Raw genomic sequence first — 57,671 nt, forward strand, 5'->3', positions numbered from 1 at the left:
TGCGTCTCCCGTCCAGCCCGCTCTTTCTCTGGTAGGGCAATCCGTTGGCACCTCCATAAAATTGCTTTTCTGACTCCAGCGCGAATTCGATACCAGCTTGTTGATCAATGGATTGGAGCAGGTAAACTCCCCTGTCTCTTCTAAGTCGGAATAAATCGCTACCGCTGTAAACTGCTCTGGCTTCACTTCTCCAGGATAGCTTTTTACCAAAACGTACTGGAATCCAAAAATAGCAAACTGCGGTCGATAGCTTTCAACTCCGTTTCCGCCCAGAACGTAATGCACCTCCTGGAAATCCTCCAGCGTCCCGTGCGATGCAAGATTTTGCAGCGTAAAGTTGCCGTCCCGATCCAAAGCTTCACCATGCACTAAAACGACTTTTTCTCCTTTGTCTCCCTGCACTTGAAACTCTACCCAGCCTGCAATATTTTGCCCGAAATCGAGCACAGTCTCGCCACGCGGTGTTCGCAGCAGCTTCGGCACGAACCGTTCCTTCTGTTTGACAGGCACGCTTCGCGTAGCGATTAAATGCTCATAGCCATCGTCCACAACCGTTACCTGCTCCCAGGAAGAATCATCATAGCCGGGCTCGTTCCAGCCCGCTATATCAATGGTTGCATCATACAGCTCCCCCGCCTTCATATCCGACTTTAGCAGCGGTCCATAAGCGGTTTTAAACGATTCATCGCTGACGACAAGCTCACGACTTCCATCCTCGTATTCCAATACAAGCTGCCCTAAAAAGGCCAATTTATATCCGAAATTATTTTTCAGGCTTGCGCCTCCGGTAGTTCCTCTCCACCAGCCATCTCCAAGCATAACGCCTAACGCATTCGTGCCTTCCTGTAAAAGTGCGGTTACGTCATAGACTTGATACTGCAGCCGCTTATAGTATGAAGTAAAGCCCGGCGTAAACAGATGGTCCGTCCCTTCTGCGCCGTTCAAATAAAAGCGGTATAAGCCTTTGGCAGTAAAGCAGGCTCGTGCAGCAACAAGTCCTTTCTTGACGATAAACTCCTTCCGGATATATGGCGCTGGTTTATAGGCGTCAATGTCCACTTCCTTTTCTGGCTCAATCCACCTTGCTTTCCAATCCGAGGCATGAAGCAAGCCCGTTTCAAAAAAGGCAGGCTCGCTAAATGCCGATTCTTCCCCATTACTGCTCCATACCTTGACCCGCCAATAGATCCGTTCAAGCGACTTCAGCTCCGGTCCTTCATAGCGAACGCTCTGCGATTCGCTGCCTGCAACCTTGCCGCTATCCCAAATCAGATTGACAAAGCTTTCCGTTTTGGCTGCCTGCACCTGATAAGCGCTTTGCACAATATTTGTACCGTCGCTGCGAAGCTTCCAGCCTAAACGCGGCTTGCTCGCATCTATTCCTACAGGATTATTTAAATATTCCGTTCGTAATGAAATGGCTTCAAGCATTCCAACAACCTCCCCTTGTCTCTATAGTAATGCGTTGTTTTTCGCTATGCTGCCGTAGTGGTAGGCGCTTGGCTTTGGTGTTCTTGTTTGGGTGGAGCGGTCGACTGCGATTAGCCCGAAGGTTTTGGAAAAGCCAAGCTGCCATTCGAAGTTGTCCATCAGCGACCAGTGCATATACCCCTGGACTGGAATCCCATCCGCGGCACAAGCCTGAACGCCCTGCAACGCTTGGTCGATATACGCAATTCTGCGCTCATCGTTCGCTGTAGCAATACCATTTTCCGTGACGATAATCGGCTTTTTCACATGCTCGTAAGCATAGCGGATTACCGACTCCAGTCCTTGCGGATAGAACTCATTGCCCATTTGCGTTTTCTCTGCATCAGCAGCTGGAGGAATGTAGCCATCCGGCCCATAAACATAACGCGTATAATTTTGTACGCCAAAGAAATCATCACCCTCTAAGTAGGGAAGGAATTGAAGAAACTCCTCCTGCAAGGCTTGAGCTGCAAGCGCCTCCCCGCCAGGCAGCGATTGGATGTCGTACAGTGATAACGTAATGCCCACTTTAGTTTGAGGGCTGACGCGACGAATCGTCTCTCTTGCAGCCTCGTGCGCCTTGAAGATTATGCTTAAGCCTTTCTCGCTTCTGGCGCCCAGGAAGGAATGAATCTCCTGTGGAGGCAAGCCAAATGCTTTGCCTAAAGCTGCGTAGTATTGCTGCATGCGCTCCATCGAGCCTGTATTAACTCCAACCTGCGCCGTCTCCTGCGCCTGATGGCGCTTAATGATTTTGGCGATCCCGATTGAAATATTCGCCTCGTTAATCGTACAAACATACGGAATCGCATCGCCCAATTGCTGCATAACATGTTCACAGTAACGAGCAAAGCGCTGCGGAGTTTCCTCGGACTCCCAGCCTCCAGCACGAATGAGCCACTGCGGTGACGTAAAATGATGCAGCGTTACAATCGGCATAATGTTAAACTCCTGGCATGCCTTTAGTACATCTCGGTAATGGTCAATCGCTTCCTGATTGAACTGCCCTTCTTCGGGCTCAATGCGAGACCATTCGAAAGAAAAACGGTATGAATTCAAGCCCAGCTTGGCCATTAGCGCAATATCCTCACGATAGAGACGGTAGTGGTCCACTGCATCTCCAGACGGCTCCTGAAAAATAGAACCCTCCAAATGCTCCATTAACCAAAAATCTGAATGTATATTATTGCCCTCCACCTGATGTGCGGCAGTAGATGCTCCCCAGTAGAAGCCTTCAGGAAAACGCTTTGTCATCTCAATCTCTCTCCTTCATCATTAGCTGAAAATTATTTTTCCATTTTGCGCGATTACCGGAATCACTTCACCCTCTGTAATTCCGCGCTCATTAAAGGAATCGACTCTTATATACAGTGGCTCTCCTTTAATCAAAGCCCCGATTGCAGCCTCATTTTTGCCTAATACCATATAGCTGTGGTACAGCTTATCCGGCGCAAAGCCCCATAGTACGTTGTGCCCGACAGCATTGTCCTGATCCCAGGCAACAGAAAGATCAAGCCCATTGAACACTTCAACCTTCACTCCCGAGGCTTGTGCAGGGGGTTCTCCGTTGCCAATTCCGAACACTCTCAAGCCAGAAATGCAGGCTTGTTGACGGAACGGAAGCTCTACGACCGTGCAACGAATATAGCGAGCCTTCACCCCTTCCTCCCTTACAACGAGATCATGCGGTAAATCCGAATCTGCTTGCGATTTATCTTCGATCACGAAATACGTATCGCCGTCAAGCGAACCCTCCAAGATCCATCTCGTCACATGCTTGCGCTGATCAATATATCGCGGCATATGACCCGATTTATGCATTTCGGCCCCTTCGGGAAGCTCAAGCTGCCTATGATCGTCGGCAAAATTAATTTGAACAGCATGCACATCGCATGCATGCAACAGATCAACCTCAACAAATTCGCCGCTGCTATTCGTCGCTGCCTTCCACCATGTTTGCACATTTTCATCGGTTGCCTTTGCTGGTTCATTGCCCGTTATAAAAGAAGAAGCCTTTGTCGGCTTGCGGTACGATAGCAGCATCCATTGCGGGTTTTCCCACGGATTGAGCTTGGCTTGCTCAAGCTTCATCGGCCAATCGCCGTATCGCTGATTGCAAAACAGCTCGCCATCTTGATCAAATCCGGCTGGCCATAAGCCTAGTCGTCTTTCGAACATATGATTGACGCTAATTCTCATCGTAGAGGTATGCCACCAGTTGCCATGGCGATCTTGCAATGTCGACCCGTGGCCCGCTCCCGGAATAAAGCCGCCTGGCTTAAACGAGTAAGGATTATTTTTCGCTAGTGTAAATGGACCTAGCGGGTTGTCCGACACGTATACCCCATCTGAATACACATTGTATTGTGTGCCGGGACTGGAATATTGCAAGTAGTACTTGCCGTTGTGCTTATCCATCCATGCCCCTTCAATATAAGGATCATTTCCTAGCATAATTCGAAGTTCTTCCAGTTTTTCGTCTGCAACATCAGGTATCATTCGTTTATAATTTTGCAGTGTTTGCTCGATCTGTTCAGCAGATTTGGGAGGAATATGATTTTCACCATTCCGTTCATAACCGATCACTGACGTATTGCTAAAAATAAGCTCAACAGGCTCGCTCATTGGTCGCATCGTTTCGGAATTTAATTCAACGCCATATATCGGCTTCAGGTTCGAGCAGCCCCAGTAGAAATACACTCGCCCATCATCATCGACGAATAGATTCGGGTCCCAGAAAGGAAATGTGCCTTCGATTTCCTCGAAGCTTCCATGGATCGGATCTTTGGTACGATAGAAAGAGCCATTCTTCTCAGAATTTGAAGCTGTGAAATACATATATTCACCTATTACACTTACATCTGGCGCGTAATCATATATAGGCATCCCATTTAACGGATGGTATTCCCAATCCGTAAGATTATCACTAACAAGAAAGCCAGCCGTCATCGAGGGAAACAAAAAATACCTGTCTTTAAATAAAATCAATGTCGGATCTGCTGCCTCTCTGTTGACCCTTAAGCCTTCCATTTGAATAAATTGATACTTATACTCAATATTGAGCGGATTGCAAATATACGTCATCTCATAAGCCACATCCTTTCTATTTTGCGATAGACTATATAAGCTTTATCATAAAGGAGGGCTCTGCAAGCAACTAACGCTAAGCCGACTTCTTTTATGCCGTTTTAACGACTTCTCGTTTTAAAGATTGCTTAAAAGATTTGCTATTAAAAGAAAAGGCTTGAGCAGCGAGATACACGCGTTGCTCAAGCCTTGTTTGCTTAGATAGATTTCTTAATTTTGATCAGTTCTTTATTAAGCGCATACAACAGCTTTTCTGTGAAATGCTCTGGCGCCATTTCCGCCAATGTATCTATTTTAAAGCCTTGAGTCATGCTGTACGTAGGTCTGTTTGTAAAATCCTCACCCAAGTATTTCGTTAGTACTGCTCCCGCTTCTTCGTTCGCAAACAGCTCTTTAAACGTGCAGCGAGTGGAATAGACATCATCGGTGATGTGAAGCTCCTCCATCACTCCCCCATCCAACTCAGGCATCTGGAACCAGTTTGCCACTTCCTCGCCTTTATCCTCTACTGGCGCTTCATAGCTTGGATTTGGCTCGTTCACTTTAACGAATTTCGCCATATCCTCGTAGTGAACTTGATCCTCATTGGCTACTGCGCGGATTTCATTGATTCCCTCGGATAAAGGCACTTGCTCAAAAATGAATATCTTTTCATCACTAGCTATCGTTTGATGCTCAGCTCCATTTACGTACAATGTTACGCTACTGCAGTTAGAGTACACCTTGATCTGAATGCGCTCTTCAACTCTATCGACAAAGCGCTTGCTCGTAATATGAACAAATTTCTCCTGCGACCAATGAGCCTTGTACATATAGAAAGCATCCTTCCTGATCTTTCTATCGTAGGTGATTAAGCCCTTGTTGTTTCTACCTTGCACGCCGCCTTCATCTCGAATATTGGCGCCAAAGTCAAACATATTCCATACATACGTAGCCCAGAGAAAAGGCCGCTGCTCAAAAATTTTCCAAACCTGCTCATGGAATAATGCATGATATTCCTCTGTATAGTCCTTCACCTTAGGCTCGGTGCTATGGTATTGAACAATGCCTTCCGCCCCATATTCTGATATACATAGCGGCACATCGGGATTGATGTGGTGAAACTTGTCCAGCCAAGGCGCGAAATCATCCGTTTTGCCATGATACCAGCCATAATATTTATTGTAGCCGACAACGTCCGTCATGCGATTATATTCGTCTTCCTCATTGACAAATAAAACATTCGCCATCGTCGTCAGTCTGGTAGGATCCTCTTCCTTCGTCAAACGATTCAGTTCTTTCACGAGTCGTCTAACCTCTGGTCGTTCTCCGCCGATTTGAATTTCATTTTGCAGTCCCCAGAACATAATGGAAGGATGATTGAAGTTTTGCTTGATCAATTCCAGCATCTGCTGCTTAGCGTTGATTCCTTCTAGTTCATGCTGCGACATAACCGAGATGAACGGAATTTCTGCCCAGACAACCATGCCTTCTTTATCACATAAGTCATAAAAGAACTGACTATGCTGATAATGCGCCAGTCGAATCGAAGTTGCTCCAATTTCTTTAATCGCTGCCATATCCTCGACTTGCTCTTGCTCGGTAATTGCCCAGCCCATATCCTTGCGATCCTGATGTCGCGATACCCCATATAAAGGCAGATGCTCGCCATTGAGGAAGAAGCCTTTCTCCGCATCAACATGGAAATATCTGACACCAAACGGAATCGAGCATGCATCAATCGTATCATTAAAGCTCGTTAGTGAAACGTTGACACTGTACATATAAGGATGTTTTCTGCCATTCCATAAAATTGGCTGTTCAATAATACAAGGAAGTTCTTCTGTCTTGCTTTCCCCTGCTGCCAGAACGACTTCCTTCGCAGCGTATGTGACAGCACGCTGTTCAGCATTAACAATGTCTGCCCAAAGTCTGACGCGCTTCTCCTCACTACTATCGTTGACAAGCTTTACTTTAACGGTCAGCTGTGCTTTTTCCTTCGTCACCTGCTCCTGCACAACATAAATGCCGCTTGAACCATAGTCCAGCAAATCAACATGCACCGGATTCTTCACAATTATATTCACATCACGATAAATTCCGCCGTAGAAAGTAAAATCCGCTTTTTGCGGGTACACATCATCTACTACCGTATTGTCCACTTTTACCGCAAGTATATTTTTAGCTCCGTATTTAACGGCATCTGTTATATCAAATCTGAACGTGGAGTATCCGCCTTTATGCTGACCGATGTGCTGACCATTTACGTATACATCGGTAATGCTGTTTGAGCCGTTGAATTCTATAAACAGCTTGCTTCCTTGATAAGCAGGCTCTACATCAAATGCTTTTCTATACCAGCATGCGCCTTGATAATATTCATAGCCATTCGCTCCATCAATCGCGTTCCACGTATGGGGAATATGAACAATGCTCCAATGTGCATCATCATACAATTCGCGCTCTGCTTGCTCTTCATTCGCCCGAATAAACCGCCAATTATCATTTAACTCGATACGTTTTCTCATTACGAACACACTCCCTATTATGAAATTGCCTAGTTCTTATTCCAGTCTAAATGAACCTCAGCAGCGCCACTAACGGTTTAACGACTATCTCGATGTCACTTTAACGACTTTTTGCAATATGGTATGATGAAGCTGGGAGTTGAAGCGAATGATTACGACGAAGGATAATTTATGTGAAGTTGCAATAGCTATGTTTAGAGAGCTTGGCTATGAAAAAGTGAGCATCAATATGATCTGCAACAAGCTAAAGGTAACGCGCGGCTCCTTCTATCATCACTTCGATAGCAAGGATGAGCTGTTATTATATTGGTTCTCTGCGCAAGCGGAAAAAGAGATTGCAATGGATCTAAGCCTGGCCTCGCCAAAATTAATTCTTGAAAAATATAACCTGGATTACGCCAATATCATTAACAAAGTAGGCCACGACTTTATGTATCATATTCTTATGGCCGAATTCGAGCTGGAAGGCAAGCATTTTTATACATATTTCAAGGCTGAAGCACAGTCAATTGAGCTAATCAATATGGCTATTGAACAAGAAGAAATTCATACTAACCTGCCTGCAAAACAATTGCTCGATGCGTTCACAGCCGCAATCATTGGCGCAATCGTAATATGGAAGTTTGAAAATGGAAAATTCGATATAGTTCGCAAGATGATGTCTATTTTCGAAAGCGTATATCGCTGAAGGCTGAAAAAGAGACTGGGACCCTCTAAAACAAGCAAAAGGTGAAATCCATGAGCGGATTTCACCTTTTGCACATTTTCGGTTCTGTTTTTGACTGTCGATTTAATTGCGCGGGGACGTAACGTCCACCCTTTGTCGTGTTGAAACGTTAATTCGATTATAAAGATTGGCAGTGGCAATCCCGATAATGAGTGTAGCCAGTGCGCCTTCATCATAGTGAAGGGAGGCCTCTTTATACACATCGTCTGGTGCTGGATCGTTCAAGTCATGAAGACGGGTCATCGCTTCACTAAGTGCCAGAGCTGCGCGTTCCGCATCGGTGAAATTTGACGTTTCACGCCATGCGGATACAACTAAAAGCCGTTCGGTCGATTCGCCTGCGGCCAGCGCATTACGGGAATGTAGATCCACACAGACGCTATCACCGTTGATTTGACTGGCGCGAAGGTAGGCAAGGAATAAGGTACTAGTCGGCAAAGTATTTTTTTCTGCTGATGCAAATAACGCTCTGCCCAACGCTTGCAAAGATTGGCCTACTTCGGGCAAACCCATAATGGGGTTGCTCATTCTGGATTGTTGCATAAGATACTCTCTCCTTCTGTAACTGGGATTAGAAGCCTTTCATTATGCCTCTCACTGCAATGACGTATTGGGTCGGGGAAGTGTGACAAACGAAGAAATTTGGGCAAATTGTCACATGGATTGGATTCCATTCGTCAGTATGGTAGGGGGATCTCTATAATTAAACTGCAAAGACAGGAGAATACTTTAGTATGGAAGAACAATTCGAATCACACCGGGATCATTTGCTTGCTGTGGCTTATCGCATGCTCGGTTCATGGACAGAAGCGGAGGATTCCGTTCAGGAAGCATGGTTGCGTCTTCATCGCTCAGATCAAAGCCAGATTGAGAATTTAGGCGGATGGCTGACCACTGTCGTTTCACGAATTTGTCTCGACATGCTTCGTTCGAGAAAAGCCAGACGTGAGGAATTCATGGATGAACCATTGCCCATGGATATAGAGGATCGGTCCACTCCCGAACAAGAAACGCTCATGGCCGATTCTGTCGGGGGTGCTCTGCTTATTGTACTAGAAAAGTTGAACCCATCGGAACGCATCGTCTTCGTGCTGCACGACATCTTTGCTATACCGTTCAATGAACTCGCGTCAATTGTCGGAAAATCTGAACCTGCCACCAGAAAGCTTGCGAGCCGGGCGCGCCAAAAGGTGAGAGGACAAGAAAGGCTTGCACAAGATGATTTGTTGCGTCAGCAAAAGCTTGTGGACGCTTTCCTGGCCGCAGCATACGAGGGAGATTTTGAGGCGCTGGTAGAGGCACTCGATCCGGAAGTGGTGCTTCGAGATGATCGCGAGACAGGCACCATCACTGAAACCAGGGGAGCTATTGCTTTAGCCAAGAGAGTAGTAGGACGTGCCAAACCGGCCCAGGTGGCACTTGTTAACGGAAGTATTGGAGCAGTTGCAGCTCCGGGAGGAAAATTGCACTACGTGGTTCAATTCACGATAAGTGGCGGGAAAATTGCTGAGGTAGATTTAATATCTAGCGCTTCACGGCTTGAACAGCTTGATATTACGCTTCCTTTTCATTTCTAACAGAAAACGGCCGTTCAATGTAAGGCGCGTATATATTTGAATCTATGATTTATCTTATTGATATCAAGCCTGGAATACCATTGAGCTTCTGCCCACCGCTTGATACATCATTTCAGGATCCACATACGACTCAAATATTTTTGCAACTTCGCATACTTTATTTAATCTTGCAACAGCAAAGCGATCCTTCATTTTCGTAAAAATAAACGGCCGGGATTCGCTCAAATACCGCTCAATCACTTCTTGCTTAATTCCTTCCTCTGCCAGACAGCGTGCAATTGCCTCTTCTATTAGCTAGGTCAAATTTGCAAATTCTTTTTTCTTAAGACCGTGCAGAACAGCATGAAACACCGAAATCATGTTCATGCTGTTCCTTAACATTATTTATTTAAAAAGCCGCCTAGTTTGTCTCCTAATCCGCCAAGCCCCTCACCTAACTGGCTGCCTGCTGCTTTCTGCAAAAAGTCTTTCCATGATTGGAAGGAGCTAATTTGCTTAATAAATCCATCCAGCTTGTCAGGAGAAATATTTTTTAAATCCAGTACGCTGCTAACATCAAAGCCGCTTTTCTCCAAAAATGCTTGAACGGATTGAAGTGTTGTATTATCTTTAATAAATTTATCCGTAATCACTTGCTGCAAATCAAGCTTGTCCAAATCAACACCAAACTTTTCTGCCATATCGCCGATTTTTCCTAAATCCATTAAACTTGCCCCTCTCAAAATATTTACTATTTTTTAATGATAGCACTGTACGGGTGCATCAGTAAATATTCCCTTGATACACGAACGTATATTCTGTATACTGATTATTAGCACTACTTAAAATATGTCGATCGCGAAGCACGCGTCACCTGTTCTCCTGCATGGGCTGGGGGTCAGGCTGACGCGTTTTTTGTGTTATAATAATTTCAAGATGAAAGGATGAAGAGACATGATCCGCAACCGTCTCAAACCTAAAAATGATTTCATCTTTCAGCGCTTATTTGGTGAAACGGAAACGAAGGAAACGCTGATTGCTTTACTCAACGCCATCTTGTGTTTGCCATCTGATCGGCAGCTTGCTGATGTCGTTGTCATTGAAAACAAAGCGCTTATGCAGGAGTTTATCGAAGACAAAACAGGCCGACTTGACATTCGCGCTGAAACATTGGATGGCGTACAAATCAATATTGAAATGCAAATGGCCAATGAGCACAATATGGATCGCCGTACCTTATTCTATTTCGGCAAGCTGTTTCTGGAATCCATCAAGTCAGGCGACAAATATCAGGATTTAAAGCGCACGATCACCATTAATCTGCTGAACTTCAATTTTCTACCTCTTGAATCGTTTCATAGTACCTTTCATCTGTATGAGGACCATACGCGTGACTATATGCTGACGGATTTGATTGAACTGCATTTTATTGAATTTCCAAAGTTTCGTGCGATGCAGCATAATTTGCATGATCCACTACATCGTTGGTTATTATTTATGGAAGAAAATCTTACTGAAGAACAGTTAGAGGAGTTGATCCAGATGGACCCAATGATTAAAAAAACCGAGGAACGGCTGGAATGGCTAAGCAGCGATGAAGAAACACGCAGACGCTATGAGATGCGAGAAAACTCGCGCATTGAGCTGAACAGTCTGTTATATGAAGAAAAGAAGCAAGGCATAGCCGTGGGTAAGATCGAAGGTAAGATCGAAGGTAAGATCGAAGGTAAGATCGAAGGCAAAATCGAAGGAATAGCTGAGGGCAAGATTGAAGTTGCCAAGGAAATGCTGCTTGCTGGTATGAGCCACGAAGCCATTTCCTCTTTAACCAAGCTGCCGCTCAAAGATATACAACATCTTGCTGATGAGCTGTAACTTCACTTAGTTCCAGCAGAAATCGAGGTTAAAGGAATACCACACGCACTGAAACAATCTGTGGTATTCCTCTTATAGGCGCTAGATCTGATGTTCAACAACACGCTTGTTTTTCGAGAAAAACCAGATCATTCAGAGCCTTGGATGTTGCTAGGCCGCCTTACGGTCGGCCCTGTGGCTCTCCTCCCCCTATGGGCCCGCTCCAAAGTCGCCAATTTCGCCCGCCTGTCTACTGGTCAGACCCTACCTGCTGCTCTCAGCGTCATGCTCGCGCAGATTCTTGCTTTGTCTCTCCGGAGACGGCGGCGCCGCGCAAATAAACGAATGACGCACCGAGCGCAAACAACGCGATCCCCGTCAGTCCCCAAAAGATGTTGGAATATGCGGTTGCTAGTGGCAGTCCATGCTGCCATTCGATGGCGCTGGAGGCCAGGGCTATGCTGAAGGCGCCGCTGAAAAACTGCAGCAACTGGAACAGTCCCATGCCCGAACCGACCTGAGACGCAGGCAGGATGCGTGAAATTTCGTTAGACACACTGCTTGAGATCGCCGTAAAGGCCAGACTCATCAGCATGTAAATAAACAGGATAGCGAGCCAGGACTGCCCGCTGAGCAGCGCAAACAGCACCGTCGAGGCGAGCATCAGCAACGGCACATACCGTAAAATCGTCCCGTTGCCGTACTGGTCGATGAGAGAACCGACCTTGCGGGAAGCTAGCAGCGCCAGCATAGAGCCCGGGAAAATGATAAAGCCGGCGTGGCTCGCGCTCAGGTCAAAACGGTGCAGCAAAATTTGCGGCATCAGAAACAGCGTAGCAAAGCTGCACAAATACGAGGCGATGCCAACCAGTGACACGCTCAGATAAGCACCGTTCCCGAACAAGGTGGGCGATACGAATGGCTCCCGGGCACTGCGGATGCGCCAGACGAACAAAACGAGCGCAAGCACGCCGACGACCAGCGCGATCCATAGATGCTCGGTTAAGAACAGCAGCAATCCTGTCGTGCCGGCGGCGATGAATACGGCACCTGGAGTATCGAAGGCGCCACGCATCGGTTTTTCCTGTGGTATGTACCGGAGAAACATCGGAACCAACAGCAGAGTGAGCGCCGTCACCACAAACAGGTATCTCCAGCCCCAGTATTCCACAATGGCACCGCCGGCGACAGGACCGAGTCCCAGGCCAAGCGAGACGGCCGACATGATCAGCGCCATCGCTTTGCCGCGGCGTTCAACGGGCACATACCGGGTGAACAGCACTAGTGACAGCGACACGATCGCCCCAGCGCCGGCCGCTTGCACGACACGTACGGCGAGCAAAAATGCGAAGCTGGCGCTGAATAGCCCGGCTATAGCAGCCGTGCCCAGTGTCGTCAGTCCGATCGCAAACAACCGTCGCAGCGGCAGAAAATCCGACAGCCGACTAAACGTAATGGATGAAATGGCAAATACGATAGAGTAGCCAGTGACGATCAAAGAGGAGACCGCATCCGTCAGGCCAAATGTTATGGTAACGTCGGGCAGCGCCAAATTAAACATGGCTGTATTCATAATGACCAGCACAACGGCCAGCCCAAGCAAAAGCGTTAGCAGCCCTTCCCGCTTCAGGGCAGGTTCCGCGTTGGAAGTTTCGGTTGTTACAGTATTCATGCGTTCCACCCACTTTTTATTTGTTTTATTGTTCGATTATAATAGAACGATTGAAATATAGCATGCCTTCGGTTAAAATGCAATTAGGAAATTTTCGATTTGTCTATAATTTTAAATAAAGGAGGGTGTGCGATGAAAGTGTTATACCATCCGGACCGCGAGGATGTTCAATTGTCTTCCGTGTTATATGCGCTAAGTGATCCTATCCGTTTAAGCATCGTTGCCGAAATTCGTCGGCGCGGCGAGCAAGCGTGCAACAGCTTCGACGTGCCGGTTGCGAAGTCGACGCTATCCCACCATGCCCGGACGCTGCGTGAAGCCGGGGTCGTGCGCACGCGCATTCAGGGGACGCAGCGCTTCTTGTCGCTGCGGGAAGAAGATCTGGAGTACCGCTTTCCCGGATTACTCGATACGATTTTGCAAGCATATGAGCTCTCGAATCGGAACCTTAGCGATGAGTCGGAGAATAAGACGGACGGAAAGGCTGACTGATGGCAGCGCTTGCGGATAACACTTCAAGAACCACTGTGTGTACCGTTTGGGGTGAATGCCGTTGGACAGCGTGACCGTCTTGCCTTCGTACAGATAAGCATAGTCCTGCGGCGATATGGTCGCCGTCATGTTTATAAAGAGCAGATTTACTTCTTGCTTTTCCTACCGCCAATCAGCACCTGCCTGTGTTCAGTTTTTGTCGATTTCAATCGTCTATAATCAGGTTGATTTCTATAATTTGGGAGGTAGGTTATGAACGCATCGTTCAAAAAGTACACGGCCGAATTCATTGGAACACTAGTGCTTGTTCTATTCGGCTGCGGCAGTGCCGCTACAGCGGGAGGAGAGCTCGGAACTCTAGGAATTGCATTTGCATTTGGCTTGTCCATTGTGGCAATGGCCTATGTGATTGGTCCGATCTCCGGATGTCATATCAACCCGGCAGTATCACTCGCCATGCTCATGAAGCGCAAGCTATCAGGTGCTGACTTCATCGGGTACGTGATTGCACAAGTTGCTGGAGCAATTGCAGGCTCAGCCATTCTTTACGCCATCATCGTTTCTGCTGGCTTGCCTACGACGGGACTCGGACAGAATGGGTTCGGCGCTGGCTATGGAATCGGGATTTCAGCAACGATGGCAGTCGTTGTCGAAATCATTTTAACCTTCGTATTTATTTACACGATTCTCGGTGTCACCTCGTCTGAAAGCAATGCAGCTGTAACCGGCCTGGTCATCGGACTAACGCTCGCGTTCGTACATATTTTAGGCATCGGCTTAACAGGAACCTCGGTCAACCCAGCCAGAAGCCTGGGGCCGGCGATCTTCGTTGGCGGAGATGCCTTATCTCAATTGTGGGTATTTTTGATTGCCCCGCTTGTCGGCTCAGCGCTGGCGGTCGCTGCCTTCCAGCTGCTGAACAAAGAAAAGCAAGCTTAGAGCTATGAATTAATCGAAAGCGATCAAACAAAAAAGAGGGACTGCCCAGAATAAATCAGTGAAAACTGACATTCTGAACAATCCCTCTGCTTACGTTATCTTGCGCGTTCCCTTAAACCGCCAAAAAACTTGAGCGAATAAAGCGCAGAAATTCCAACTAATGTATAAATGATGCGGGAAACAACCGCATCCTGGCCATTAAAAATCGACGCTACCAAATCGACCTGGAATAGCCCGATCAGCAGCCAATTAAGGCCCCCAATAATAAGTAATGCTAAAGCTACATTATCCAACGTTCTCAACTCAATCAACTCCTTGTATGTAACTACCTATATCTATTTCCAATTTTCAGCATTCCATACAAATAGACAGGAGTTGAGTCTACATTATTTTAGCAAATTACTCCAAAAGCTGAACTTCTGCAGCTTGATTCGCAGATTTTTTCTTTCTGCGCGTGCTAAAAAATACCTTTCTTGCTTCTCTTAACAATAGCTTCAATGCCTTCATCAAAACGAGCTTATATTCCTGAGATTGATTCAATGCGCGAATCATCTCGTTAATTTTCGCCCAGCTTGCACGACTCAAATCCTCGAAGGTTCTTATGTCGCCTACATCAAATACGTGGAACAAAGCTGATACAAACTGCTGACGCTGCTTTTTATCCAGTTGACCAAGCCATGACTTCAATGTTATTTCGAGCAGCTCGCTTTTTTGCTCTACGCTTTCCCCTTTAACGAAGCCGCTCCCGATTACCTCCCAAGTAAATGCCTCATGCTGCACAAGCAGCGAGTGGTGATTCTGCACAACCGTAAGCTCTTCCTCATGCTCCAGCAGCATGCCGACAATCGAGGATTGCGGAACAATCGTTCGAATTTTCCCACGCATTTGCTGGTAGGCTTCGCTTTGTAAAAATTTTGCTTCAAAGCCAGGTCCATCGTTGTTGTACACGTCCAGTATTCGCTGCTGGATGTCAGGATGGCACATTGCTGCCGCATATACCGCCAAATTTCCACCCTTGGAATGGCCGCCAAGACGAAGCTCAGCATCTACATCCTCCGTTGTATCCTCTAAATAGCGAACTGCCTCAACCTGTGCAGCTACTGGCGTACCGACGGTCATATTGAAATTTTCCTTCCAGCCAACAATTGTATTGTCCGTCCCTCTGAAGGAAATATAAACGGTACCGTCATCCAGCTCGATATGCATCGCTGCAAACTGCTTGGTCCGATCAAGATCAATCATATTTTCAAATTTGGATAGCCTTGCGTTTGCAAAGCGTGGACTTTGCGCCAGCTTGCGCAGCAAGGATGCAGAAATTCGCACATAATACGAAAACTGCTGAATTTGCTCCTCGCTGTATAAAGCAAAATAACGATCTGCTGCTTCCTGAATCGTTATACTCAGATTAGTCCATTTCACTGGCACAATATAGTCTAGATTGACATACGCAAGCTGAGATAATATCAAATTATCCACTTCATTGAACGGCGAATGCTCGAGCCTAATATCTCCTCGCCAGTCCAAATAATCCATTATATTTCCCATTCTCCCAGTCACCTCTCAAGCCGCTCATTTGCTTAGTACTATTATATCAGACATGACAGCAAATACGACCTTGGGATTGAAGCATCGGTCTAAATTGTATGTAAACCAGTAAGGTTGAAGTGAAGGTTTAAAGAATCTGAGTAGCGCTAAATGATCAGGTTGGAGACGATTGGAAATCTAATGAATATTGATAACGTTAAGTACGGAAAGCTTCCTCAATTACAGTGAAAAACGCCTAATAAGACGCTGTATATTCATTAGAGTGGAGAAAGGCTTCAGTTGTCACAAATAACGTTATCCAGTTTCCTTGAAGACGAGCCATTCCATAGCCAGCCCCATAGCCAGCCATCCCCCCCTAAGACAGCCCTCTCTTCATTCCTCCATTGCAGACCAAGCCGAAAGGATCAAGGTATTGCAAGGCTCAATAAGAACCTCCCTCTTTTTAACTAGGCCGTTCACTACTAGTCCGTTCACTATTAGTCCGTTCATTATTAGTCCGCTCATTTTCAACATGCTCCTTCTCAGCATGTTTCTCATCATAGCAGCTCAGCCGCCCTTCGCTATCCGTATAGCCATTGAGAAAGCCATCCTCGCAATAAATGTCACGACCGCACACAGAGCACTGACCCACATACTCCTTCATGCTAGTTGTCCTTTTGCTCAAACTGCTCGACATGAAACACCGTTTCGAGCGGATATAGCTGCTTAGGAGCCGGTTCTATTGCAGGGTAGCCTACCCCAATAATCGCCACGACACGTAGAGCTTCAGGAATGTGAAGCAGCTCCCGTACATACCTCTCTCGTTGCTTCGATTCCTCGGCATCCTCGGAATGATAGACCGCTCCCCATGCTGCACCCAGCTCGCGTGAGGTTGCGGCAAGCCATAGAAAGGAGCCAGCAATCGTCGCATCCTGCAGCCAGTACTTGCTTAGCTCTGCATTGCCAACAATAACAAAGCCAGCAGTTGCCTGCTCCAGCCATTTCATATATGGTGTTGTTTTGCTAAGCAAATTGAGCTTGTCGCGATCCGTAACAACAATAAATTCGCGCGACGGCAAATTATTGCCGCTGGGAGATAAATACAACGCCCGCTTCAGCTGTTCAAGCACGTCCGTCGGAATTTCCTGCTCCTTGAAAGAAGTTATCTCTCTCCGTTTTTCAATTGCCGTTAATACATCCATTTCCTTTGCACCTCCGCTAATATGCTATTCTCCGATAGACTGCCTACAACCTTATTATAGCGGAGTGTGCCTGGAATTGGCCAATGATTTACTACTAACTCTCACACCCGCAGCTTCGGCATGCACATAATCATGCGCGTGCCTTCATGCTCGATGCTTTCGATGCGCAGGCCGTATTCGTTGCCGAATACCATTTGAATGCGCCTGTGTACGTTCATAATGCCGATTCCTTTGCCGCGGCTGGCAGTCTGCTGATCATTGACCAGCTGGCTGCTTGCCAAAAGCTGTGCGCGAAGCTGCTCCAGCTTGCCTGCTGGAATGCCAACGCCGTTATCTTCAACGACAACCTGAAAATATTGCTCTGTATAGGTTGCGCCAATTCGAATTGTATGACAAGGCTCGATCCCATGTGGAAATGCGTGCTGAAATATATTTTCGACGAGCGGCTGCAGCGTGAGGCGCACCATTTTCTCCAGCAGCAGCTCGGATGGAATAATAATATCAAGCTCGAATTCACGCTGGATGCGATGCTTTAAAATCGACAAGTAGTTTCTGACATGGTTAAGCTCGTTGGCAACTGTAATTTCATCCAGCTGCGTTTGCAGCGAATAGCGCAGCATATATGCCATCGCTTCGACGATTTCACTAATTTCGTCGCTATCCTTGACAATGGCATAGCAATTAATTGTTTCCAGTGTATTGTATAGAAAATGCGGATTGATTTGCAGCTGCAGCGCCTGCAGCTCCAGGCTCTGCTTTTCGTTTTCCAGCGTTTGCAGCTCAAGCGCCTGCTTGCTGTTGTTCAGCTCCACCTTGTACACCTGATCGATCATTTCCTCAAGTCTGGTCACCATAATATTATAGGAGTGAACAAGCCCGCCGATTTCATCACGGCTCTTTTGATCATACTGAATTTGCTGCCAATTGCCTTTAACCGTTTCACGCATTCCATTACGCAATATATGAATCGGTCTCGTGATCGAGCGGCTGAAGCGATAGGCGAGCAATAATGCAGCAATTAGCACTATTATGCCGACTGTAATCGAGGTCGCTCTAATTGTTGAGATCGGTGAGCGCAGCTCGGATAGCGGCAGCGCCATAACGAGACGCCAACTGGAATATTCCGATGTTCGGGATACGAACAGCCACTTTTCATCCTCGACTTGTTTGATGAATTGCTCCTCGGGATGTTCTTTGATCAGCGCAATAAAGCTGTTGGCCAGACTTTGATCGGTAAAGCTTCCATTAGGCTGATATACGATTTGACTGCTGGCGTCCAATATGAAGAAATGTCCGTTTTGCGCCAGCTCTACATTTTTCCACACCTCTTCAATTTTGGATGAATCGATTTCAATTGCCAGAACGCCATTAGGGATATAGGAGGACACACCGCGAATTTTACGAGCCAGCGTAATCGTCTTATCCTGTTTTTTCGCTAGCACGCTCCCTTTAATGAGCGAAAACTGCCCTGTATCCGCAGTAAGCTCGCGCAGCATGCGCAAATGCGCGTCTTTATCCAGGGTGCTTGTATCCGCCAAGCCCTGTCCGTCATAAAATAGCGAGCCTCCGTTATAGCCTAATATATAGACAAGATTAATTTGCGGGTACGTATTAAACGGCTGCGACAGCACATTTTTAATAATTTCCCGCGTATATTCGTAACGCCCATAATAATCGGTCGGCTCAACGTCCAAAAAGCGCTTTACATTATTGTTGACGAGAATCGAGGTGCTCAGGCGTTCATAGGTTTGCAGATATAGATCGGTTTGGTAGGAGGTATTGTTGATCACCTGCGCAATATACTGCTCGGACTGCTTGTCGAGTGCACTAGAGGACTGCCAGTAAACCGCAACTCCAACCGTTGCCAAGGAAAATAGTATAAGGATGCTAAAGTAGAAGAGCAATCTCGTAAATAAGCTTTTTCCCATTATTCGATCCCTAGCATTCTGCGATATTCGGACGGCGACACGCCTACAACCTTTTTAAATGTTTTCGTAAAATGCGGATGATCAGCATATCCGATTTCATGCGAAATATCCGTAATGCGATAATGTGGCATTTCCAGCAAGCGCTTTGCCTTTTCCATTCTGCGCTTAATGCGGTACTGAATAAAGGTTTCATTCGTTTTCGTTTTAAAGTATTGGCTGAAATAGGACGGATTCAAGCCAAGCATCTCTGCTACCTCCTCCAGCGATACCTCTCTGGCAAGATGCTGCTCAATATAGCTTTTTGCTTCCTCGATCATATCCTTGCCTTTGCTCTTGCGCAGCTCCTTTAATTGAAGCAGCACCGCTCGCACCGTCTGGTTAAACGCAGGAAGCAGTTCCTCCTCTTCCTTTTCCTCGCTAATTCTCCTTTTTAGCTCATCGTGCTTAAGCTCGACGCCTTTTTTTGCAAGCTCCTTGACGAGCATAGTAAAAAAGTCGATCAGCAGCTCCTTTAACTGAAGCGCGGTTAAATGATAGGTAGACAGCTCCCGCTCCCAGTCGGAGAGCACCTGCTCAAGCTGCTCGACCTGAAGCACCCAGATTGAATCCAGCATGCTTTCGACCCAGGATTCAACACGAAGCGGAGTCAGGACCGCCGATTTCTTCTTCATCTGATCATGATCGACCAGCTTTTGCAGCGCCTCATGCACATTTTGCTTCGTAATCGGCTTCAAAATATAGCTGGAAACGCCATAGCTAATGCATTTCTTTGCATATTCGAACTCTCCGTAACCGCTTACAACAACAAGCTGAATGGCAGGATAGCGCTCTGAAATTTGCTTGCACAGCTCCAGACCATCCATTTTCGGCATGCGAATATCGGTAAATACAAAGTGGGGCTTTATCGTTTTAATCATATCAAGCGCCTGCAGTCCATCCTCCGCTGTTTGCACTACGGTAGGAATATGCTGAGCTTTTTCTATTGTTTTAGACAAGCCCTTGCAAATCATCGGCTCATCGTCGACTACCAGGATTCGATACATGATTGCTCACCCCTCAAGAAGATAGCTTACTCCCTGCACGAAAACGATGCAGGGAGTAGTTGAATAGTTGATTCTATTATAGCTTAATCTATTATTTTTGTGGCAAAAATACGCCGTCGTTATTGTTGTAGCGCTCCGTCGCTTCTTTAATGACAGCTTCTCCGCCTTTCGCCTTCCACTCTTCTATTACATTCGGCCAGTCGCTAATTGGCTCCTGTCCATAGATCATCTTAATAATATGATCGATAATGAGCGGTGCGGGCACATCACCTAACGGTGAAATGTCCGGATTATCCGAAAAAGCCTCCAGTCTTGGCTCAAACTTGATACCATCGCGTCCTTCGTTCGCAAGAATGGTATCATATACTTGCATAAGCTCCTGTCCTTCCGGCGTAAGCTCCATCAAGCCCTTGACATAGGTTTGATCCTGCACAAGCCATAGCCAAAACGTTCTGTAGCGCTCAAGGTTCACCTCATCTGCATTTTCTGGCTGCTTGTAGTTGATTGTGCCATTATTCAAGGTGTACGTCTCGCCTTCCCAGCCATACGTAAAGAACTTGGTCGCTTCTTCGCTCACCATCCAGTTGAAGAACTTGACGATTTCAATTGCTTTCTCTTTGTCCACATTGGCATTGATCAAGAAGTTGCGAGTCATTGGCGAATACAAGTAATTGCCGCCCTTGCCGTCTGTTCCGGTCGGCGATGCGATGACTGCCAGCTTGGCGTCAGGCACCGTTTCCTTAAGCTGCTGCTCCCATTGCAGCACCTCATTAGCGTTCATATTCCAAATTCCCGCCTTACCAGCCAAAATATTGTTTTTGTACGTAGCCGGGTTGATCGTTGCAAATTCCTTGCTAATCAAGCCTTCATTGTACATCGTCTGATAGGTTTGAATCGCATTTTGCATGTTTTCAACATCGAAGAATTTGGGTACGATTTGACCATCCTGCTCCATAAACATCGTATTGTAGGAATAGGCATCGAAAGTGCCGAAAAATACATCAGAATACTTCAAATTTTCTCGCGCCTGGAATGGCTGCTCTACTCCCAGCTTTTTAAATTCGCGCAGTACATTCAAATAGTCATCCACCGTTTTCGGGACAGGCAGCCCTGTTTTTTCAAGCAAATCCATCCGAATAACAGTTGCGCGACGAGACGTATTGCTCAGCCAATCCGGAATCGCATAAATTTGCCCGTCCAGCTTTTGATACTCCCATACAGATTCAGGGATGCTCTTTAATAGATCCTGACCGTACTCCTGCAAAATTTCATCGAGCGGCATAAATAAGCCCGCCTGCACAGAGCCTGCCAGCTCCTTGCCAGAAACACCGCCATTGGCCTGCACGACATCCGGAATATCACTAATCGCGAACATTTGCGCCATCTTTTGCTCGTATTCAGCATGCGGAATCAGCTTAATGTCCAAATCAGTATTGCTTAGCTCCTCCAAACGCTTTACCCATACATCCTCATTGATATTGACATGGTTTTCAACATAGTTGACTGCCAATGTACGCAATGAAATAGAAAACTTCGTCGGCTCTGCATTTCCTTCTGCTGAATCTGTATGCTGCGTTGCGGCTGGCTCGTTCGTAGCCGGCTGCTTATTGTTGCTGCTGCTATTGCCGCTGCATGCGGTCAGCACGGAAAAAGCAAGCATGATTATACCAAGACTTAAAATAAACTTCTTCATCGGTTCATCCCCTTTTATAAATTGGCCTAACTCTTTATAAAACGCTTACATTCATAGTATTCAATGTTTTGCTGCCTCCAACAATGGACTCCTTTTAGCTGCTCTTGTCTTTTTTCAAGAAAACGAAGGCTCGTTATTTAATTGAGCCGAGCATCATGCCCTTTACAAAATATTTTTGCAGGAATGGATAAACGGCAATAATCGGGATCATCGCTACGATTACGGTAGCCATTTGAATGCCTTCAGGAGCGCTGAGCAGATCACTAAACATCTCGTTGCCAGTCTCTACCTGATCCAGCAGCAGCATTTGTCTTAGCTTTACCTGCAATGGATACAATCTCGGCTCGTTAATGAAATATAGCGCGTGCATATAGGTGTTCCAATGGACCACTGCATAAAACAAGCCAACGGTTGCCATTACTGGCTTGGAAAGCGGAACAATGATATTCCATAAAATGCGCAGCTCGCCGCAGCCATCTATGCGGGATGCCTCGATCAGCTCCTTCGGAATCTGTTGAAAGAAGGAACGCATTACGAAGAAGTTGAAGGCGCTAATTGCGCCGGGAATCATAAGCGACCACAGGCTGTTCATCATATCCAATTCCTTGACGAGAATAAACAGCGGGATTAATGGCGCAGGGAAAATCATCGTCAGCAGCACCATGACCAAAAAGATTTTGCGCCCTTTATATTCCTCTCTCGACAAAGGATAAGCAAGCGATGACGTCATAACAAGATTAATGATTGTTCCGACGACCGTAATGTAGATCGTAACAGCAAAAGCGCGCAATATCGCCGGATTGCTCAGCACATACTGATAATTGAGCAGCGTAAAATCTACAGGCAGCAGCCCAACCTCACTGTTCGTTAATGCCTGCACGCCGCTTAATGATTTTGCCAATACATGAAGAATGGGCAACAGCATGCTTAGCGCAAGCAGCCCGAGAAATAGGATGTTGAACAGTTGAAATACTTTTGCAGAGCGGGATAATTTGTTCATCAGGGATGCCTCCTCATTTTCCTCTTAAGCTCAAGCTGACGCTAGAACAAGCTTTCTCCAGTTGTTTTTTTGCTTAACGTGTTGCAAAGCCAGAGCAGAATCAGCCCGACAACGGATTTGAACAGCCCGATCGCTGTCGTGTAGCTGTACTGCATATCCAAAATCCCGACGCGATAAATAAATGTATCCAATATTTCACCGTTGCCGCTATTCAAGGAATTCAGGAACACCCAAACTCGTTCAAAGCCGAAATCGAGAATTTGGCCAATTTGCAGCAAAAACAAGATCGTAATCGTTGGCATTAAAGCTGGAAGTGTAATCGTAAGCGTTTGCTTAAAACGGTTAGCTCCATCAATTTGTGCAGCTTCGTAAAGATCAGGACTAATGCTCGCCATCGCAGCCAAATAAATAATGGTAGAGTAGCCAACATCGCGCCACATTCCCGCTCCGACGAGAAACGGACGAATCAAATTATTGTCGCCAAGAAAGTATATCGGCTCAAAACCGAGCTTGGCAATAACAGAATTAACCAGGCCTGTCTCAGGAGAAAAAACACTGACCGCGATGCCGCTTATAACGACCCATGACAGGAAGTGCGGCATATAGACGATCGTCTGCACAATCCGCTTGTACAGCACAATTCTTAGCTCGTTCAGCAATAGCGCCAAAATGATCGCCGCCGGAAAAACAAAGATAATATCATACAAAGCAAGCACAATATTATTCGTTAATATTCTTGAAAAATCATGATAGTTGAACATCTTCTCAAAGTTAGCGAAGCCTACCCAGGGGCTTCCCGTAATTCCCTTGAATATGTTGTAGTTTTGGAAAGCGATTACAGACCCGAACAGCGGAATGTAACGGAAAATTAAAAAGTAAACAATGCCTGGAATTGAAATCAAATAAAGCGCGCGATATTTCCATAGCTGGGACCACAGGCTGCGGGAGTGCTTGGTCTTTGCCGAGGAAATCGCAGCAGATCGTTCAATGTTTGTCGCCATATGCTGCCTCCTCTTTCGTGTAGTCATTTTATATGTAATCATCGTATTTTTTATCGGCTTGACTTACAATGGAGCGCCTTTAATAGCATTTGTGTTTTTTTTAGAAGGTTCGATTGCTCCACCCACACAGCTTGGCAATTGCTTCTACATAATAATAATCACCGTAAATGAGCGACACGTTTACATTTTGCCCTGCCGGGTAATGCCCGGTGCCTTCAAGCAAAATTGCTTCATGCTCAGGCTGCATCCAGGTTGCATAATGCTTGCTTAAGGACAATAAAATTCGCTTCGCTGCACGCAAGTAGACGCTGCCCTCCAGCGGCGGCAGCAGCTGAGCCAGCTCGATCAGACCAGAAGCGGCACAGGCTGCAGCAGATGTATCACGCGGCATCCCCTCCAATGTTTCGGAAGCACGAAAATCCCAATGTGGAACGTAGTCTTCAGGCAAGCAGGCAATAAAGTAATGAGCAACCCGCTGAGCTGCATGCAGAAATTTGCTGTCGCCCGTATAGCGATAGGTGTTCGCCATCCCATACAGCGCCCATGCCTGACCGCGGCTCCATGAGGAATGGTGGTCCGCTCCTTGACCACCCAGTGACTCGATAAAGCTGCCGCTTTCAGGATCGAAGCTGACAATATGATTAACTGAGCCGTCAGCTCGAATAAAATATTGTACAACCGTGCTCGCATGTGCTTTGGCAATGTGGCTGAAGCGCGGGTCCTGCGTTTCCTCGGCAGCCCAAAATAGAAGCGACAAATTGAGCGAGGAATCCACGATTGACCAGCCGAGCTTGTCCTGGTTCCATGCCCGTAAAAACTGTCCTGCCAAATTAAATCTGCCGGCGAGAAAGTTTGCGGCAAACAGCCCTCTGCGCCGCGCAGCTTCATCTCCTGTCAGCTTATATTTCAATACCGCAGTAGGCAGAAACTGAAAGCCGACGTCATGATGGAAATTGTTAGGCTCCAGCATTTTTCGCTCCAGCTTATCATCCCACGACCAAGCTGCCTGCTTATATTGAGGCTCCTTGGTCATATCATACATAACCCATAGCAAGCCAGGCCAAAAGCCTGAGGTCCACCAATCGTAGCGCATATCATCATATTGGCCATCCGCTCCTGCAACATGAGGAGACTTGTCGCCAATTTTTTCGATCATGCTGCTTGTTTTCAGCTTCAGTGCGTGCCATATATGCCGCAGTGCCTCGTCTAAGCTTGCTGCCTGTAAAATTTTGTTTCCATATTGCTCCATATTCATCCTGTTCCGCTCCTTTTTCGTTGATTGGTTGATTAACACAATACAGTATAAGCAGGCTTCATCCCCTCAGCGATTACGCTCACAATAGAAAGCGGCACAGCAGGCTGCTGCTTGCCGAAGGCAGCCTCCACCGCGGCAGCAGGCCCGCCAGCTGTGACGAAGTCCGTCTCACTTATAACCGCCCGCCGTCCACCTGTAGGATCGACATAAATGCCTGCCCGGCCACCAGCAAGCTGCACTAGACGCGAGCCGTGTATTGTGCCTAAATTATCAAGCAGCCTGCCATTGCCAGTTAGGCCAAAGCGCACAAAAAAGCTCGCATCGGGACAAAAAACTCCCTGCAAATCGTATGCAGCAGCTTCAACAAAAATACGACCGTCCTCCTGCTTGTGAGTCGTTATACGCAGCTCGACCGGCTCTGACCAGACTTCAACCTGGTAAACAAAGCTAAGCTGATCTTCTACTTGAATGCTATTCTGTGTAGCAAGGACACGAATATGATTTTCACCCGGACGGAAGACTGCCTCCCAGCGCAAGCCAGCACAAGGAAAATCATCAACGCTGCGCAGCTTGACACCAAGGCTTTGGCCATTGACAAACAGCTCGGCCTGCTCGCAATTGGAATAAACACGAATTTGTTTAAGCTCATCTGGCTTGCCCCAGCGTGTCTTCATCGTATGTCCATAAATGCGCACCATCGGCTCCTCGGCCCAATACGACTGAAACACATAGTAGGCTTCCTTCTTCGTCAGGTCGCGTTCCACAATCCCTTTCATATTGAGGTAAGGAATGGGCGAATCCGGTCTGACTGGCGTGGCAAAATCTTTAAAAGACCACTGTGCTGCCCCTGTCAGCCAGCTCATGCTTTGCTGGCATTTCAAATACCAGTCGATCATTTCACAGAAATAGGTTTCCGACCAGTCACCATCGCGGGAAACACGCGGCTCGCCGCCCGTTAATAAATAATCGCCATCGCGCTCATCAGTCGAAGCGCCGCTGCCGGCTATAAAGTCAAAGCCCGTATATACCTTCTCAACGTGGCGTGTCGCCAAATTATCTGCTCCCCATTCCATATGAAAAAACGAATCTACATTTTCAAAGGCTGCTTTGCAGCTTTCCTCATAATCGGTATAAATGCCGCGGTACCAGCCGGCCCAGATCGACGGTGAGTAAACGTCAACGATATCTTTGCAAAACTCACAGCGTCTAATAGCAGTCAAGCGGCTGTCATCAAGCTGATGAGCCAGCTCATGCAGCTCCTTCATAAAGCGGCGAATTTGCTCCTCGTCAAAGTAGTCAAAGTCGCATTCCCAGTCGTTTTCGTTACCAAGCCCCCAAATAATAATCGACGGATGATTGTAATGCTGCTGAATCATATTGGTCAGCATATCGCGGCACTGCTGCTTATACTGCTCGCTGCCCAATCCACCGCGGCACCAAGGAATTTCTTCCCAGACAAGCAGGCCCAGCTCATCGCATAAATCAAGGACGATGCGCGATTGCTGGTAATGCCCAAGCCGAATAAAGTTGGCGCCCATGCTTTTAATTAGTTGCATTTCTTCACGAATCATCGCTTCTGTCATCGCCGCCCCCACACCAGCATGATCCTCATGCCGATGCGTGCCGCGCAGCAGCAAGCGCTCGCCGTTCAAATAAAACGGCCCTTTTTTCTGAAATTGAAAATAGCGTACGCCAAAGCGCTCTGTTAATGCGGTTTCGCCATAAGTGCTTTTTAATGTTACCGAACAGGTGTAAAGAGCAGGCTCGGCTGGCGACCACAGCTGAGGATTAGGCAGCTCAAACTGTGCAAGCTGCTGCTCCTGCTGCCATGGCTTGCACTGCAGCGTCGATTTTGCGACGCATCGACCTGCAGCATCCTTAATCTCCAGCTTCAGCTCCAGCTCTTCCTGCTTCATCGCCGGGTTGTAGAGAGTTGCGCGAACGGCAATGCGGCAGTGGCGTTGCTCTGTCGCCTCGGCTTGCTGCAGCCCGCTTGTATCGACTTCAATATGCACATGCTCCAGTGAAATCGCCGGCACATAAACGAGATTCAAATAGCGGTAAATGCCGCCGTACAAATTAAAATCACTTGTGTCAGAAGGGATTGTCTCCAGCTCTCGGCTGTTGTCACACATAATCGCGAGCGGAATTTTACCCTCGTAGCGCTCAACCCTATGCTGCAGCGCATGAGCTTCTGTAATATCGATGCGAAATTCATCATAACCGCCAAGATGCTCGCCTATCTCCTCTGTATACACATATACCTTCGTTCGCTGGCCCGCTCCTTCAAAATGCAGCAGCGTTCTGCCTTCAGGGTACGGATTATTCAGCTGCAGCTTGTAACGGTACCAGGCTTCTCCCTGATAGTACTTGCTGTCCGGGTCCATAGCATCCAAACCATTGTACGTATGCGGCAGCGTTACAGCTTGCCACGGCACATTATAATGATTTTGCAGCTTGTCGCCGCGCCAAACCTCCCATACTCCCCCTAATGTACCGGTATAATGCTGCCAATGCTCATTTAATCGCTGACTTATCATGCAACAACCCCTCCTAAACTTAGTTCAGCTTGCTTGCTCTAAGTATAGTAAAATTGCTCGCTATTAAGTTTGGCTCTATTATGATAAAATGTCGTTAAATTACGATCTGTTAATGACTTGAGTTTAGCTGAAATGGGGATAGAGGATGAAGGTATTAAACTATATGAATTTGAATCAGCACCCTGTTCATCTGCAGTTTTACCGTGATCGAACGAATGAATTTGCCGAAATCTATCATGCTCATCAAGGGATGGAGCTGCTAGTCGTCCATGAAGGCTCTGGCTCGATCGTAGTAGAGCAACAAATTTTCGAGCTGAAGCGCGGCAAGCTGTTCTTCTTCAGACCCTATCAGCTGCATCGTGTTCAAATCGATAAGGAGGCCGACAAGCCTTACATCCGCTCATTTTTCGTTTTTGAGCCGGAATTGCTGGAGCAGGCGCTAAACCCTTTTCCGGCTTTGCAGCAATTTTTTCTCAAGCTGTACAAGAAGCCGTACATCGAACAACAGCTTGCTGGAGTGGATAGCGCACAGCTGCATACACTGCTGCAAGCCTATCAAGCAATGATTGAGCAAGCACAGCCAGAAGAGCTGCTCGAGGAGCAGCTCTTGTTTCTGACGAATTTCTTCCATCTTATAAAATCAATCTCTGGACAAAAGTGGGGAGCAGCTGCACTGGAGCATGCTGGCACAGGAAAGACACCATCTGTAGCGGAACAGGTTATGGCGTGGATTGAGGGACATTACGAGCAGCCTTTCGAGCTGGACAAGCTTGCGCAAGCCATTCATCTATCGCCCAATCATCTATCCTATCTGTTTAAGCAGAAGGTGGGCAGCAGCATAACTGAATATTTAACGGCAAGACGGATTCGCCAAGCCTGCTGGCTGCTTAAATCAAGTGATATGACGATACAGGAAATCGGACATGCGGTGGGGCTCGGCAATTTCTCTTACTTCTGTCAGCTGTTTAAGCGGCATGTTGGGATCACGCCGCTGCAATTTAGAAAAAGTTTGCCGACTCGCCGCTAAGTGCAGCTGCTGGCTCCGCCTCAAGCTGAAGGCGATGCCTTAAGTCTCGCCGAGCTGCTCGGATAACTGAATGGATAGCCAAATGCTGATTGCGCCCAGCACTGCAAAGACGATAACGACCAAATCGGGCTTAACGCCGAAGAATTGGGCAAAATTCGGCAGCTGCATGGAGAAAATCGAGCAAATAATTAACGGTACAACCGCTCGTTTCCAGATGCCAAACAGCAAAAGCGGAGCAAAGCTCATCAACGTAATCGCAACTGAGCGAATAACTGTCGTGCCTAAATAGTCCATTATATCGGAGCTTGTAAGCGGCCCGTCTATCATATGATTAAACTGATTGATAATATAAGTCGCCACCCCAGACAATATGAAGGAGCAAAGCGTAAGCACGAATACAAAGCAAGCGATAAACAGCACCTTGGCGGCAAACAGCTTCTTTCGGCTTATTGGATAGCTGAAGGCAAGCGCCATCGTTTTGTTTTTGTATTCTTCAATAAATACATGATTAATTAATGAGCCCCCCATTAAAATAAAGCCCATCTGAATAAAGCCATTGAGCTCAATTGCCGTTGCATAACTGTGCCCCATATCCGGCAGGATCACTTTAATGAAAAAGGTTGGCAGCAGCATCAGAATTACACTATAAATAATAATTTCACTTATGACCGTCAAGCGATTAAGCTTTCGCCATTCCAGCAGCATCAATTTAGTCAAGCTGGCCACCCCCGTGAATGAGTTTGTAGAAATAGTCCTCCAGCGAGCTGGTTCGCTTCTGAATTTCGTCAAGCCCGACATGGTTGGAGATCAATATTTTTGAAATTTCATGCTGAGTATGGGTTAGATCGTAAATGCGAATTCTGTCGCCCTGCATCAGCTTCATATTCGTTATGCCCAGCTCATTTTCCAGCAAGAAGACCGTTTTCTTCGGATCATTCGTCACCAGCTCAATGTAATCCGTATTTTGTTTGCGAATGTCCTCGAGCGCAACCTCCTTCAGCAGGCAGCCACCTTCCACGACGCCGATCCGATCTGCGATCTGCTCGATCTCCCCCAAAATATGACTCGATATTAAAAACGTAATGCCATACTGCTTATTCAGCATCACAATGAGATCGCGGATATCTTTAATACCAATCGGGTCGAGGCCATTGGTCGGCTCATCCAGCACAATCAGTTCAGGCTTGACGACTATCGCCCTTGCCAAGCCGAGCCGCTGCTTCATGCCGAGCGAAAACTCGCTTACCTTCTTGCCCTCGATTGCCTGCAGCTGAACCATATCAAGCGCGTGCTTCATCGCTTGTTGATCGTAATAGCCTAAATATTCGCAATGCAGCTTCAAATTTTCAATTGCAGTTAAATGCTCAAAAAAGGTTGGATATTCAATCAAGCTGCCTACTCGCTTTAGCAGTGCCTTGGATTGCTCGGTAAAGCGCTGTCCAAATAGCTCAATTACCCCTGATGTCGGCTTGGTGATGCCCGTCATCATTTTCATTATGCTGGTTTTGCCGGCGCCATTTTTGCCAAGCAGTCCATAAATTTCGCCGCGATAAATGTTCAAGCTCACATCCGTTACGATCGCTTTTCCTTTTATTCGCTTTGTCAGTCCCAATGTTTTCACGACCTCGTTCATAATATCCTCCCTTAACGTCTTTTCGTATTATTAGATTACAGGTTAAGCCTCTCTTTTTTCTTTCGTATTCCTTACAAATTTCTTAAGCGAGCTGCAACATGAAAAAAGAGGCTGCTCCTTGCGAACACCCTCTGCTGTAATCTAATACGAAATACGTCTGAAGCGGCATGTAAACATTGTTTTCTCATAAGGCGCACTGCTTAAATGAATGCTGCCGTTCATCGCTTCTGTTAAATGCTTCGTTATGCTCAGTCCCAGTCCGCTTCCTTGAAATTTGGGATTTCTCGCATCATCAAGTGTGTAAAGCCGTTCGAACACTCGATCATGGTGAACCTCATCGATACCTTTGCCCTTGTCCCATACATCTATCGCGATATGATCGCCATCCTCACGCACAGCAAGCCCAAAAACGCCGCCGTCGCTGCCATACCGCAGTGAATTGGAGATTAAATTGCTTAATATGCGCTGCAAAGCGTCTTCATTGCCCATTATATAATAATTGTGCTCCGGAATCTGAATCTCAACCTGCAGGCCCTTCGCTTGCATAAGCTCATAATATTCGAGAATATGCTTTCTGCACAGCTCACTAATGCACACCTTCTGCATAGGCAGACGATAGTCTTCCGCTTCCAGCCTGACGAGCTCGAAAAATTGGTTCAGCAGCGCGATTACGCCTTCTGTTTTCTGATGCAAACGTTCGGTGACAGCTTGCCGCTCCTGCTCGGACATCGTGCGATCGAGCTTCAGCTTCTCTACATAGCCGAGAACGACAGTCAGCGGCGTTTTCATATCATGCGACATGTTAGACATCATTTTACGCAAGCTTATTTTCGCTCGCGCATAATCCGCTATTACCTTCTGATTGTAATCCAGCAGCCGATTGATCTCGTTAAGCAGCCGCCGAATCGTTTCGTGGTCAGTATGCAGCAGCAGCTTCTCGGAGCTTTTATTCGAGGCAATGTTCGATAGCTTGGCTACGATATCATTTAGCTGCCTGGTTGTTTTCCTGCGTGAAGCATATAGCAGCACAATAATCGCGAGCAGCACGACAATGATAATGATGAGCAGCAGTTCCATTAGCTAATCCCCCAATCTATATCCGATTCCCCAAATGGTGCGGATGTACACAGGATTGGAGGGATCCTGCTCTATTTTTTCCCGCAGTCTGCGAATATGGACATTGATCACGTTCTCATTGCCAATAAAGTCTTCCTGCCATATAAAATGGAAAATTTGCTCCTTCGTAAACACTCTGCGCTGGTTAGTCATAAACAGCTTCAATATATTGAATTCCTTCGAGGTTAGCGGAATCGATTGATCTCCAACTTGAGCGGAAAAGGTCGCCAGATCGAGCTTAAGATCTTTATATTCCAGCATTGCCGCCGCCACAGACTGGCTCGCGGCGGCGAACGACTGCGTCGCTCTGCGAATCGCGGCATTAATTCGTGCAACAAGCTCAATCATGGAAAATGGCTTGCTTATATAATCATCCGCACCTAATTCAAGCCCCAGCGCCTTGTCGATATCGCTGTCCTTGGCTGAAATAATGAGCACAGGCGTCGTGCTGGCTGCTCTAATTCGCTTCAGCAGCTCCAGGCCGCTCAGCTTGGGCAGCATAAGATCGAGCAGTATTAAATCAACTCGGTTAGTCTCCAGCAGCTGCGCTGCCGCTGCCCCGTCAAAAGCAGTCAGCACCGTAAAGCTTTCCTGCGTCAAGTGGCTGGCCACCAGCTGGCTAATCTCTCGGTCATCCTCAATTAGAAGAATTACTTTTTCCACATATACACGTCCATTCATTATCGGCATTCTAGTGCTAATTATAGCATTTGAAAGGAATCATTGTGGAGATATAACAGAAACAGGAGTTATTTGCAAAGATAACTGTTTGAAATATAAGGATTGTAAAAAACTATTTGTTTGAACGTTAGCATAGAATTTTAAATGAGCGTTTGGCACCGCCTGGAATACACCCACATTATAGTAAGAATAATTCGAATAAGGACTCGTTATATTGTAGCTAGTATTAAAAGGCGAAATCACAGTATTGTTGTAATCCGTTTCATAATTAACCGATACTACTGCATTATTATCAGGATTTGATTCTAACTTGAGATAAATTTCATATTTATATTGCTGGCCGGACACAAGATTGCTCAGATCTTGATCGAAAACTAGTTGCTTGACGCCCAATACCACACTATAGTCATTATACATATAGATGCTTCCTGTTGCAGCCGAACCAGTCGGCCCCGTTGGGCCTGTTAGCCCCTGTGGGCCAGACTCTCCTGTCGGCCCCGTTGGGCCTGCTAGCCCCTGTGGACCAGACTCTCCTGTCGGACCCGTTGGGCCTGCTAGCCCCTGTGGACCAGACTCTCCTGTCGGACCTGTTGGGCCCGTATTCCCCTGCAGACCTGTTGGACCTGTCGGGCCTGAGCGCCCTGCTCCGGTTGGCCCAGTCGGACCTGTTGGGCCTGTTTCGCCGTCAAACCCGTTCTGTCCATTTAAGCCTCTTGGACCTGTTGGGCCCGTCGGACCTGTTGGGCCAACCTCTTGTTGGACCTGAAAGCTTTGGTTTTCTGTCGCCATATCTACCATACTCCTTTGCTAAAATAGTTTTTCAATACCCGCCAAGCAGATGAAGCAACTTTATCTGCAACTTCCTAATCCCCTCTCTGCATTCATAGGATATATCCACCTTGAAAGGCAGCTTACATTCGTCAGAGGAACTAGATGCTACAATCTTATGCTATGTATGAAGTACAAGCTTGTGTGGGACAAATCTACGCTGAAACAAAAATATGCGAATTCCCCATATTTTTCAAATCTGTTAGTTGTTTAAGCGGCATTCTGGAATCAAGTCACGGCAATTTCCAAAAAAGTATAACACCTTAATGGGACAATCATTCCATGCAGACTATGTTAAAACGCAGCAAAGGAGAACGCCAGTAGTACGTCCTCCTTTGCTGTAACACCCAGGTCTACAAATATTGGATAAATCTGTAAATAAAGATAGAACCATGCACCATTCAATTCAGTGCTGTAATGCATATACTTGCTGCAGGACCTCCAGCTTTATTTAAACCCATACCTACCACGGCCACTACAGAATCCGAAAATGCTGCAAGACGAATATAAACTCCACTTCCACTAGAGATAATTGTAGACCCGCTTAACGTAATAGTCGGAAAAATACCGTTATGAGTTCCTAAAGAGCCTATTTGCGATGGAAAATAGGTTTGAAAACCCGAATCCGGCTCTGTAGAAGTTTCAAGCCAAATTTCTGCAGTAGCTTGTTCAAAAGGGGTCCATGGGGCAAATGCAACTGTATAGTTGAGCAAAAACTGATGCCCCGCCGCCAGTTGGAATACAGATTGGTCAGAATCAATAATCTTAATAAGCTCGCCGCTTCCTGTATTGGGAGATAAAGAAAAACCGGTAATTACTGTATCTTGATATGGTTGTATCAAGACCGTAACGGTAGGAAAAAATGTATACTGACCAAATGCCGGCGAAAAACCAAGCGGGCCTGTTGGACCCGTTTCTCCTTGGGGACCCGTATCCCCTTGCGGACCCGTTTCTCCTTGCGGACCCGTATCTCCTTGCGGGCCCGTATCTCCTTGCGGACCCGTATCTCCTTGCGGACCCGTATCTCCTTGCGGACCCGTATCTCCTTGCGGACCCGTTGCACCCGTCGGACCAGTTGCTCCGCTTCCTGTTGGGCCTGTTGCGCCCACTGAACCAGTCGGACCTGTCGCTCCTGATCCAGTTGGGCCGATCGGGCCTGTTGGACCCGTTTCACCATTAAAACCATTTGATCCATTTAAGCCTCTTAGTCCTGTAGGTCCAGTCGGGCCTGCAGGTCCAGTCGGACCTGTTGGCCCGACCTCCTGTTGTAACTGCAAATTCTGATCTTCTGTTGACATGCTTTTCATCAAGCTCCTTTACTTCATAGTGACTCTCAGCGGTTGCCAAGGCGGAAGCACCTTATCTGCAACTTCCAAATCTCTTCCTACTGTTATAAGAAGTGTTGAACATCCTATGGCGTTCGTCGCATGAATAAGATACTGCATACTATCAATATGAATAGGAGCGTGAGTATATGTCGTGCAATCAGATCCTAAATGTGAGAGGCTAGTCATTAAGGTACATGAATAAACTGCTTCGGGGGTATAAATGCTGTCTTAAGTTTCTCCCAGCTGTCAGGAAAGAAAGCTACCATTGCTGCAGCATGCAATGCATCAGACGTTCTGCCTCGGAATGAAAGCCGAGCTGCTCAAGCCTGTCCTGCAGCTGCCGAATTAGTCGCACATGATCAACGTAATAATGCTGGCAATCTCTCACGAACGCCAGCAGCGTTTCAATTTCAGCACTGTTAACAAAAGCGATGACCTCATCCCAGGCATCATTCCAGCTATAACAGGAAAGCTCCAGATTGCTCCACGGATGCGTTCGACGTTGAACTCCCGCTTCTCTTGGCTGCAGCGGCATAATCCCTAAACGATCCGCTGTAGTTAAAACGATGCTGGCGGCGCGCTTTTCGCGCAGCTGCTTCACATATTGATAGGGCGAATCGATCTGCTTAAGGTTAAATTGCTTGACTGCCCGCTCGCGAACAATTTCCTTTTGCTGCTTCCACTTGCTGTAATCAAAATATTCGGAATGCTCCGCATGCTCTCTTTCCTGCAAAAACTGTTCATAGGCTGCCTGTGATTCAAAATTATTGAATAAGAAATCTTCATGTCCCTGCAGGCTCAATGAAAAAAATTCAAACAAATTATTAGCGACAATACGTATGCAATTGCCGAAATCCATTGGCGAAACGCAGATAACAGGTGCTTGGCTTAAATCCTTAGTTTGTCCAAAGTCCGTAAGCAAGGAATAGTGCACACCGTCACATCCTGTTGATGCAAACATAATCGAATCACAGGGTGAGCAGTTATATGCGCCATTATCATTCGGTTTAAACTGTAAAAAATATCCGGTCGGCGTTTCCAAATAAGGAACCTCTTTTGCGATTTCCTTTTCCCAGCTTATTATACTGCTTAACAGCTCTGGCATCTCTGCATGACTTGACATAACGGCTCACCTCAAATGATTTAGTTACTTCTAGTATAAGGTAATATATCCACAGCAGTAATAGTCGGTGGTCGAGTGTCCTTTTGAATATTGCTTTGCAACGTGTAGGTTATTCGCAAGCCTGCCGTCAAGTTTTCCTTTGCTTGCTCTGGCACATTGCTTACATCAAGCCAGTATAGATTATCACTGTAATCTTCTCTAATGATTTCATCAGTTGTTTTTGTCAAAATTGTCTGCAAATCCTCCTCAGACATTTGGTTATCTGTACTGATCAGGTATGAGCTTTTATGGTTTTGGCTTTGCCCCAGCACGATGCCTTGCTCTTCCAGATCATTTGGCGGGGCGGGTGCTTCATTTGTGTTGCTGCAGCCTGCTGCAATACATATCGTGCAAAGCATGAGCAAAATTAGTCGCTTTATGAGATACACCTCCTCTTAAGCGCATATACAATCGGACGCGAAAAATCATAATATGGTTTCACACAAATGAAGTGTAATTAATCTCCACATAAAATTGAGGCTGAACTGTAAGCCTCTGTATAGGTTAAAGTGAAGATCTAAAGAATCTGGATAACGTTAAATGATCCGATTGGAGGCGATGGGCATTCTAACGAATATCCATAATCTTAAGTACGGAAAGCCACGTCAAATACGGGGAAAACCGCCTAATAAGACTCTGAGTATTCCTTAGAATGAGAAAGGCTTCATTGGTCACACATAACGTTACCCAGTTTCCTTAGCAACTAGCCATTCTTTTGCCTGCATTTCAGCCCTTACTTTTCAGACGGTTCCTATTTCTGAGGCTGCTTGCTGCCGAACAAGCGCCAGTCGTTATGGCCCTGCTCCAGCTTACTTGCGCTTGGCAACTGGAATCCAGATTTCACTTTTGTATTGTGGATTGCTCGTATCCGGACTTTCATTCCACAGCATTTCTGGTCCGCCCGTTAGCTCATAGCCTGAGCCAGGCAGCCATTCCGCGTATATTTGTGCCCACGTATCTTGAACCGTCTTCGGAAAAGGTCCAACAGTTGTAAATACAGCCCAGGTTGATGCTGCCACCGGCAGCACTTCCCAACGCGCATCAGGCTGCTGCGTCGTTGCAACGCCCAAATATTGGTCCAGCTCGCTTCCTTCAGCAACTCTCTCCGCAAAATTTGCTGACACTGAAAGCATCCCCTGCGGTTCAATATTGCTGAGCGCCTTTAGCTCGGCAATATCCTTCTGCGTCACGCTTTGCCCAAGAGAGGTGACCTGCGAATTCTCTCCTTCAAATAGCAGCGTGATCCGTTTCTTAATGCCGACAATCGAAAATGCCTGCTTGTCTTCAATACGGTATTGCATAGCTGTTCCTCCTTTAATCGTTAGCTGGAAGGTCATTGGCGGAATAGCTTTAAGCGCTGCGCCGCTGCGCCTTGCTTCACTTGGAGTCAAGCCGTGAAAGGCCTGGAAAGCGCGGGCAAATGAATCTGCTGAGTCGTAGCCGTATTTGACAGCCGCATCAATAATTTTAATGCTGCTGTCGCTCAGCTCCAGTCCTGCCAGCGTAAGCCTTCGCAGACGAATATACTCGCCCAGCGAATAGCCCGACAAAAAGGAAAATGCGCTTGAAATGATACTCGGAGCAGCAGGCAAGCCGTGCCGCCTGTTGCAAGTCGATCTCCTCTGTCAAGTTCTCCTCAATATAGCGCATAGCCAGGTTCAACTGCTTCAATCCATCCATTGGAATGACCTCCTTAACTGCATACTATCAGGAAACTGTGCAAGCAATCCGACAGTTATGTTGCTGTTTTTGCAGGGTAATGAAACTATGCTTTTTAGTCACATTGCCCGATTGCGATTGCGATATTGCTTGGGCGTTATACCCGCATGCTTCTTGAATACTTTAATAAAATGCGCCTGGTCATAGAAGGCAAGCCTTGCGCCAATGGCCGAAATCGTATCATTGGAATGATCGAGCAGCTTTTTTGCTTCTTCTACACGCTCGCGTTGAATGTAGTTTATTAAGGTAAGGCCCGTCTCTTTCTTAAATAGCTGTGATAGATAGTGCGGATTCAAGCCTGATACCGCTGCAAGCTGCTGCATGCTTATTTCTTCAAACAGATGTAAATAAATGAACTCCTTACTCAGCTGCACTGCCTTGGATACGCCGTTAGCGCGAATTTGACTAACGCGCTCTGTAAAATCGAGAATTGCTCCTACGACGGCAGCTTCAACCAGTGCCAAATCATTCAGCTCCTCGACATGCCTAATATGCAGATCGCATAGCTTGGCGGTCAGTTCTTCATCGACTCCGCCTTCGGTGGCAGCGCGGCTGCTTAAGGTGATCCCGCAAATTGCCAGATTTTTAACGCTGCGCAGCTGGCTTCGACTGGATTGGACACCGATTTCACTAACATTGCTTATAAACTGAATAAGCTGCTTCATCAGCTCGGCTTTATTCCCTTGGCGGATAAAGTCCAGCAATTGACTGCTCGTCGCTATGCCTTCCTGGAATATCGAGTATTCTCGCCAGTCAGCCAGCTCAAGCTCCAGCTGCTTTTTCTTTTTACTCATTTCGTACTGCAAATTCATTTGAATAACATCTGTAATATCGAGTGCCTCCTGATTGACCATCCAGTTTGCCGATACGCAAATATGCAGGCACTGCATTTGATCTACGCTTTGCAAATTGCGCAAATAGACGTTCCATTGCGCCTGCTCCTCGATCGTCATGCCTTGTTCATTAAACAGCTCGCTCAAGGAGTAGTCAGCTGCTCGTTTTCGGATCGTTGGACCAATTACGATTACTGCAAGGCATCGTCCATTGCGCTTGACTGGCACGACAGCAAACTGCTCCATATAGTTCGTCAGGTGAACAATAGGACCGTTTAGCTCCGTTTTATGCTCCACAACGGAGCGAAAAAGCTCTACCGGATCAGCAAGAAAAGGATGCTTTGCGATCCCTTTGCTCCAGTACAGCTCCTCCTGCAAGCTCTCTGTATATTGGCAAAACACAGGAAGCTGCAAGCTTTCATGAATCAGCTTGCATAAATAGCTCAGCTCAGGATAATCGCTCATTGCGATCATTAAGTCTCACCTCTTGATTCCGTACAATTTTTCTATATATCATACCATAATCACTAAAAAATTTATGCCATAATCCTTTGAAAGCGCTTTTAATTTCTTTTTATGGAGGTGTAGTTTATGGCAGCTAATGGTGAGGTTCAGCCAGCTTCCAATAGCAACAATGAATATCCACGACTTAAAGCAAGCGAAAAGCTGGCACTTGTAATCGGCAATACCCCGAATACGTTTCATTATCAAATGATTCAGATGTACCTGTTATTTTTCTATACGGATTATATGAAAATTAACCCTGCATTTGTTGCCAGCTTATTTTTGGTGGTGCGTGTTTTTGATGCTTTGTTTGCTCCCGTTTTCGGCGCCTTGGTTGACAAAATGAAAACGCCATGGGGCAAGTATACGCCATGGTTCGTCATCTTGGGTATTCCGTTTGCGATTAGTGGATGGCTAACCTTTACCGTACCAGACTTGAATGAGACTGGAAAACTGATCTATGCGGTCGTGACCTATTTTCTTTACAGCACATTTGCTTCCATTATTACAATTCCAGGCAATGCGGTCGTGCCTACGGTTACGAAAAGAATCGAGGACCGCATTACAATTGGACAGTTCAGCTTTCTCTTCATTATGCTAGGAGCCCTTGTTGTTCAAGTCGGGATCGTACCTCTATATAAAGCGCTTGGCGGAGGAAATGATGCAAAAGGCTTTTCTGTTTTAATGCTGGTAGCAGCTGTTGCCACGATTATGATCTCACTCTATCAATCTTACACCATCAAGGAAAAATATATAGTAGCCAAGCGCAAGGATGAAAAGTCGCCGTCCTTTACCCAGATGCTTTCCGCAACCTTTACGAACAAATATGCGATCATCTTATACATTTATATGTTTGCAAGCGCGATTTCCTCCGGGCTTCGTTCTGGTGTGCAAATTCATTTCTACAAATATTTCTTCCATAACGAAGCGTTAATGTCGATTATGGGGATTGTTGTTCTAATCCCGACCTTGATCGGCGTTGCATTCAGTCAACGGGTTATTCGACGCTTTGGCCTGAAAAATACCGTGCTCGCAGGCGTAATTGTTAACCTGGCATTATGTCCGGTTATGCTTTTCATTCCAGCCAACAATACAGGTCTGGCTATTCATATTGCAATATCCGTTATCGGCAGTTTATTTGGCGGCTTCGGCAGCTCCGCCCAAGGCGCGTTAATGCCGGCCGTCATTGATTATACCGAATGGAAAAGCGGGCTGAATCTAAATGCATTTATGAGCTCCTTCAATGGCTTTATCCAAACGTTCGCAACTGCTATCTCAGGAGCGATTGCAGCCGGTGCGCTAAATTTGATCGGTTATGTGCCGGACGTGGAGCAAAGCAGTACAACACTGTTCGGGTTTAGAGTTATCTTCGGGGTGCTGCCTGGTATTTTAGGCGCATTTGCTATATGCATCGCATGGTTTGATCTTACGGAGGAGAAGCAGCGCGCTATTTCCAATGAGTTGATCGAAAGAAGGAATGCTGCCAATGCCGAGCTAGACAGCAGCAATCAGGAAGAAAAGAACACAAGTGAGAAGAAATAATTAGGAGGATGATCAAGATGTCAAATCAACAATCGAATAAGCAGCAAGCTGTACAGCCTTTATATGCTCCATCGGAGGATGCGCAATTTCAGCAGCCGTACATCGACATTGATGAGTGGAGAGACTTTCCCGTACGCCACCGTTATATGCATGGCGGATTTGCTGATACTGCAACGAGATTCTCGTTCTATTTCCCGCCTAAGGAGACGTATACAGGCCGTTTTTTCCAGCCTGTTTATCCGGTGCAAGGCAGCGAACATGCTTCGCAAAGTCAAGTCGAGGGCGTTGACAACAAAATTGGTTTTGCGATTTCCAGCGGCGCCTATATGGTTGAAACGAATATGGGCGGTGCTTCCACTGATCCGACGCTTGTTTACCGGGCAAGCGCTGCTGTAGCGGAATATTCCCGTGTTAAGGCTGTGGAGCTGTATGGTCCGCATCGCCCGTACGGCTACATTTATGGCGGAAGCGGCGGCGGTTTCAAGACAATCAGCTTCATGGAAAATACGACAGGCGTATGGGATGGCGCGGTGCCTTTTGTTATCGGGACGCCGATGGCAATTCCAAATGTGTTTACAGCCCGTGTTCATGCGATGCGTATTCTTAAGAATAAGCTTCCGGCGATTATTGATGCCATCGAGCCCGGCGGCAGCGGCGATATGTATGCCGGCTTGAATGAGGAAGAAAGACAGGCGCTGGAGGAAGTAACGAAAATGGGATTCCCGCCAAAGGCATGGTTTGCTTATAAGGAAATTGGCGACGGCGCGCTAACGGTGCTGACGCCAGGCGTGATGCAGGCTGATCCTGGCTATTTCGAGGATTTCTGGACGGTTTCCGGCTATTTGGGCGCCGATCCGCAAAGCTCGGCTTCACTAGCGCGGCTTCAGCATAAAACGGTGATCGAGAAGGTGTTTTTGCCGCAGAAGCAAGAAGCTACTACTTCCGACGGCGCTATGAATATGGGCGTCGATGAAGCTTGGAAGATGTTAACGGAAAGTGAGGACGCCATCCCTTCCTTTCAATTGGAAAAGTCTCCGCCAGAAAATGCGTATTTGGAGGGCAGCTATATTCGCATTGTAAGCGGTGCTGCCGCAGGGCTGAAAATTCCTTTGGGCAGCATGAAAGGCAATGTGGCTACACTAGGCTCGGCATTTGGATTTTTTGCTTCGCTGCAAAGCTTGGCTGCGATTAAGCCAGGAGACGAGGTTGTGCTGGATAACTCGGATTACCTTGCACTGCAAACCTATCACAGACATCAGGTACCGAGTAAAGATTATTACGTTTGGGATCAATTTCGCGATGCAGCCGGTGAGCCGCTATATCCACAACGGCCGTTCCTGGTTGGCCCGATCATTGCGCGCGGCGGGGCTGGTTCGATCCAAAGCGGAAAATTTCAAGGAAAAATGATAGTCTTACAAACGCTAATGGATGAAAGTGCCTTCCCTTGGCAGGCGGACTGGTATCGCACAAAGGTAAAGGAGCATTGGGGAGACAAGCTTGATGAGCAATTTAGGCTGTGGTATGTCGATCACGCGCTGCATGCGGATACGAGCTCCAATGATCCGCTTGTTGAGCTGCATACAGTAAGCTACGTCCCTGCGCTGCATCAAGCCTTGCTTGATCTAAGCGCCTGGGTCGAAAAAGGGATAGACCCACCAACGAGCACCAGCTACAACGTGGTAGACGGCCAGGTTGTCGTTCCTTCCGCAGCTGCCGAACGCAAAGGCATTCAACCGGTTATTGAGTTGAAGGCAAACGGAGGAGATAAGGCTGAGGTCACCATTAATGAAACCGTGTTTTTCCAAGCAGAAATTGAAGCGCCGCCGCACACTGGCCAAATCGTAGCGGCACAGTGGGATTTTACAGGGGATGCAAGCTTCGCGATTGAAGGAAACATCGTTCATGTCAACGAGAATGGCTCGAAAGCGATTGTCGAAGCCAGCTACTCCTTTGCAAAGCCTGGCACTTACTTCCCTGTGCTGCGTGCCGCGTCAAGCCGCGCTGGCGACCGCTCCAACATCTATACTCAAGTGCTCAATCTGGCACGTGTGCGAGTTGTAGTAAAATAATTGAGCCTGCATTTGTTCAAGGACCTGTTGCATAACAGGTCCTTGCGTACGTTTGGCAGCTTTTAATCTGCAACTACTGTTAAATTTAACTGCATCCAAGTCATATTTGCCGCAAATGGCAGCATAGACAATAGTGTACTGCTGAAATATGTACGTTTGAAAAGAACGATCTATAAAGGAGGTTGAAGCATGACGCAACATGATCCGCGACTTCGACAAGATGAGGAGCAGCCAACCCTAGCCCATTCCCAAACTGTAGGAGCTAGAGGGCCTGTATTGGAGCAGGACAGCGTGCTGCATGAAACCCTGCAAACCTTTATCCACGACAAAATTCCCGAGCGTCCAGTGCATGTGAAGGGCTATGGCGCTTTCGGCTACTTCGAAACGCTGCATTCAATGGCTGCCTACACCAAGCTGCACTTCGTACAATCCCCTGGACAGCAGGTACCTGTAGCCGTTCGATTTTCACTGGCTGTCAGCAATCAGGGCACGCCTGATACGTCGCGCAATGTGCGCGGCTTCGCTACGAAGTTTTATACGGAGCAGGGCATTTTTGATCTTGTATGCAATCATATTCCCGTATTTCTTGTGCGCGATGCCATTCGCTTTCCTGAAGCGATTCGAGCATTTTTGCCTTCCCCTATCAACAACCTGCTTGATCCTGAGCGATTTTGGAGCTTTATCACCAGCGCGCCGGAGGCTACGCATTTCCTCGTTTGGCTTTACTCGGACTATGGCACCGTGAGAAGCTTGCGGCATATACAGGGCCACAGCGTTAATACATACATTTGGCGCAATGCTCAAGGCGCCCGCACCTATGTCAAATACCACTGGCTTCCGTTGGCGGGCGTGCAATATATTGACCGCCATGAAGCAGCAAGGCTAATGGGCGAAAATCCGGATATTGCAGGCAAGGACCTTTATGATACAATTGCCTCGGGACAGCCGGTAGAGTACGGACTGTATGTACAGCTTATGAATCCTCAGGATGAGCTTAATTTGCCTTTCGATCCATTGGATGATACGAAAACCTGGGATGAGCAGCAGTATCCCTTGCAGCCTGTGGGGCGTCTCGTACTGAATAAAAATCCGGCGAACTTTAAGGATCAGGTTGAAAAAATAGCCTTCTCTCCTTCTAATCTATTAGACGGCGTGGAGCTGTCCGACGATAAAATGCTGCAGGGGCGAGCCAATATTTATTGGGATTCTCAGCGCCACAGGCTCGGACCTGATTTTCGAAGCATTCCAGTTAATCAGCAGCAGCATTGGTCACCCGCCAACCTTGTAACGAGTGGCAGCGGCAGAATTGTCGAGGGCGAGCTGGTGCGTTCCAGCATTCCCAAGACCGACAATTTCACTCAAGCTGGGCAATATTATGCCAGCTTGCCCGCTATCGAAAAAACGCATCTGGCTGAAAATATTGCGATTGACTTGGCAGCCGCAGCACAGCAAACCCAAGCAATTGTGCTTGGATATTTAACTCAGGCTTCTGCAGAGCTTGGCACAAAGGTCGCACAGCATCTTGCAAAGCTGTCAGCTGGCTAACCGCAGCAATAATGATTTAAAAGGCAACGACAAGCGGAACACTGTAATGCTATAATAGATGCAATCTTTCGAATGAGGTGACATGGATGATATTCCTTACTGGACGAGATAGCTAGAGCTCGGGCTGGAAAAAAACGCGTACCAGCCAACAAGGGATTAGTCTGTGCATTAAGGCATGTCACGTTAAATTTGTTAGGCGAAAGGTTGAAATGTAATGAGTTCGATGGATTACAAGCAATTTTATGATCGAGTAGGGAAACATAATGGCTGGGACTTCAGCAGCGTGAAATGTAAAATCGAAGGAGAAGGACTGGAGCTTTATAATGAGGTAGCCAATATATGCAAGTCTGGCGATCTGCTGCTCGACATCGGTACTGGTGGCGGAGAAGCTGTGCTTTCTCTTGCAAAGTCGGTGCTGCTGCTCGTTGGCATTGATCAATCCAGCAGCATGATTGAAGCTGCGCTGCGTAATAGCAGGGCTGCAGGTGCAGCTAATACGCGCTTTCTACAAATGGACGCAGAACGCTTGAATTTCCCTGATGCTTTTTTCAATATTGTCTCCTGCCGACACTCGCCGTTTCATGCTGATGAAGCAGCAAGAATCCTCATTAAAGGCGGGGTGTTCCTTACGCAACAGGTTAATGAAAATGACAAGCTTAATTTGAAGCAAGCATTTGGCAGAGGACAGGCATTTGACGAGCAGCCTGGGACGTTGATGCAAAGGTATATTACTGAATTAAAGGCAGCGGGATTTTCCAAGGTTCAATCGATGCCCTTCAATGTCAACGAGTATTACGAAACTGCTGAGGATTTAATCTTTCTATTAAAGCATACACCAATCATCCCGAATTTCGGGCAAGATGAGCGGGATTTTCAAATCCTGCAGCAGTTTATCGCAGAAAATACAACTGATAAAGGCATTCAAACAAATGCAGCACGCTTTATACTAATTGCAAGCTAGCGAGTGCGTGCTTGACATATCGTAAGGTTAGTTTATGTGGGGAAGCATCTGGAGTTATAGATGCTTCCTCTTTTTTATGCCTCTCAGTAATAGACATATAGAAACAGGCTTGCTATTTAATACAATCGTATTATATAATACGATTGTATTAAATTATATTTCGGATTACATTTCGAGAGGAGAACATTTATGATTGTCGCCTTCATTATTGCGTGTGAAATTGGATTTTGGGTTTTAGTGCTGCTAGGGCTTGTGACGCGCTATGTGTTGAGACAAAAAAAGCTTGGCAGTCTTCTGCTTTTATTGACACCAGTCGTTGATTTAATTTTAATTATTTTAACTGTCATTGATTTGAGAAACGGAGCTGAGGCTAACTGGGCTCACGGTTTAGCGGCGATTTATATAGGTGTATCTTTAGCATTTGGCCACAAAATGATACGCTGGGCGGATCAACGCTTTGCGCATCGCTATGCTAACGGTCCTGCACCAACCAAGCCGCCAAAATATGGCGCAGAGCATGCAAGCCATGAACGGAAGGGCTGGTTTTCTCATTTGCTGGCGTGGGTTATTTCTGCCTTGGTGCTTTACGGAATGGTGCTTTTGGTAGATAATCCAGATAAAACCGCCAGCTTAATGCAATTGATTCGAATATGGGGAATTATTTTAGTGATTGACTTCATTTACAGCTTCAGCTTTACGTTATGGCCGCGGAAAAAAAGTCGCTAAAGCTAAAGGGGTGAGCCACGATGCCAAAGATTGTTGATTATGCAGCGCAAAAGCAAATGATTGGGGAAGCCGCCTGGCGCGTTATACAAAGAGAAGGAGTAGAAAATGCATCGGTCAGAAAAATCGCCAAAGAAGCTCGCATTTCGTCAGGCACGCTGCAGCATTATTTTAAAACTCAGCCGCAGCTGCTGGAGTTCACGATGAAGCTGGTGGTGGAGCGTGTCGAGCAGCGATTTGCTGTATTAAACGAACAGATTATTGAGATTACACTGTCCAGTGCAATCGACGTGCTGTTGAATTTTGTGCCGGTCAATGAGGAGCAGGAGCTGGAGGCCGAAGTATGGCTTGCTTTAACCGTTAAAGCGCTGCATGATCCAACGCTTCATGAAATAAGCAAGCAAACCTATCAGTCGATTTACGAAACATTGCTTGCTATGCTGCAGCAGTTAAGCAAGCTCGGGCTTATCAAGCAAGAGCTGGAGCTGAACATGGAAGCGCAAAAGCTGCATATGCTGCTCGATGCTCTGACGCTTCACCGCATGGTCAACCCAGAAACGATAACAGTGCAGGAAATGAGTTCGCTTCTAACGCAGCATATGGCAGGCTTGGCGAGCGATTAAACCAGTCAGCTAAGGAAACTGGATAACGCTATCTATGACAAATGGGGCCTTTCTCAATTCTAACGAATATGTATCATCTTATTCGCTGATTTTCAATAAGATGGAGGCAGTTCTCCACACTTAGCGTTATGGATATTCGTTAGATTTCCATAGACACCGTTTTGATCATTTAGCGTTATCCAGATTCTTTAAAACCTTCTCAGCAGCCCTTCAAGCGACTTGCCAGATCGCCCCGCTACAGCTTAGTACAAGCTGCTATCCCTACTTTATTGCAAGTTGATTTTGCCAGAGTTGTACCATAGCGCGTCATTCGCAGCTGCTTTATGAATATCTATTAAAATATTGTGCGCTGCGTTATAGTCAACACTTGGCGTCGACGATGTGCCGGAGTCCCATACGTAGTTGTTCTCCCATGCAATATTCGGCCATTGCAGCTCGCCAATGTTGTACCATATCAAGCCTGTGTTCTCACTGGTGTGCAGCTCGATCACCTTGTTGCTGCCTACAAAGGCTACGGTAGGGTCCTTGCCATCCTGCCCCTGCATATTTCCGCTCGTATGCCAGGCAACTTGCCCATTCGCATTCAGCGTTCCGGTTGTATAGCTTAGTTTGCTGTTGCTGCGGTATACGACGATGATTTTGCCGTCCTGCAGCGCAACATCCGGACGCTCGCCGCTTTGGTTATTGACCGTTCCTTTGCTGCTCCATTCGATCGTATAATTCGTTGCATTGATCCGCCCTGTCTGATAATGCAATGCTCCGCCATTCAAATAAACGAGCAAAATGTTGTCGCCGTCGATCGCGATATGAGGCCATGTGCCTTCCGTATGCTGACCATTGAACGAAATTCTTTCGTTCGTCATCCACGTAATCGTGGAGTTTGACTCCAGTCTGCCGATATTTGCCCATAAGCCTGAGCCTGTGCCATCTGTTTTATTCACTTGCACGACTACATATTGGCCGTTTATGTTGGCGACGTCGCTGTTCGGCTGCACGCCGTTTTTGTTGCTGCCGCCCGGATTAATTCGCTCATTTGTCGTCCATTGGATGTAGCCGTTATCTTGAATGCTGCCCACAGAGTACCACAAATTATGGTTGAACGGACCTTCGGCTTTATGCACCTCTACTATTCTTTTATCATCTGTAATCGAAACGGAAGCGTCGACGCCATTTTGCGAACCGCCCTGCTTCTCCACACGATGATTGTAATCGCGCAGCGGCACGACAAAGCGATCATAAATGTCCGTCATTGCAAAATAAGAATCCGTAGATACAAAATGTTGCGTGCCCAGCTTGTGGTTCACATAAGCAAATTGCGTCCATCGCTGCGCTGCTTCTCCGTCTCCATTCGGAAACTTATAGTGCCAAGCGCCTTCATTGCCGTTCAAGCTGTAAAAACGAAGCGTGTAGCCTTTTTGCGTGGCCAGCGTAATCATGTCCTGCAAGCGCTGCTCTTCCTCCTGAGACCAGTTCCCCGGCATCAACAGATCAAAGCCGCTTTCGATATGCTTCCAATGCACTGCATAAAAACGGTGGTAAATATCAGCTTCCTGCGGAAAATAGTCGGCTACATTGCCGTACCGGCTATCAGTAATGCTATATACTTCATCCTTGAAGGCAAGCAGCTTGCCTGTAGAGCCGGAAACATAATTAAAGTAAGCCGTCTTCATCTCTTCAGCTCCAGAAAGGACTACTGTAATCGCGCCTTCGTTAAAGCTGTCGGAGTCCCCTATGTAGCCGTAGCTCATCTGCTGGCCGTAATGCTCAAAAAGCGCCTGCAAGGAGCTGGACACTGCCGCATAGTTGGGACTGTTTGCCGTTTTCATATCAAGGTTGATGATGATGCTTTTTCCGTCGCCGTGAACGCTGCCGTCATTGCTGTCAATCTGAGCGGCCACATCCTCAAAATATTTATAGAGATCTCTCGTATTCGGCCAAGCAGCTGCATCATGCTTCACATACAGCCTTACCTTGCCCTGCAAATAGTCCGGGTATTGCGAGCCTGAATAGGTCGTATGATTCGTATCGACCATAATATCAAGCTCTACATTGTAAAACTTCAAGCTCAGCGCATCACGAAATTTTTGGTCTGGATCACTTTCATTGTACGTATCATGAAAAGCTTTGTATTGATTCGCATTCGTCAATCCAACGCTTGCTGTTGCAGTAGTCGGGCTGAAGGACAACAGCACAACCGCACTTAATAGTACCGACAACCACTTTACTGTCCATGAATACTGCTTGCTCACCATCACCACTCCTCATATTAAAGGCTGTTATTTACGCTCTCTGCGAACCCAAAAATTAAACACATCGTTTCTCAAATAGTCAAACGAATACAGCACTTCCTTGTTCTGCTCATCATAATGAAGCTGCTTCATTAAAATAACCGGGGTCTCTTCTTCTTTATCAATTTGCAATCGTGCGACATACTTGTCCTTTTTTAGCGGAACGAGCAGCTCAGTATCAGCTCTTGCGATATGAAGCTTGCATTTGTTTTCGAGGAACCCGAACAGCGAACCGGAAAAATCAACGCGCTCAAATGCGTCTCCCACCAATTCCTTAGGCATAATATTGATGGAATAAGCGACTGCTTCTCCATCTGCATAACGGATTCGTTCCAGCTTCACAACGGGTGAGCCCTCGGCAATATTGAGCGCTGCAGCCCATTCCTTCGTGCACATCACCTCCCCGATCATTTCTTTATTTTCCTCTTCATTGAGTCCAGCCAGCTTAATCATCGTGCCAATGCTTTGCAAAAACTCGAGACGACTCGGAATCATCGGAAGCGGCTTAATGACAAATGTGCCTACGCCATGCTTGACCAGCAGCTTGCCTTCCTGCTCCAGCAGCTTGATTGCTGCCCGCAGTGTTTCGCGGCTAACATTAAAGTATTTGGCCAGCTCATATTCGGAAGGCAGCTTTTGCCCTACCTTCCACAGTCTGTTGTCGATCATCTTTTCAATTTCCAGCTTAATATTCTGATAAGTAATCAATCGCTTGACCCCAATTCCTCTATATTTCCTGCGACTCGAGCAAGCTACGCTGCAGCGTCTCCAGCATTTGTCCGTTGCAGCAAATCGTAAGCGAATGCTGCCCCACCTGCGTCTGCAGCAGCCTGCCGCCCGCTTCTTCGGCAATTAATGCGCCCGCGCAAATGTCCCAGTCATTGAGATCGAACTCCCAATACCCGTCAAAATACGAGGCGGCTACAAAGCATAAATCAAGCGCGGCGCTGCCAGTGCGGCGAATGCCTGAAACCTTGCTGATCATATGGCTGAAATATACGAGATTAATATGCTCCCTGCTGCCTGCGCCGGGAAAGCCTGTAGCCAGCAAGCTAATCCTCAGCTCGCTCGTCTGCGATACAGTTATCCGCTTGCCGTTCAAATATGCGCCTTTGCCTTTAGTCGCATAAAACTTCATGGCGAGCCACGGCGAATAGACCATCCCTGCTTGCGTGACCCCTTTAACCTGCAATGCGATCGAGATCGAGCTCATCGGAAAGCCGTGAATAAAGTTGGTCGTGCCGTCGATCGGATCAATCACCCATAAATAATCGCTCTGGCGATCGAGCATGCCTCGTTCCTCAGTTAAAATGCTGTGCTCAGGATAGGTTTCATGGATACACTTGATCAATATTTCCTCGGATTTCAAATCAACATCGGTAACGAAGTCCGTATCATACGCTTTCGTCTGCACCTGCAGCTGCTGATGCTGGAGCGCTTCCCGCTGGTACGCTGCTGTCAGCTCCACCCATTTCTCAATTTCATTCATTACGTCGTTTAGATTTAAGCCTTCACTATTTCTCATTCAACCAGTTCCAATCTCCATTCATTTACATCGATTCGGATTATGCTGTGGGTGGTCGTTGCAGCCTCCGTATAATAAACCTCCGCTTGCGAATGCGCACGGACCATATCTTCGAACTGCTGCTGCGGAAGCTGATAGGTGCCTTCATCATCTGCGCTTACGATAACGATTTGCGGCGACAGCTGCCCCAGCCATTGCTGCGAAATATGGCGGGCATCGCCATGATGCGGCGCTTGCACGACATGAACCTGACCGATCTCGCTCATGTACGGCTGCCAAAAATCCAGTCCGACGTCCGAAGTGAGCAGCACCGCCGACTTGCCTGCGCTGCGAATCAGCAGCGCTAAAGCGGTCTCGTTAAGCAAGCGGTCGATATCGTTTAGTCGTTCCTGCTGCTGATCGAGCCTTTCTATATCGAGCTTGTTCAGCTCATCCTCCAGCATTTGCAGCCTTTCGCTGTTCGGCATTAGCAGCTTGAAGGATATGCCCTGCTCGTAGAAGCAATGCGGCTCCTTTACCAGCTTTATAGGAATTGCCAGCCGCTTGGCTTGGTTCAGCAGCTCCTTGTAAAGCGTCAACGAGGCCAGCAGCGGCGTCGAATCATTATCCAGACCGCTCTGCAAAATATGCGCTGGCAGCATCACGTGCAGCCATATTTGTCCGATAGTCACCTTGCCGATAACCGCCAGCAAGCCGCCAATATGATCTCTATGAAAATGGGTAATGATAAGCACATCAATCCGTTCAATGGCTTGCTCCTTCATATATTGCTCAAGACTGCATCTGCGCGGATTGGTCAGCGGGTCAACATCGCCGCCGTCAACAACAAGGCAAAAGCTGCGCTCAGCATCGACCATCCGAACTACTGTCGCTTCGCCAAAGCCTACATTCAAAAAATCAACGACGCATTTCATGCTCGTTTCCTCCAAGTGAACGTTTAATATAAATGACCGAGAATACGAGCACGAGCGCCACCATAATGATCGAGGCTGCTGCTCCGTATCCGATTTGCAAATTGTATACGCCATGCCTGTAAATATATTGGGTAATCGTCGTTGTAGAATTGGCAGGCCCGCCGCCAGTCAAAATGTTGACCTTGTCAAACAGCCTGAAGGTGTCGATCGTGCGCAGTAAAATGACTAATAGCAGCGTCGGCATAATATTCGGCAATGTAATATGCGTAAATATGCGCAGCTTGCCTGCTCCGTCAACTTTGGCCGCTTCATATTGCGAGCGGGGAACCGCCTGCAGCCCTGCATAAAGCAGCAAAAATGCAAACGGCGTCCACTGCCAAATATCGATAAACAAAATGGCGTTAAAGGCAATATGAATATCCATCAAAAAGTTGAACGGACCTGCGCCGAACCAGGCGAGCATATGATTAATAATGCCGTTATGATTGCTGAGCATCATCTGCCAAATTAGCGCCACCGTAACCGGCGGCAGAAGCGACGGAATAAGCAGAGACACCCGTAAAAATTTCGCGCCTTTTTTAAGGCTGTCAATCAATACAGCAATTGCTAGCCCGAGGGCTGTTTCAAGCGAAACAGCCAGCAGCATAAATTTGACCGTATTCCAGACAGCCTGGCGGAACACCTCGTCCTGCACCACTTTGACATAGTTGTCCAGACCAATAAATTTTTTGCCGTCACTAGCCAAGTAATAATAATCGGTAAAGCTGTTCGAAATCGTATAAACAACAGGAAAAACGGTTAGGCCGATCAGCAGCAAAATGACAGGAGTCAGCATTGCCCATTGAAATCGCCGTTTACTTTGCAAGCTCAGTCCACTCCTTCATATTTTGCATATCGCTTATTGCATAATTTGATTAATTGCTTCATTCGCATCAGCCAGCGCAGCCTCGATTGATTTGGTTCCGGCAATCGCTGCCGACAATTCTACGCCAAGCGCTTCCTCTACACGCGACCATTTAGCTGTTCTTGGTCTGGCAACAGAGTTTTGCAGCGCTTCTAGCTGAACCGGGAAATGCTTGTATTTAGCAGCAAGCTCGCTGTCCAAATAAACGCTTTTTCTCGTTGGCACTCCGCCGTGCTCCACCATCTTTTTCTGAGTTTCGCTGCTTGTAATGAAGGAGAGGAAGTCAGCAGCAAGCTCTTGATTTTGCGAATTCGCTGTTACGCCCATCATCCAGTTGCCGATCATCCCTGTAGAAGCCGCTTGTCCATCAGCAGTAGCCTTGGACGGAATCGGTGCGTATTCTGCGCTTGCCGTTTCGCCAGTAATAAACCAAGACGGCCAGCCTAAAGCCATAGCTGCGCGGCCTTCAGATACTGAGCTAACGATGTCCGTTGTTTCGTAGTTCGCTCCGACTGCAAGCAGCTTGCTATACGTATCCAACGCTTGGCGTCCAGCCTCGGAATCTACTTGAGCGCTCCAATTCTCGTCAAATACTTGTCCGCCATATGCCCAGAAAATAGGCAGGAAGTCGGACACGATCGGGTTCCCCTGCTGGCCGCGGATCACATAGCCCGTTAAACCGCCTTCGGCATGAACCTTATTGGCGATTTCAAGCACTTCCTCCCAGCTTTGCGGCACCTCTTCGCTGTAGCTGTCCAGCAGCTGCTTGTTATAGAAAAATAGCTGCACATTGCCGGAGAAAGGCAGTGCGTACAAATCGCCTGTACCGTATGGATGCTTGCCCAGCGCCAGCGACGACTCCTCGAAATCAGCGTCCGCCTCTACGCCCAGCTCAGATAGATTAGCGAAAATGCCCGCTTCACTGAATTCCGGCATCCACGGATCATCAGCCATAATCAAATCATAGGCGCCATTTTTATTTTTAGCGTCAAGCGATATTTTTTGCTTCAAATCGGCAGCTTCCAGTCCGATAATTTCAATTTTGGCATGATGCGCTTGCTCAAACTCTGCTTTCACTGCTTCCATCGCTGCAACATGAGAGCCGCCTCTCGCTGCAACGACAAGCTTGCCTTCACTTTTACTCTGATTGTTTGCGCTGCTATTGGACTCACTGTTCGTTTGATTAGTGGACTGACCATTGGATTGAGCACCAGACTGAGTGTTTGATTGGCAGCCTGTAAAAATCGACGCTGCTAGTGTAAGACTTAGCATAATTACAATTCTTTTTCTCATGTTTTCTCCATCCTCCTAAATGTTTAACCTATTCTTTTACTGCTCCAGCCGTTAACCCGTTCATAAGATGCTTCTGCATAAAGATGGCGGTTAACAGCACCGGGATCATTGATATAAAGCCGCCGCTTGCGACCTTGCCCCATTCGGTCAGCTCCTGCTCGCTGTTGAGCGTAGCCAGCTTTAATGGAATCGTAAATTGTCCGGGACTTTGAATAAAGATGACGCTGTACAAATATTCATTCCATGAAGCCATAAAGGAAAGGATTGTTATTGCGGCAATGCCTGGCAGCACTAGCGGCAATACAACCTTGCTATAAATCGCAAATTCGGAAGCGCCATCGATTCTCGCGCTTTCCTCAATTTCCTCCGGCACACTGTAGAAGAACGCCATCATAAACCAGATTACTAAAGGCAAATTGACTAAAATATGCGCCAATATAATAGGGATTTTCGTGTTCAGCAGCCCTGCGTCGTTCATTAATATGTATAATGGCAGCGCAAACGTAATCGGCGGCAGCACGCGAACAAGCAAAATCCAGATCAGCAACGTTTTCTTAAAGCCTACTCTAAAGGTTCTGCGTCCCAGCACATACGCACAGGACAAGCCGAACACCAGTACAATCAATAGCGATGCGACTGTAACGGTAAAGCTGTTGATGAGCGGCAGTATATAATTTTCTTTCGTAAAAATGCTTATGACATGCTCCAGCGTAATCGCACGCGGCAGGATCGACACCTCGGAAAATACGTCTCGCTGCGTCGCAATAACAAGCATCCAATACACTGGGAACAATGCCCAGATCACTACTGCAATTAAGCCCACGTATTTAGGGGTCGCTTTCAACCTGTTCAAATTGTTCTCCTTCCCTCACATTTGTCTAGACGTCTATACGACTACTATAATTTTGTTGTGTAATCTGTGTGTTATCCTCATATTAAGCATTGGTTAAGACGAGCTTTGGCAGGAAATGCAAAAAAGGTGTTGTGCCAGAGGTCATTGGGGAATGACTTCTGGCACAACACCTTTGAGATTTGCTGGAAGCTTTACAAATAATCCAGCGTATTAAATATGAGCAAGAGGCCGACTATGCACATGATCCATGAGAGTGCTGAGCCCGACAAGCTTGCTGCCTTTTCCCGCAGCTTGTTGAGCGTCTGCTGCATGCTGCGTCCAAATAGTATATGAAGCATGTATAGTGCAATGGGCGGCAATACCATTATAAAGTTGTAGCCAAGCAGCAGCGGCAGCCATTGAAGCACGTTCAGCTCGGAGCTAACCATTAAGCCAATCGCCGCAAAATACGGAAAAGCTGAGCCTGCTTCAACGATGGAGGTTGTAAGACCAAGCGCAGCCATTGCGCCGAGGCTGCGTGCTTTAACCTGCGGCAGCTCTCTTTTTTTCTTCGTTGGCACAAAGAAGCTGGCAATAAACAGAATGGCGCCGACGCTAAACAGCACCCAGCTTATTACACGATTTTCAAAAATAGAAGCAGCTGCTCCAGCAACTGCATCAAGCCCGAGCATCATGCATACGCCGAGTGTAAAGTATACGCCAGCTACTACGGCTACATAGACAAATAATCGGGAGGCAAGCTGCCGCCTTTCACTTAGTAGCAAATAAATCGTGACGCCAATCGTCGCTGGACTGAGCGTATCGAGCAGGGCCAGCCCCCCGATTGTCGCAATTAGCTGAATGCTCATGGCGCAGCTTCTCCCTTCCGCTGAACTGCAGTCGTATTGGCGTCATAAAAAGCGAATGCTTCATCCAGAAATGCGATTACGTTCTGCTCAATCGGATAGAAGCCAAGTTGCTCGGATGAAGCTGGCGATTTGCGCAGCTCCCACAGCTTGTCCAGAAACTCTGGCTCATCGCCGAATTGTTCGTCCATCTTTTCGCACATCCGTCTAATGATGCTTTGAACTTTGGGCGAAGAAGTACCTTCAACCATAACCTGCTTTACTTGCGCCAGCAACGCAATCCACTCCATCGAATGCGGATCTGCCGCGTTCATATGCGGCAGCCGCTGCCATAGATCAAGCTCCTTGTCATTGAGCAGCGCTGATTTAAAAGCGATCTGCTTAGCCTTATCCTGTCCTGAAAGCCTGATCAGCTTTTGCAAAGCTACAACATTTTCTGCTCCATCCACCGCCACACCGCTAATCAACTCCCGCAGCGATAGCTCCATGCTCCTCAGTCTTTCCTGCTCCTTCTGAACGTAGGCGAGCTGACTTTTTAACGACGATGCCCAGTTCCAGTCTTGCTTTTGCAGCATTTGCTTAATGTCATCGAGTCGAAATCCCATCTCCTTCAGAAACAGGATCTGCTGCAGCTTTTTTAAGTCTTCCTCTGTATATAAACGGTGGCCTCCTTCCGTTTTAGCCATTGTTGGCAGCAGGCCAATTTGATCGTAATACCGTAGTGTTCGCACTGAAATGCCGATTTGCTTTGCCACCTGCTGAATAGGGATCAGCATATTGCCTTCACTCCCTCCGTATTGTTCATTATTACTCATGGTCTCGCTTCATGTTCATTTTGATTAGATAGCCGATGCCAAGTCCAATTAAAACGCCAGGAATCGCACTTCCCAAATACAAGCCTATGCCTGCGCCGATAATGACACAAGCATAGATCGCTACATCTCCCTTATTCATAACCAACTCTCCTTTCCTGTCAGTGAATCGCAAGCTTAACCCCTTCGGATCACTCAACCGTCTTCATCGTCCTCATTATACAAAATGACGCAGCGTCACTTTCAAGCTTGAAAATTGGCCCTTGAAAGTGACGCTGCGTAACCGAGTATGCTTTCATAAGGGAGGTGCTTTCTATGAAGCTTATAAGCTATCGGCAAGCGAGCAGTCTTGCTCTGCTATTGCTGCTCGCTGCTTTACTAGTTCTGAGCGGCTGTGCCAGCAGTGCTGAGTCGGCTGATGAGGTTCGACATGCCACACTTGAAAATGTTGATACGGTGGAAATTGATCACGGCAGTACCCCGCTTCAGTTGGAGGTAGCGGAGATTGATTCGCTCCAGGCAAGCTTGCTGCTGCCTCGCGGTAAAGGTGGGATTATTGTCGAAGAAGGACAAAGCTCGCTAAATATCCGTTTAAAGGACAGTGTCACGCAAATCCTCAATCTTGGAAAAAAGCCACAGCTTCATGTTGTTGTCCCGTCTCATTTTAAAGGGAAGGTCGTTGTGAAGGGCTCATCGGGTAATGTGAAAGGAAAACAGCTGCAATCCCATCAACTCGATATTCGTGGAAAAAGTGGAAATGTGGTGCTTGAATATGCCGAGCTTAACAATGATTTGACCGTCTCTCTCCATAGCGGCAATGTAAGCGTGCAAGTAGAAGAAGAGAAGCTTGACGCAAATTGGCTGCTGCAAACGAAAAGCGGAAGACGATCTATCGGCTTTCCTCTTGATAAGCAAGAGGAGAAAAAAGGACGCACAGCAGGAATAACAGGCGCTGGCTCGGTTAAGGTCGAGCTTGAAACAAAATCAGGAAACATTACGGTTAACTCAAAGCGTTAAAGAAGTTGATGGCAGACGTGACTGCTATTGCTGTTCGTTTCAAAGGGGTATTCGCAGCATCAGAAGCATGACACTGCGAATGCCCCTTCCCTCTTAGACTCAGTTTAAACTGCTTGTCTTCTACCGCTTGTTCTGACGATACAGCTCCATGCTTTTATAGCCCTCGCCTAGAACCTTGATCATTTCAACGCGGCGCTTTGCTCTTGTGCTTTCCTGCACAGCACTATAAACATAGCGGGCCCAGTCCTTTTGGTAGCCTGGTGTTAGCGTTTTGTAAAAGGCCAGCTGCTCGGGTGCAGCCTGCAAATCCTTTTCAATCTCCGGAATCATTGCTTCATAATCGTCCACTCGCTGGCTAGGCTTGGACTTGGAGGCTGTCTTGTTCGGCTTACGCGCCTCCGGCTTGAAGCCTACAACGGTAAACACATCATTCATGCCAACCATGCGCGCGAATTTCAAGCTGCTGTCTCCGATATATCCATCCTCATCAGCCCCTAGCCCGGCAAACAGACTGTCGCGGTGAATGTATGTCGGATATACCTTATTGCCTTTTTTCGGGTATGCCGCATACAAATAGCCGCTTTTGTCCAGGCAATCTTTATCTAGCACCTGCTTTACGACTGCTTGCAGCGACTCCATATCGAGCGTATAGGCAAAAATGAGATCATACTTGTCGCTTGCTAGTTCTGTATCAAACTCGACCAGTTCAGCCAAGCTGTCTTCACCCTCTGGTTTATTCAATACAGTCACTTTCTTATATTTTGGCAAATTCAATTTTTCTACGATCGTTTTGGACATATCTCGAAACCTCCAAATTCGTGTTGTGGCGTTCATCTACTGCTCATATTGTACTACATCTTAGTATGGCACGTACAAATGCTGCATAAAGGCAGGCACATCAGGGGATACCAATACATGGTTATAGCGGCTGTTAAAGGAGAGGATATCGATGTCCGTTAATCCCCCCATTCCCCATGACAAAAGCCTTGATAATCTTCCAGCGCTTGCTGAGGAAGGCTATCTTTTTATAAAAAACAGAGTCGAGCGCTACCACTCCGATCTGTTTGAAGCACGGCTGCTCGGGCAGCATGTCATTTGCATAAGTGGTGAGGAAGCCGTCAAGCTGTTTTACGATGCTGAACGGTTTCAGCGAAAAGGTGCTGCACCAAAAAGGGTACAAAAAACATTGTTTGGCGTTAACGCGATTCAAACGAAGGATGGCAAGGAGCATTTGCAGCGCAAGCAGCTTTTTCTGTCATTGTTAACCCCTTCAGCCGAAAAACAGCTGGCCAAGCTTGCACTGGAGCAATGGCAGGCGGCGGCTGTCAGATGGGAGCTTGCTGACAATATTGTGCTGTTTGATGAAGCAAAGGAAATACTGTGCCGCATTGCCTGCCATTGGGCTGGCGTACCGCTACAGGAAGCTGAAGTAAAGG

Annotated in this window: 52 protein-coding genes and 2 pseudogenes (2 of these 54 cut by a window edge); 14 read left to right on the forward strand and 40 right to left on the reverse strand. The window is 47.0% G+C overall.

The features are described from left to right. From KJS52_RS08480 to KJS52_RS08495, 4 genes are all read right to left on the reverse strand, one after another. Positions 1-1,431, reverse strand: partial view of a family 78 glycoside hydrolase catalytic domain gene (locus KJS52_RS08480; RefSeq protein ID WP_213514301.1) — the 5' portion only. Its footprint begins 1,362 nt before the window's first position; only the first 1,431 of its 2,793 coding nucleotides appear in the window; the start codon lies at positions 1,429-1,431; its stop codon lies beyond the left edge, outside the window. A gap of 21 nt (positions 1,432-1,452) precedes the next feature. Beyond that, the gene (locus tag KJS52_RS08485; RefSeq protein ID WP_213514302.1) at positions 1,453-2,724 is read right to left on the reverse strand and encodes a glycoside hydrolase family 1 protein; all 1,272 of its coding nucleotides are present in this window, start codon (positions 2,722-2,724) and stop codon (positions 1,453-1,455) included. Between the two features lie 21 nt (positions 2,725-2,745). Beyond that, entirely contained in the window at positions 2,746-4,566 is a 1,821-nt protein-coding gene (locus KJS52_RS08490) for a family 43 glycosylhydrolase (protein ID WP_246563320.1), read from the reverse strand. Between the two features lie 188 nt (positions 4,567-4,754). After that, complete coding sequence (locus KJS52_RS08495; protein WP_213514303.1) at positions 4,755-7,064, reverse strand: glycoside hydrolase family 2 protein; 2,310 nt, start codon at positions 7,062-7,064, stop codon at positions 4,755-4,757. Positions 7,065-7,212: 148 nt separating this feature from the next. On the opposite strand from KJS52_RS08495, the gene KJS52_RS08500 reads away from it, so the two are divergent. Next, complete coding sequence (locus KJS52_RS08500) at positions 7,213-7,752, forward strand: TetR/AcrR family transcriptional regulator (protein ID WP_213514304.1); 540 nt, start codon at positions 7,213-7,215, stop codon at positions 7,750-7,752. A gap of 102 nt (positions 7,753-7,854) precedes the next feature. Here the strand turns inward: KJS52_RS08500 and KJS52_RS08505 are convergent, their stop codons facing one another. Further along, the gene (locus KJS52_RS08505) at positions 7,855-8,334 is read right to left on the reverse strand and encodes a carboxymuconolactone decarboxylase family protein (RefSeq protein ID WP_213514305.1); all 480 of its coding nucleotides are present in this window, start codon (positions 8,332-8,334) and stop codon (positions 7,855-7,857) included. 191 nt (positions 8,335-8,525) lie between these two features. Between KJS52_RS08505 and KJS52_RS08510 the strand changes: the two genes are divergently transcribed. Then, positions 8,526-9,368 (forward strand): sigma-70 family RNA polymerase sigma factor, encoded by an 843-nt coding sequence (locus tag KJS52_RS08510; protein ID WP_213514306.1) that lies wholly within the window; start codon positions 8,526-8,528, stop codon positions 9,366-9,368. Positions 9,369-9,431: 63 nt separating this feature from the next. Here KJS52_RS08510 and KJS52_RS27890 read toward each other — a convergent pair whose 3' ends face one another. Together KJS52_RS27890 and KJS52_RS08515 are read right to left on the reverse strand one after the other, a co-directional pair. Continuing rightward, positions 9,432-9,659 carry a DUF6933 domain-containing protein gene (locus KJS52_RS27890; protein WP_373871351.1) on the reverse strand — a complete coding sequence of 76 codons (228 nt, stop codon included), beginning with the start codon at positions 9,657-9,659 and terminating at the stop codon, positions 9,432-9,434. 89 nt (positions 9,660-9,748) lie between these two features. Then, positions 9,749-10,072 carry a hypothetical protein gene (locus KJS52_RS08515; protein ID WP_213514307.1) on the reverse strand — a complete coding sequence of 108 codons (324 nt, stop codon included), beginning with the start codon at positions 10,070-10,072 and terminating at the stop codon, positions 9,749-9,751. Positions 10,073-10,301: 229 nt separating this feature from the next. On the opposite strand from KJS52_RS08515, the gene KJS52_RS08520 reads away from it, so the two are divergent. After that, complete coding sequence (locus KJS52_RS08520; protein WP_213514308.1) at positions 10,302-11,222, forward strand: Rpn family recombination-promoting nuclease/putative transposase; 921 nt, start codon at positions 10,302-10,304, stop codon at positions 11,220-11,222. 262 nt (positions 11,223-11,484) lie between these two features. On the opposite strand, the gene KJS52_RS08525 is transcribed toward KJS52_RS08520, so the two are convergent. Next, positions 11,485-12,873, reverse strand: coding sequence for an MFS transporter (locus KJS52_RS08525; protein WP_213514309.1), 1,389 nt, complete (start codon positions 12,871-12,873; stop codon positions 11,485-11,487). 132 nt (positions 12,874-13,005) lie between these two features. Here KJS52_RS08525 and KJS52_RS08530 point away from each other — a divergent pair, with 132 nt between their 5' ends. Continuing rightward, positions 13,006-13,365 (forward strand): ArsR/SmtB family transcription factor, encoded by a 360-nt coding sequence (locus KJS52_RS08530; protein ID WP_213514310.1) that lies wholly within the window; start codon positions 13,006-13,008, stop codon positions 13,363-13,365. Positions 13,366-13,617: 252 nt separating this feature from the next. Further along, a complete protein-coding gene (locus tag KJS52_RS08535) occupies positions 13,618-14,304 on the forward strand; it encodes an MIP/aquaporin family protein (RefSeq protein WP_213514311.1) in 687 nt (228 codons plus the stop codon). Between the two features lie 95 nt (positions 14,305-14,399). On the opposite strand, the gene KJS52_RS08540 is transcribed toward KJS52_RS08535, so the two are convergent. From KJS52_RS08540 to KJS52_RS08590, 11 genes are all read right to left on the reverse strand, one after another. Then, positions 14,400-14,606 (reverse strand): DUF378 domain-containing protein, encoded by a 207-nt coding sequence (locus tag KJS52_RS08540; RefSeq protein WP_213514312.1) that lies wholly within the window; start codon positions 14,604-14,606, stop codon positions 14,400-14,402. Positions 14,607-14,703: 97 nt separating this feature from the next. Next, positions 14,704-15,849, reverse strand: a complete 1,146-nt coding sequence (locus tag KJS52_RS08545; protein WP_213514313.1) for an Mbeg1-like protein — start codon at positions 15,847-15,849, stop codon at positions 14,704-14,706. 442 nt (positions 15,850-16,291) lie between these two features. Beyond that, entirely contained in the window at positions 16,292-16,492 is a 201-nt protein-coding gene (locus KJS52_RS08550; protein ID WP_213514476.1) for a hypothetical protein, read from the reverse strand. Position 16,493: 1 nt separating this feature from the next. Then, complete coding sequence (locus KJS52_RS08555) at positions 16,494-17,030, reverse strand: nitroreductase family protein (RefSeq protein ID WP_213514314.1); 537 nt, start codon at positions 17,028-17,030, stop codon at positions 16,494-16,496. A gap of 101 nt (positions 17,031-17,131) precedes the next feature. Further along, positions 17,132-18,958 (reverse strand): cache domain-containing sensor histidine kinase, encoded by a 1,827-nt coding sequence (locus KJS52_RS08560; protein WP_213514315.1) that lies wholly within the window; start codon positions 18,956-18,958, stop codon positions 17,132-17,134. After that, positions 18,958-20,001: a response regulator transcription factor gene (locus KJS52_RS08565; RefSeq protein ID WP_213514316.1), complete on the reverse strand. Its 1,044-nt coding sequence runs from the start codon at positions 19,999-20,001 to the stop codon at positions 18,958-18,960. Before KJS52_RS08565 ends, KJS52_RS08560 begins: the two co-directional genes overlap by 1 nt. Before the next feature lie 91 nt (positions 20,002-20,092). Beyond that, positions 20,093-21,694 (reverse strand): type 2 periplasmic-binding domain-containing protein, encoded by a 1,602-nt coding sequence (locus tag KJS52_RS08570; protein WP_213514317.1) that lies wholly within the window; start codon positions 21,692-21,694, stop codon positions 20,093-20,095. Positions 21,695-21,827: 133 nt separating this feature from the next. After that, positions 21,828-22,694 (reverse strand): carbohydrate ABC transporter permease, encoded by an 867-nt coding sequence (locus tag KJS52_RS08575; RefSeq protein ID WP_213514318.1) that lies wholly within the window; start codon positions 22,692-22,694, stop codon positions 21,828-21,830. A gap of 41 nt (positions 22,695-22,735) precedes the next feature. Beyond that, positions 22,736-23,695: an ABC transporter permease gene (locus tag KJS52_RS08580; RefSeq protein ID WP_213514319.1), complete on the reverse strand. Its 960-nt coding sequence runs from the start codon at positions 23,693-23,695 to the stop codon at positions 22,736-22,738. A gap of 100 nt (positions 23,696-23,795) precedes the next feature. Continuing rightward, on the reverse strand, positions 23,796-24,944 hold the full coding sequence (locus tag KJS52_RS08585) for a glycoside hydrolase family 88 protein (protein ID WP_213514466.1): 1,149 nt from the start codon (positions 24,942-24,944) through the stop codon (positions 23,796-23,798). A 38-nt stretch (positions 24,945-24,982) separates the two neighbouring features. Beyond that, positions 24,983-27,490, reverse strand: a complete 2,508-nt coding sequence (locus KJS52_RS08590; protein ID WP_213514320.1) for a glycoside hydrolase family 2 TIM barrel-domain containing protein — start codon at positions 27,488-27,490, stop codon at positions 24,983-24,985. Between the two features lie 145 nt (positions 27,491-27,635). Between KJS52_RS08590 and KJS52_RS08595 the strand changes: the two genes are divergently transcribed. Then, a complete protein-coding gene (locus KJS52_RS08595) occupies positions 27,636-28,517 on the forward strand; it encodes an AraC family transcriptional regulator (RefSeq protein WP_213514321.1) in 882 nt (293 codons plus the stop codon). 39 nt (positions 28,518-28,556) lie between these two features. Here the strand turns inward: KJS52_RS08595 and KJS52_RS08600 are convergent, their stop codons facing one another. From KJS52_RS08600 to KJS52_RS08645, 10 genes and pseudogenes are all read right to left on the reverse strand, one after another. Continuing rightward, positions 28,557-29,234: an ABC transporter permease gene (locus KJS52_RS08600; protein ID WP_213514322.1), complete on the reverse strand. Its 678-nt coding sequence runs from the start codon at positions 29,232-29,234 to the stop codon at positions 28,557-28,559. Continuing rightward, the gene (locus KJS52_RS08605; RefSeq protein ID WP_213514323.1) at positions 29,227-30,150 is read right to left on the reverse strand and encodes an ATP-binding cassette domain-containing protein; all 924 of its coding nucleotides are present in this window, start codon (positions 30,148-30,150) and stop codon (positions 29,227-29,229) included. Before KJS52_RS08605 ends, KJS52_RS08600 begins: the two co-directional genes overlap by 8 nt. 141 nt (positions 30,151-30,291) lie before the next feature. Next, entirely contained in the window at positions 30,292-31,227 is a 936-nt protein-coding gene (locus KJS52_RS08610; RefSeq protein ID WP_213514324.1) for a sensor histidine kinase, read from the reverse strand. Between the two features lie 3 nt (positions 31,228-31,230). Further along, positions 31,231-31,929: a response regulator transcription factor gene (locus tag KJS52_RS08615; RefSeq protein WP_281425576.1), complete on the reverse strand. Its 699-nt coding sequence runs from the start codon at positions 31,927-31,929 to the stop codon at positions 31,231-31,233. Positions 31,930-31,986: 57 nt separating this feature from the next. Further along, positions 31,987-32,736, reverse strand: coding sequence for a hypothetical protein (locus KJS52_RS27675; RefSeq protein ID WP_281425572.1), 750 nt, complete (start codon positions 32,734-32,736; stop codon positions 31,987-31,989). Positions 32,737-33,176: 440 nt separating this feature from the next. Beyond that, positions 33,177-34,073 (reverse strand): collagen-like domain-containing protein, encoded by an 897-nt coding sequence (locus tag KJS52_RS27680; protein WP_281425573.1) that lies wholly within the window; start codon positions 34,071-34,073, stop codon positions 33,177-33,179. A 289-nt stretch (positions 34,074-34,362) separates the two neighbouring features. Continuing rightward, entirely contained in the window at positions 34,363-35,226 is an 864-nt protein-coding gene (locus KJS52_RS08630; protein ID WP_213514326.1) for a hypothetical protein, read from the reverse strand. 20 nt (positions 35,227-35,246) lie between these two features. Next, on the reverse strand, positions 35,247-35,624 hold the full coding sequence (locus KJS52_RS08635) for a hypothetical protein (RefSeq protein WP_213514327.1): 378 nt from the start codon (positions 35,622-35,624) through the stop codon (positions 35,247-35,249). Between the two features lie 450 nt (positions 35,625-36,074). Continuing rightward, a pseudogene (locus KJS52_RS08640) lies at positions 36,075-36,945 on the reverse strand (AraC family transcriptional regulator). Between the two features lie 98 nt (positions 36,946-37,043). Further along, positions 37,044-38,291 (reverse strand): helix-turn-helix domain-containing protein, encoded by a 1,248-nt coding sequence (locus KJS52_RS08645; protein WP_213514328.1) that lies wholly within the window; start codon positions 38,289-38,291, stop codon positions 37,044-37,046. A 117-nt stretch (positions 38,292-38,408) separates the two neighbouring features. Between KJS52_RS08645 and KJS52_RS08650 the strand changes: the two genes are divergently transcribed. From KJS52_RS08650 to KJS52_RS08675, 6 genes are all read left to right on the forward strand, one after another. Next, complete coding sequence (locus KJS52_RS08650; protein WP_213514329.1) at positions 38,409-39,863, forward strand: MFS transporter; 1,455 nt, start codon at positions 38,409-38,411, stop codon at positions 39,861-39,863. 17 nt (positions 39,864-39,880) lie between these two features. Beyond that, positions 39,881-41,932, forward strand: a complete 2,052-nt coding sequence (locus KJS52_RS08655; protein WP_213514330.1) for a hypothetical protein — start codon at positions 39,881-39,883, stop codon at positions 41,930-41,932. Positions 41,933-42,121: 189 nt separating this feature from the next. Next, positions 42,122-43,477 carry a catalase gene (locus tag KJS52_RS08660; RefSeq protein WP_213514331.1) on the forward strand — a complete coding sequence of 452 codons (1,356 nt, stop codon included), beginning with the start codon at positions 42,122-42,124 and terminating at the stop codon, positions 43,475-43,477. 214 nt (positions 43,478-43,691) lie between these two features. Continuing rightward, the gene (locus KJS52_RS08665; RefSeq protein ID WP_213514332.1) at positions 43,692-44,438 is read left to right on the forward strand and encodes a class I SAM-dependent methyltransferase; all 747 of its coding nucleotides are present in this window, start codon (positions 43,692-43,694) and stop codon (positions 44,436-44,438) included. 189 nt (positions 44,439-44,627) lie between these two features. Then, a complete protein-coding gene (locus tag KJS52_RS08670; RefSeq protein ID WP_213514333.1) occupies positions 44,628-45,164 on the forward strand; it encodes a hypothetical protein in 537 nt (178 codons plus the stop codon). Positions 45,165-45,184: 20 nt separating this feature from the next. Continuing rightward, positions 45,185-45,784: a TetR/AcrR family transcriptional regulator gene (locus tag KJS52_RS08675; protein ID WP_213514334.1), complete on the forward strand. Its 600-nt coding sequence runs from the start codon at positions 45,185-45,187 to the stop codon at positions 45,782-45,784. Positions 45,785-46,050: 266 nt separating this feature from the next. Here the strand turns inward: KJS52_RS08675 and KJS52_RS08680 are convergent, their stop codons facing one another. The 10 genes from KJS52_RS08680 to KJS52_RS08725 all read right to left on the reverse strand — a co-directional run bounded on the left by KJS52_RS08680 (position 46,051) and on the right by KJS52_RS08725 (position 55,360). Further along, positions 46,051-48,033, reverse strand: a complete 1,983-nt coding sequence (locus KJS52_RS08680; protein ID WP_213514335.1) for a PI-PLC domain-containing protein — start codon at positions 48,031-48,033, stop codon at positions 46,051-46,053. Between the two features lie 27 nt (positions 48,034-48,060). Further along, positions 48,061-48,780 carry a GntR family transcriptional regulator gene (locus KJS52_RS08685; RefSeq protein WP_213514336.1) on the reverse strand — a complete coding sequence of 240 codons (720 nt, stop codon included), beginning with the start codon at positions 48,778-48,780 and terminating at the stop codon, positions 48,061-48,063. Between the two features lie 19 nt (positions 48,781-48,799). Then, positions 48,800-49,597 (reverse strand): inositol monophosphatase family protein, encoded by a 798-nt coding sequence (locus tag KJS52_RS08690; protein WP_213514337.1) that lies wholly within the window; start codon positions 49,595-49,597, stop codon positions 48,800-48,802. Beyond that, positions 49,594-50,511: a ComEC/Rec2 family competence protein gene (locus KJS52_RS08695; protein ID WP_213514338.1), complete on the reverse strand. Its 918-nt coding sequence runs from the start codon at positions 50,509-50,511 to the stop codon at positions 49,594-49,596. Before KJS52_RS08695 ends, KJS52_RS08690 begins: the two co-directional genes overlap by 4 nt. Further along, on the reverse strand, positions 50,495-51,376 hold the full coding sequence (locus KJS52_RS08700) for a carbohydrate ABC transporter permease (RefSeq protein WP_213514339.1): 882 nt from the start codon (positions 51,374-51,376) through the stop codon (positions 50,495-50,497). The genes KJS52_RS08695 and KJS52_RS08700 overlap by 17 nt, the downstream gene beginning before the upstream one ends. A 33-nt stretch (positions 51,377-51,409) precedes the next feature. Next, positions 51,410-52,708 carry an extracellular solute-binding protein gene (locus tag KJS52_RS08705; protein WP_213514340.1) on the reverse strand — a complete coding sequence of 433 codons (1,299 nt, stop codon included), beginning with the start codon at positions 52,706-52,708 and terminating at the stop codon, positions 51,410-51,412. A gap of 28 nt (positions 52,709-52,736) precedes the next feature. Beyond that, complete coding sequence (locus KJS52_RS08710) at positions 52,737-53,561, reverse strand: carbohydrate ABC transporter permease (RefSeq protein WP_213514341.1); 825 nt, start codon at positions 53,559-53,561, stop codon at positions 52,737-52,739. A gap of 191 nt (positions 53,562-53,752) precedes the next feature. Beyond that, positions 53,753-54,409 (reverse strand): GAP family protein, encoded by a 657-nt coding sequence (locus tag KJS52_RS08715; RefSeq protein WP_213514342.1) that lies wholly within the window; start codon positions 54,407-54,409, stop codon positions 53,753-53,755. Further along, positions 54,406-55,179 (reverse strand): MerR family transcriptional regulator, encoded by a 774-nt coding sequence (locus tag KJS52_RS08720; protein WP_213514467.1) that lies wholly within the window; start codon positions 55,177-55,179, stop codon positions 54,406-54,408. The genes KJS52_RS08715 and KJS52_RS08720 overlap by 4 nt, the downstream gene beginning before the upstream one ends. A 34-nt stretch (positions 55,180-55,213) precedes the next feature. Next, on the reverse strand, positions 55,214-55,360 hold the full coding sequence (locus tag KJS52_RS08725) for a hypothetical protein (RefSeq protein WP_213514343.1): 147 nt from the start codon (positions 55,358-55,360) through the stop codon (positions 55,214-55,216). Positions 55,361-55,533: 173 nt separating this feature from the next. On the opposite strand from KJS52_RS08725, the gene KJS52_RS08730 reads away from it, so the two are divergent. Beyond that, the gene (locus tag KJS52_RS08730; protein WP_213514344.1) at positions 55,534-56,235 is read left to right on the forward strand and encodes a DUF4097 family beta strand repeat-containing protein; all 702 of its coding nucleotides are present in this window, start codon (positions 55,534-55,536) and stop codon (positions 56,233-56,235) included. A gap of 120 nt (positions 56,236-56,355) precedes the next feature. On the opposite strand, the gene KJS52_RS08735 is transcribed toward KJS52_RS08730, so the two are convergent. Continuing rightward, the gene (locus KJS52_RS08735) at positions 56,356-57,033 is read right to left on the reverse strand and encodes a YdeI/OmpD-associated family protein (RefSeq protein WP_213514345.1); all 678 of its coding nucleotides are present in this window, start codon (positions 57,031-57,033) and stop codon (positions 56,356-56,358) included. Positions 57,034-57,184: 151 nt separating this feature from the next. Between KJS52_RS08735 and KJS52_RS08740 the strand changes: the two are divergent. Further along, positions 57,185-57,671, forward strand: a pseudogene (locus KJS52_RS08740) (cytochrome P450); it runs 499 nt beyond the window's last position.

The organism is Paenibacillus montaniterrae, assembly GCF_018403185.1.
Lineage (GTDB): Bacteria > Bacillota > Bacilli > Paenibacillales > Paenibacillaceae > Pristimantibacillus > Pristimantibacillus montaniterrae.

Coding starts and splice junctions, on each gene's coding strand:
- KJS52_RS08575 (WP_213514318.1), bottom strand. CDS start 22,694: ATGAACAAATTATCCCGCTCTGCAAAAGTATTTCAACTGTTCAACATC.
- KJS52_RS08725 (WP_213514343.1), bottom strand. CDS start 55,360: ATGAATAAGGGAGATGTAGCGATCTATGCTTGTGTCATTATCGGCGCA.
- KJS52_RS08660 (WP_213514331.1), top strand. CDS start 42,122: ATGACGCAACATGATCCGCGACTTCGACAAGATGAGGAGCAGCCAACC.
- KJS52_RS08500 (WP_213514304.1), top strand. CDS start 7,213: ATGATTACGACGAAGGATAATTTATGTGAAGTTGCAATAGCTATGTTT.
- KJS52_RS08715 (WP_213514342.1), bottom strand. CDS start 54,409: ATGAGCATTCAGCTAATTGCGACAATCGGGGGGCTGGCCCTGCTCGAT.
- KJS52_RS08570 (WP_213514317.1), bottom strand. CDS start 21,694: ATGAAGAAGTTTATTTTAAGTCTTGGTATAATCATGCTTGCTTTTTCC.
- KJS52_RS08645 (WP_213514328.1), bottom strand. CDS start 38,291: ATGATCGCAATGAGCGATTATCCTGAGCTGAGCTATTTATGCAAGCTG.
- KJS52_RS08590 (WP_213514320.1), bottom strand. CDS start 27,490: ATGATAAGTCAGCGATTAAATGAGCATTGGCAGCATTATACCGGTACA.
- KJS52_RS08650 (WP_213514329.1), top strand. CDS start 38,409: ATGGCAGCTAATGGTGAGGTTCAGCCAGCTTCCAATAGCAACAATGAA.
- KJS52_RS27680 (WP_281425573.1), bottom strand. CDS start 34,073: ATGTCAACAGAAGATCAGAATTTGCAGTTACAACAGGAGGTCGGGCCA.
- KJS52_RS08595 (WP_213514321.1), top strand. CDS start 27,636: ATGAAGGTATTAAACTATATGAATTTGAATCAGCACCCTGTTCATCTG.
- KJS52_RS08510 (WP_213514306.1), top strand. CDS start 8,526: ATGGAAGAACAATTCGAATCACACCGGGATCATTTGCTTGCTGTGGCT.
- KJS52_RS08665 (WP_213514332.1), top strand. CDS start 43,692: ATGAGTTCGATGGATTACAAGCAATTTTATGATCGAGTAGGGAAACAT.
- KJS52_RS08630 (WP_213514326.1), bottom strand. CDS start 35,226: ATGTCAAGTCATGCAGAGATGCCAGAGCTGTTAAGCAGTATAATAAGC.
- KJS52_RS08520 (WP_213514308.1), top strand. CDS start 10,302: ATGATCCGCAACCGTCTCAAACCTAAAAATGATTTCATCTTTCAGCGC.
- KJS52_RS08505 (WP_213514305.1), bottom strand. CDS start 8,334: ATGCAACAATCCAGAATGAGCAACCCCATTATGGGTTTGCCCGAAGTA.
- KJS52_RS08530 (WP_213514310.1), top strand. CDS start 13,006: ATGAAAGTGTTATACCATCCGGACCGCGAGGATGTTCAATTGTCTTCC.
- KJS52_RS08730 (WP_213514344.1), top strand. CDS start 55,534: ATGAAGCTTATAAGCTATCGGCAAGCGAGCAGTCTTGCTCTGCTATTG.
- KJS52_RS08565 (WP_213514316.1), bottom strand. CDS start 20,001: ATGTATCGAATCCTGGTAGTCGACGATGAGCCGATGATTTGCAAGGGC.
- KJS52_RS08610 (WP_213514324.1), bottom strand. CDS start 31,227: ATGGAACTGCTGCTCATCATTATCATTGTCGTGCTGCTCGCGATTATT.
- KJS52_RS08675 (WP_213514334.1), top strand. CDS start 45,185: ATGCCAAAGATTGTTGATTATGCAGCGCAAAAGCAAATGATTGGGGAA.
- KJS52_RS08545 (WP_213514313.1), bottom strand. CDS start 15,849: ATGGGAAATATAATGGATTATTTGGACTGGCGAGGAGATATTAGGCTC.
- KJS52_RS08735 (WP_213514345.1), bottom strand. CDS start 57,033: ATGTCCAAAACGATCGTAGAAAAATTGAATTTGCCAAAATATAAGAAA.
- KJS52_RS08580 (WP_213514319.1), bottom strand. CDS start 23,695: ATGGCGACAAACATTGAACGATCTGCTGCGATTTCCTCGGCAAAGACC.
- KJS52_RS08655 (WP_213514330.1), top strand. CDS start 39,881: ATGTCAAATCAACAATCGAATAAGCAGCAAGCTGTACAGCCTTTATAT.
- KJS52_RS08585 (WP_213514466.1), bottom strand. CDS start 24,944: ATGGAGCAATATGGAAACAAAATTTTACAGGCAGCAAGCTTAGACGAG.
- KJS52_RS08605 (WP_213514323.1), bottom strand. CDS start 30,150: ATGAACGAGGTCGTGAAAACATTGGGACTGACAAAGCGAATAAAAGGA.
- KJS52_RS08695 (WP_213514338.1), bottom strand. CDS start 50,511: ATGAAATGCGTCGTTGATTTTTTGAATGTAGGCTTTGGCGAAGCGACA.
- KJS52_RS08535 (WP_213514311.1), top strand. CDS start 13,618: ATGAACGCATCGTTCAAAAAGTACACGGCCGAATTCATTGGAACACTA.
- KJS52_RS08690 (WP_213514337.1), bottom strand. CDS start 49,597: ATGAGAAATAGTGAAGGCTTAAATCTAAACGACGTAATGAATGAAATT.
- KJS52_RS08670 (WP_213514333.1), top strand. CDS start 44,628: ATGATTGTCGCCTTCATTATTGCGTGTGAAATTGGATTTTGGGTTTTA.
- KJS52_RS08485 (WP_213514302.1), bottom strand. CDS start 2,724: ATGACAAAGCGTTTTCCTGAAGGCTTCTACTGGGGAGCATCTACTGCC.
- KJS52_RS27675 (WP_281425572.1), bottom strand. CDS start 32,736: ATGGCGACAGAAAACCAAAGCTTTCAGGTCCAACAAGAGGTTGGCCCA.
- KJS52_RS08635 (WP_213514327.1), bottom strand. CDS start 35,624: ATGCTTTGCACGATATGTATTGCAGCAGGCTGCAGCAACACAAATGAA.
- KJS52_RS08515 (WP_213514307.1), bottom strand. CDS start 10,072: ATGGATTTAGGAAAAATCGGCGATATGGCAGAAAAGTTTGGTGTTGAT.
- KJS52_RS08495 (WP_213514303.1), bottom strand. CDS start 7,064: ATGAGAAAACGTATCGAGTTAAATGATAATTGGCGGTTTATTCGGGCG.
- KJS52_RS08550 (WP_213514476.1), bottom strand. CDS start 16,492: ATGAAGGAGTATGTGGGTCAGTGCTCTGTGTGCGGTCGTGACATTTAT.
- KJS52_RS08560 (WP_213514315.1), bottom strand. CDS start 18,958: ATGGGAAAAAGCTTATTTACGAGATTGCTCTTCTACTTTAGCATCCTT.
- KJS52_RS08705 (WP_213514340.1), bottom strand. CDS start 52,708: ATGAGAAAAAGAATTGTAATTATGCTAAGTCTTACACTAGCAGCGTCG.
- KJS52_RS08525 (WP_213514309.1), bottom strand. CDS start 12,873: ATGAATACTGTAACAACCGAAACTTCCAACGCGGAACCTGCCCTGAAG.
- KJS52_RS08555 (WP_213514314.1), bottom strand. CDS start 17,030: ATGGATGTATTAACGGCAATTGAAAAACGGAGAGAGATAACTTCTTTC.